Annotated in this window: 58 protein-coding genes, 2 riboswitches and 1 other annotated feature (2 of these 61 only partly in view); of the genes, 43 read left to right on the top strand and 15 right to left on the bottom strand. The window is 37.7% G+C overall.

The features are described from left to right. The 4 genes from cymR to ACYQ73_RS10875 all read left to right on the top strand — a co-directional run. Positions 1–245, top strand: the 3' portion of a protein-coding gene (gene cymR, locus ACYQ73_RS10890) for a cysteine metabolism transcriptional regulator CymR (protein ID WP_132356936.1). It extends 175 nt beyond the left edge of the window; 245 of the gene's 420 nt are visible here — the last part of the coding sequence; the start codon falls outside the window, past its left edge; its stop codon occupies positions 243–245. 79 nt (positions 246–324) lie between these two features. Continuing rightward, positions 325–1,473 carry a cysteine desulfurase family protein gene (locus ACYQ73_RS10885; RefSeq protein ID WP_460012517.1) on the top strand — a complete coding sequence of 383 codons (1,149 nt, stop codon included), beginning with the start codon at positions 325–327 and terminating at the stop codon, positions 1,471–1,473. A 53-nt stretch (positions 1,474–1,526) separates the two neighbouring features. Next, positions 1,527–2,651: a tRNA 2-thiouridine(34) synthase MnmA gene (gene mnmA / locus ACYQ73_RS10880; protein ID WP_460012516.1), complete on the top strand. Its 1,125-nt coding sequence runs from the start codon at positions 1,527–1,529 to the stop codon at positions 2,649–2,651. Between the two features lie 82 nt (positions 2,652–2,733). Then, positions 2,734–3,393: a tetratricopeptide repeat protein gene (locus ACYQ73_RS10875; protein ID WP_460012515.1), complete on the top strand. Its 660-nt coding sequence runs from the start codon at positions 2,734–2,736 to the stop codon at positions 3,391–3,393. Positions 3,394–3,453: 60 nt separating this feature from the next. Here the strand turns inward: ACYQ73_RS10875 and ACYQ73_RS10870 are convergent, their stop codons facing one another. The 3 genes from ACYQ73_RS10870 to hisA form a co-directional block, all read right to left on the bottom strand. Next, a complete protein-coding gene (locus ACYQ73_RS10870; protein WP_460012514.1) occupies positions 3,454–4,194 on the bottom strand; it encodes a GTP pyrophosphokinase in 741 nt (246 codons plus the stop codon). 167 nt (positions 4,195–4,361) lie between these two features. Beyond that, a complete protein-coding gene (locus ACYQ73_RS10865; protein ID WP_460012513.1) occupies positions 4,362–4,514 on the bottom strand; it encodes a hypothetical protein in 153 nt (50 codons plus the stop codon). A gap of 105 nt (positions 4,515–4,619) precedes the next feature. Further along, a complete protein-coding gene (gene hisA / locus ACYQ73_RS10860; protein ID WP_460012654.1) occupies positions 4,620–5,384 on the bottom strand; it encodes a phosphoribosylformimino-5-aminoimidazole carboxamide ribotide isomerase in 765 nt (254 codons plus the stop codon). A gap of 607 nt (positions 5,385–5,991) precedes the next feature. On the opposite strand from hisA, the gene recD2 reads away from it, so the two are divergent. Then, positions 5,992–8,424, top strand: coding sequence for an SF1B family DNA helicase RecD2 (gene recD2 / locus ACYQ73_RS10855; protein WP_460012512.1), 2,433 nt, complete (start codon positions 5,992–5,994; stop codon positions 8,422–8,424). A gap of 171 nt (positions 8,425–8,595) precedes the next feature. Further along, a complete protein-coding gene (locus ACYQ73_RS10850; RefSeq protein ID WP_460012511.1) occupies positions 8,596–10,314 on the top strand; it encodes a polysaccharide deacetylase family protein in 1,719 nt (572 codons plus the stop codon). A 158-nt stretch (positions 10,315–10,472) separates the two neighbouring features. On the opposite strand, the gene ACYQ73_RS10845 is transcribed toward ACYQ73_RS10850, so the two are convergent. Further along, complete coding sequence (locus ACYQ73_RS10845; RefSeq protein WP_370075369.1) at positions 10,473–10,661, bottom strand: hypothetical protein; 189 nt, start codon at positions 10,659–10,661, stop codon at positions 10,473–10,475. Between the two features lie 343 nt (positions 10,662–11,004). Here ACYQ73_RS10845 and hpaB point away from each other — a divergent pair, with 343 nt between their 5' ends. Next, positions 11,005–12,441: a 4-hydroxyphenylacetate 3-monooxygenase, oxygenase component gene (gene hpaB / locus ACYQ73_RS10840; RefSeq protein ID WP_460012510.1), complete on the top strand. Its 1,437-nt coding sequence runs from the start codon at positions 11,005–11,007 to the stop codon at positions 12,439–12,441. 309 nt (positions 12,442–12,750) lie between these two features. On the opposite strand, the gene ACYQ73_RS10835 is transcribed toward hpaB, so the two are convergent. Both ACYQ73_RS10835 and ACYQ73_RS10830 read right to left on the bottom strand, forming a co-directional pair. Further along, complete coding sequence (locus ACYQ73_RS10835; RefSeq protein WP_460012509.1) at positions 12,751–13,524, bottom strand: magnesium transporter; 774 nt, start codon at positions 13,522–13,524, stop codon at positions 12,751–12,753. An 18-nt stretch (positions 13,525–13,542) separates the two neighbouring features. Next, positions 13,543–14,247 (bottom strand): MgtC/SapB family protein, encoded by a 705-nt coding sequence (locus ACYQ73_RS10830; protein WP_460012508.1) that lies wholly within the window; start codon positions 14,245–14,247, stop codon positions 13,543–13,545. Positions 14,248–14,606: 359 nt separating this feature from the next. Then, positions 14,607–14,781: riboswitch (M-box (ykoK) riboswitch) on the bottom strand. 742 nt (positions 14,782–15,523) lie between these two features. Further along, a riboswitch (M-box (ykoK) riboswitch) is annotated at positions 15,524–15,698 on the top strand. A gap of 219 nt (positions 15,699–15,917) precedes the next feature. On the opposite strand from ACYQ73_RS10830, the gene ACYQ73_RS10825 reads away from it, so the two are divergent. The 15 genes from ACYQ73_RS10825 to mltG all read left to right on the top strand — a co-directional run bounded on the left by ACYQ73_RS10825 (position 15,918) and on the right by mltG (position 31,528). Then, positions 15,918–16,847, top strand: a complete 930-nt coding sequence (locus ACYQ73_RS10825; RefSeq protein ID WP_460012507.1) for a magnesium transporter CorA family protein — start codon at positions 15,918–15,920, stop codon at positions 16,845–16,847. Positions 16,848–16,868: 21 nt separating this feature from the next. Next, a complete protein-coding gene (locus ACYQ73_RS10820) occupies positions 16,869–17,819 on the top strand; it encodes a magnesium transporter CorA family protein (protein WP_460012506.1) in 951 nt (316 codons plus the stop codon). 37 nt (positions 17,820–17,856) lie between these two features. Next, complete coding sequence (locus ACYQ73_RS10815; RefSeq protein ID WP_460012505.1) at positions 17,857–18,810, top strand: magnesium transporter CorA family protein; 954 nt, start codon at positions 17,857–17,859, stop codon at positions 18,808–18,810. A gap of 88 nt (positions 18,811–18,898) precedes the next feature. Continuing rightward, positions 18,899–19,113 (top strand) — a binding site (T-box leader). 111 nt (positions 19,114–19,224) lie between these two features. Then, complete coding sequence (gene alaS, locus ACYQ73_RS10810) at positions 19,225–21,885, top strand: alanine--tRNA ligase (protein ID WP_460012504.1); 2,661 nt, start codon at positions 19,225–19,227, stop codon at positions 21,883–21,885. A gap of 86 nt (positions 21,886–21,971) precedes the next feature. Further along, positions 21,972–22,238, top strand: a complete 267-nt coding sequence (locus ACYQ73_RS10805) for an IreB family regulatory phosphoprotein (RefSeq protein WP_004226839.1) — start codon at positions 21,972–21,974, stop codon at positions 22,236–22,238. A gap of 2 nt (positions 22,239–22,240) precedes the next feature. After that, positions 22,241–22,657 (top strand): Holliday junction resolvase RuvX, encoded by a 417-nt coding sequence (gene ruvX / locus ACYQ73_RS10800; protein ID WP_142508949.1) that lies wholly within the window; start codon positions 22,241–22,243, stop codon positions 22,655–22,657. An 18-nt stretch (positions 22,658–22,675) separates the two neighbouring features. Continuing rightward, on the top strand, positions 22,676–22,984 hold the full coding sequence (locus tag ACYQ73_RS10795; RefSeq protein ID WP_460012503.1) for a DUF1292 domain-containing protein: 309 nt from the start codon (positions 22,676–22,678) through the stop codon (positions 22,982–22,984). Positions 22,985–23,150: 166 nt separating this feature from the next. Then, a complete protein-coding gene (locus ACYQ73_RS10790) occupies positions 23,151–23,678 on the top strand; it encodes a DUF1292 domain-containing protein (RefSeq protein WP_460012502.1) in 528 nt (175 codons plus the stop codon). A 299-nt stretch (positions 23,679–23,977) separates the two neighbouring features. Then, complete coding sequence (locus ACYQ73_RS10785; RefSeq protein WP_460012501.1) at positions 23,978–24,751, top strand: MetQ/NlpA family ABC transporter substrate-binding protein; 774 nt, start codon at positions 23,978–23,980, stop codon at positions 24,749–24,751. A gap of 180 nt (positions 24,752–24,931) precedes the next feature. Beyond that, a complete protein-coding gene (locus ACYQ73_RS10780; protein WP_460012500.1) occupies positions 24,932–26,011 on the top strand; it encodes a methionine ABC transporter ATP-binding protein in 1,080 nt (359 codons plus the stop codon). Continuing rightward, positions 25,953–26,606: a methionine ABC transporter permease gene (locus ACYQ73_RS10775; RefSeq protein WP_460012499.1), complete on the top strand. Its 654-nt coding sequence runs from the start codon at positions 25,953–25,955 to the stop codon at positions 26,604–26,606. Before ACYQ73_RS10780 ends, ACYQ73_RS10775 begins: the two co-directional genes overlap by 59 nt. Positions 26,607–26,620: 14 nt before the next feature. Further along, complete coding sequence (locus tag ACYQ73_RS10770) at positions 26,621–27,457, top strand: MetQ/NlpA family ABC transporter substrate-binding protein (RefSeq protein ID WP_460012498.1); 837 nt, start codon at positions 26,621–26,623, stop codon at positions 27,455–27,457. A gap of 103 nt (positions 27,458–27,560) precedes the next feature. After that, a complete protein-coding gene (locus ACYQ73_RS10765) occupies positions 27,561–28,904 on the top strand; it encodes an LLM class flavin-dependent oxidoreductase (RefSeq protein ID WP_460012497.1) in 1,344 nt (447 codons plus the stop codon). Continuing rightward, the gene (locus tag ACYQ73_RS10760) at positions 28,904–30,091 is read left to right on the top strand and encodes an acyl-CoA dehydrogenase family protein (protein WP_460012496.1); all 1,188 of its coding nucleotides are present in this window, start codon (positions 28,904–28,906) and stop codon (positions 30,089–30,091) included. The genes ACYQ73_RS10765 and ACYQ73_RS10760 overlap by 1 nt, the downstream gene beginning before the upstream one ends. A gap of 309 nt (positions 30,092–30,400) precedes the next feature. Continuing rightward, positions 30,401–31,528 (top strand): endolytic transglycosylase MltG, encoded by a 1,128-nt coding sequence (gene mltG, locus ACYQ73_RS10755; RefSeq protein WP_460012495.1) that lies wholly within the window; start codon positions 30,401–30,403, stop codon positions 31,526–31,528. A gap of 348 nt (positions 31,529–31,876) precedes the next feature. On the opposite strand, the gene ACYQ73_RS10750 is transcribed toward mltG, so the two are convergent. Further along, positions 31,877–31,999: a hypothetical protein gene (locus ACYQ73_RS10750; RefSeq protein ID WP_460012494.1), complete on the bottom strand. Its 123-nt coding sequence runs from the start codon at positions 31,997–31,999 to the stop codon at positions 31,877–31,879. A 74-nt stretch (positions 32,000–32,073) separates the two neighbouring features. On the opposite strand from ACYQ73_RS10750, the gene ACYQ73_RS10745 reads away from it, so the two are divergent. From ACYQ73_RS10745 to greA, 5 genes are all read left to right on the top strand, one after another. Continuing rightward, the gene (locus tag ACYQ73_RS10745) at positions 32,074–32,706 is read left to right on the top strand and encodes an O-methyltransferase (protein ID WP_460012493.1); all 633 of its coding nucleotides are present in this window, start codon (positions 32,074–32,076) and stop codon (positions 32,704–32,706) included. A gap of 5 nt (positions 32,707–32,711) precedes the next feature. Further along, positions 32,712–33,644 (top strand): peptidase U32 family protein, encoded by a 933-nt coding sequence (locus ACYQ73_RS10740; protein WP_460012492.1) that lies wholly within the window; start codon positions 32,712–32,714, stop codon positions 33,642–33,644. A 14-nt stretch (positions 33,645–33,658) separates the two neighbouring features. Continuing rightward, positions 33,659–34,939 (top strand): peptidase U32 family protein, encoded by a 1,281-nt coding sequence (locus tag ACYQ73_RS10735; protein WP_460012491.1) that lies wholly within the window; start codon positions 33,659–33,661, stop codon positions 34,937–34,939. Further along, entirely contained in the window at positions 34,939–35,577 is a 639-nt protein-coding gene (gene udk, locus ACYQ73_RS10730; RefSeq protein ID WP_386827614.1) for a uridine kinase, read from the top strand. Before ACYQ73_RS10735 ends, udk begins: the two co-directional genes overlap by 1 nt. Positions 35,578–35,765: 188 nt before the next feature. Then, a complete protein-coding gene (gene greA / locus ACYQ73_RS10725; RefSeq protein WP_049667741.1) occupies positions 35,766–36,254 on the top strand; it encodes a transcription elongation factor GreA in 489 nt (162 codons plus the stop codon). Between the two features lie 19 nt (positions 36,255–36,273). Here greA and ACYQ73_RS10720 read toward each other — a convergent pair whose 3' ends face one another. Beyond that, the gene (locus ACYQ73_RS10720) at positions 36,274–36,600 is read right to left on the bottom strand and encodes a hypothetical protein (protein ID WP_460012490.1); all 327 of its coding nucleotides are present in this window, start codon (positions 36,598–36,600) and stop codon (positions 36,274–36,276) included. A 292-nt stretch (positions 36,601–36,892) separates the two neighbouring features. On the opposite strand from ACYQ73_RS10720, the gene ACYQ73_RS10715 reads away from it, so the two are divergent. Further along, a complete protein-coding gene (locus ACYQ73_RS10715; RefSeq protein ID WP_460012489.1) occupies positions 36,893–37,546 on the top strand; it encodes a YrrS family protein in 654 nt (217 codons plus the stop codon). 61 nt (positions 37,547–37,607) lie between these two features. Beyond that, a complete protein-coding gene (gene mtnN, locus ACYQ73_RS10710) occupies positions 37,608–38,300 on the top strand; it encodes a 5'-methylthioadenosine/S-adenosylhomocysteine nucleosidase (protein WP_460012488.1) in 693 nt (230 codons plus the stop codon). 703 nt (positions 38,301–39,003) lie between these two features. On the opposite strand, the gene sigK is transcribed toward mtnN, so the two are convergent. Next, the gene (gene sigK, locus ACYQ73_RS10705; RefSeq protein ID WP_053484741.1) at positions 39,004–39,711 is read right to left on the bottom strand and encodes an RNA polymerase sporulation sigma factor SigK; all 708 of its coding nucleotides are present in this window, start codon (positions 39,709–39,711) and stop codon (positions 39,004–39,006) included. 87 nt (positions 39,712–39,798) lie between these two features. Beyond that, entirely contained in the window at positions 39,799–40,299 is a 501-nt protein-coding gene (pssA, locus tag ACYQ73_RS10700; RefSeq protein WP_460012487.1) for a CDP-diacylglycerol--serine O-phosphatidyltransferase, read from the bottom strand. A 136-nt stretch (positions 40,300–40,435) separates the two neighbouring features. Here pssA and ACYQ73_RS10695 point away from each other — a divergent pair, with 136 nt between their 5' ends. From ACYQ73_RS10695 to ACYQ73_RS10650, 10 genes are all read left to right on the top strand, one after another. Beyond that, entirely contained in the window at positions 40,436–41,218 is a 783-nt protein-coding gene (locus ACYQ73_RS10695) for a phosphatidylserine decarboxylase (RefSeq protein WP_460012486.1), read from the top strand. A gap of 36 nt (positions 41,219–41,254) precedes the next feature. Then, complete coding sequence (locus ACYQ73_RS10690) at positions 41,255–41,776, top strand: YqeG family HAD IIIA-type phosphatase (protein WP_049667747.1); 522 nt, start codon at positions 41,255–41,257, stop codon at positions 41,774–41,776. Then, a complete protein-coding gene (gene yqeH / locus ACYQ73_RS10685) occupies positions 41,773–42,876 on the top strand; it encodes a ribosome biogenesis GTPase YqeH (RefSeq protein ID WP_460012485.1) in 1,104 nt (367 codons plus the stop codon). The genes ACYQ73_RS10690 and yqeH overlap by 4 nt, the downstream gene beginning before the upstream one ends. Before the next feature lie 30 nt (positions 42,877–42,906). Next, positions 42,907–43,737 carry a shikimate dehydrogenase gene (gene aroE, locus ACYQ73_RS10680; protein ID WP_460012484.1) on the top strand — a complete coding sequence of 277 codons (831 nt, stop codon included), beginning with the start codon at positions 42,907–42,909 and terminating at the stop codon, positions 43,735–43,737. 5 nt (positions 43,738–43,742) lie between these two features. Further along, positions 43,743–44,045 (top strand): ribosome assembly RNA-binding protein YhbY, encoded by a 303-nt coding sequence (yhbY, locus tag ACYQ73_RS10675; RefSeq protein WP_460012483.1) that lies wholly within the window; start codon positions 43,743–43,745, stop codon positions 44,043–44,045. Between the two features lie 9 nt (positions 44,046–44,054). After that, positions 44,055–44,645, top strand: a complete 591-nt coding sequence (locus ACYQ73_RS10670; RefSeq protein ID WP_460012482.1) for a nicotinate-nucleotide adenylyltransferase — start codon at positions 44,055–44,057, stop codon at positions 44,643–44,645. After that, complete coding sequence (gene yqeK, locus ACYQ73_RS10665) at positions 44,614–45,186, top strand: bis(5'-nucleosyl)-tetraphosphatase (symmetrical) YqeK (protein WP_460012481.1); 573 nt, start codon at positions 44,614–44,616, stop codon at positions 45,184–45,186. The genes ACYQ73_RS10670 and yqeK overlap by 32 nt, the downstream gene beginning before the upstream one ends. Next, the gene (gene rsfS / locus ACYQ73_RS10660; RefSeq protein WP_460012480.1) at positions 45,183–45,527 is read left to right on the top strand and encodes a ribosome silencing factor; all 345 of its coding nucleotides are present in this window, start codon (positions 45,183–45,185) and stop codon (positions 45,525–45,527) included. Before yqeK ends, rsfS begins: the two co-directional genes overlap by 4 nt. Before the next feature lie 2 nt (positions 45,528–45,529). Next, positions 45,530–46,270 (top strand): class I SAM-dependent DNA methyltransferase, encoded by a 741-nt coding sequence (locus ACYQ73_RS10655; protein WP_460012479.1) that lies wholly within the window; start codon positions 45,530–45,532, stop codon positions 46,268–46,270. Between the two features lie 132 nt (positions 46,271–46,402). After that, the gene (locus ACYQ73_RS10650) at positions 46,403–47,578 is read left to right on the top strand and encodes a DUF4085 family protein (RefSeq protein ID WP_460012478.1); all 1,176 of its coding nucleotides are present in this window, start codon (positions 46,403–46,405) and stop codon (positions 47,576–47,578) included. Between the two features lie 373 nt (positions 47,579–47,951). Here the strand turns inward: ACYQ73_RS10650 and ACYQ73_RS10645 are convergent, their stop codons facing one another. Together ACYQ73_RS10645 and ACYQ73_RS10640 are read right to left on the bottom strand one after the other, a co-directional pair. Further along, complete coding sequence (locus ACYQ73_RS10645; protein WP_460012477.1) at positions 47,952–50,537, bottom strand: polynucleotide kinase-phosphatase; 2,586 nt, start codon at positions 50,535–50,537, stop codon at positions 47,952–47,954. Further along, positions 50,534–51,829, bottom strand: coding sequence for a methyltransferase domain-containing protein (locus ACYQ73_RS10640; protein WP_460012476.1), 1,296 nt, complete (start codon positions 51,827–51,829; stop codon positions 50,534–50,536). Before ACYQ73_RS10640 ends, ACYQ73_RS10645 begins: the two co-directional genes overlap by 4 nt. Positions 51,830–52,163: 334 nt before the next feature. Here ACYQ73_RS10640 and ACYQ73_RS10635 point away from each other — a divergent pair, with 334 nt between their 5' ends. Next, the gene (locus tag ACYQ73_RS10635; RefSeq protein WP_460012475.1) at positions 52,164–52,811 is read left to right on the top strand and encodes a helix-hairpin-helix domain-containing protein; all 648 of its coding nucleotides are present in this window, start codon (positions 52,164–52,166) and stop codon (positions 52,809–52,811) included. 98 nt (positions 52,812–52,909) lie between these two features. On the opposite strand, the gene ACYQ73_RS10630 is transcribed toward ACYQ73_RS10635, so the two are convergent. Next, positions 52,910–53,089, bottom strand: a complete 180-nt coding sequence (locus ACYQ73_RS10630) for a hypothetical protein (protein ID WP_460012474.1) — start codon at positions 53,087–53,089, stop codon at positions 52,910–52,912. Between the two features lie 102 nt (positions 53,090–53,191). Between ACYQ73_RS10630 and ACYQ73_RS10625 the strand changes: the two genes are divergently transcribed. Both ACYQ73_RS10625 and ACYQ73_RS10620 read left to right on the top strand, forming a co-directional pair. Next, positions 53,192–53,761, top strand: a complete 570-nt coding sequence (locus ACYQ73_RS10625; protein ID WP_460012473.1) for a ComE operon protein 2 — start codon at positions 53,192–53,194, stop codon at positions 53,759–53,761. A gap of 107 nt (positions 53,762–53,868) precedes the next feature. Further along, entirely contained in the window at positions 53,869–56,049 is a 2,181-nt protein-coding gene (locus ACYQ73_RS10620; RefSeq protein WP_460012472.1) for a DNA internalization-related competence protein ComEC/Rec2, read from the top strand. 32 nt (positions 56,050–56,081) lie between these two features. Here the strand turns inward: ACYQ73_RS10620 and ACYQ73_RS10615 are convergent, their stop codons facing one another. Next, positions 56,082–56,219 (bottom strand): YqzM family protein, encoded by a 138-nt coding sequence (locus tag ACYQ73_RS10615; RefSeq protein ID WP_460012471.1) that lies wholly within the window; start codon positions 56,217–56,219, stop codon positions 56,082–56,084. A gap of 165 nt (positions 56,220–56,384) precedes the next feature. On the opposite strand from ACYQ73_RS10615, the gene holA reads away from it, so the two are divergent. Further along, the gene (gene holA, locus ACYQ73_RS10610; protein WP_460012470.1) at positions 56,385–57,395 is read left to right on the top strand and encodes a DNA polymerase III subunit delta; all 1,011 of its coding nucleotides are present in this window, start codon (positions 56,385–56,387) and stop codon (positions 57,393–57,395) included. Between the two features lie 138 nt (positions 57,396–57,533). On the opposite strand, the gene rpsT is transcribed toward holA, so the two are convergent. After that, positions 57,534–57,671 carry the 3' portion of a 30S ribosomal protein S20 gene (gene rpsT, locus ACYQ73_RS10605; protein WP_049667760.1) on the bottom strand. Its footprint extends 111 nt past the window's final position, so only the last 138 of its 249 coding nucleotides appear in the window; the start codon falls outside the window, past its right edge; its stop codon occupies positions 57,534–57,536.

The raw sequence follows: 57,671 nt of genomic DNA, 5'->3' as shown, positions 1-57,671 counted from the left end.
GCGGTGCATATGGTGGATATATGCTAGCAAATCCACCAAGTGAAATTTCAGCGGCTAATGTTATTAGCGTGTTAGAGGGTCCGATTCAACCTGTAGAAGGTATTGAAAATGAAGAAGCACCTCAGCGAGAGTTATGGCTTCGCATTCGTGATGCAGTGAAAAATGTATTAGATACAACGACAATTGAGGATTTAGCTCAATATACTGAGGAAAATGTAGCGGAAGGCTATATGTTCTATATTTAAAATTAGGCTAAAGCACATCTCCCTACCCTGAGGAAGGGAGATGAGTCTTTAGCGCTTTTCGTACAAAGGAGTTTTCAACATGAATTCATATATTTATCTCGATCATGCAGCGTCATCACCAATGAATGACAAAGTAATAGACGCTATGACTACAGCAATGCAACAGGTTTATGGGAATGCATCAAGTATTCATGGGATAGGTCGAGAGGCACGTAAATATTTAGATAATGCACGTGAAGTACTAGCCCAATCAATTGGTGCTCAACCTGGAGAAATTATTATAACAAGTGGCGGAACAGAGGCGGATAATACGGCTATTTTTGGCACTGTTTATGCACGGGCTACTGAAGGGAAGCATATCATTACCACACAAATTGAACATCACGCGGTGTTACATACGTGTGAAAAGCTTGAGCGAGATGGCTTTGATGTGACATATTTGCCGGTTGATGGAAATGGACGTGTTTCTGTAGAGGATGTGCGAAATGCATTAAGAGAGGATACGATTTTAGTCACGATTATGTACGGCAATAATGAAGTTGGTACGATTCAACCAATTGCTGAAATCGGTGACTTGTTACGTGAACATAAGGCTATTTTTCATACAGATGCCGTTCAGGCTTATGGTTTAGAGTCAATTAATGTTGCTGATTTACATGTTGATTTACTAAGTGTTTCTGCACATAAGATTAATGGTCCTAAAGGAATTGGTTTCCTCTACCAAAAAGCAGGGACACCATTCACTAGTTATGCATTAGGGGGAGCACACGAGAAAAAACGTCGTGCAGGTACTGAAAATGTGCCTGCAGTGATTGGTTTTGCGACTGCAGTGCAAATTGCAAATGAGTTGCGAGAAGAAAAGCGCGTGCTATACAATCGCTTTAAGCAAATTATGCTGGATGTTTTCACGAAAGAAAATCTAGCATTTCATATGAATGGAGATTTAGACAATACGCTCCCACACGTTTTAAATGTAAGTTTTTCTAGTATGGAAGTAGAGTCATTCCTAGTAAATCTTGATATGGCTGGTATTTGCGTATCGAGTGGTTCTGCGTGTACTGCTGGCTCCATCGATCCATCACACGTTTTAGTTGCGATGTTTGGACAAGAAGCAGAGGAATTACGTAACTCGATCCGCTTTAGCTTCGGTCAAGGATTAACAGAAGATGATATACACCTTGCCGCTGAAAAAACAGCAGCGATTGTAAAAAGACTAGCAAAAAAATAAGTTGTTAAAATTATACATTTAATAGAATTTGAATAAAAGAAAAGGTGACCAATATGAAAGAAACACGTGACCCCTCACAAATTCGTGTTGTAGTCGGCATGTCGGGTGGGGTAGATTCTTCGGTTGCTGCATATTTGCTAAAACAACAAGGATATGAAGTAATTGGGATATTTATGAAAAACTGGGATGATACAGACGAAAATGGCGTTTGTACAGCTACAGAAGACTATGATGATGTTATTAAAGTATGTAATCAAATCGGGATTCCGTACTATGCAGTGAATTTTGAAAAGCAATATTGGGATAAGGTTTTCACATACTTTTTAGAAGAGTATAAAGCAGGACGTACGCCAAATCCTGATGTTATGTGTAATAAGGAAATTAAATTTAAAGCGTTTTTAGAGCATGCGATGGATCTTGGAGCTGATTATTTAGCGACAGGTCACTATGCTCGAGTTGATCGTAGTGGCGATGGTGAAGTTAAGATGCTTCGAGGCATTGACAATAATAAAGATCAAACGTATTTCTTAAACCAATTATCACAGGAACAATTGTCACATGTAATGTTCCCAATTGGACATATTGAGAAAAAAGAAGTCCGTAAAATTGCGGAGGAAGCTGGGTTAGCTACAGCAAAGAAAAAAGATTCAACAGGAATTTGCTTTATTGGAGAGCGTAATTTCAAAGAATTTTTAAGTCAATATTTACCAGCGCAGCCTGGTAAGATGGAGACGATGGATGGAGTCGTAATGGGCCAGCATGACGGATTAATGTACTATACGCTTGGTCAGCGTCATGGTCTTGGAATTGGTGGCGACGGCGAACCTTGGTTCGTGTTAGGGAAAGATTTAGAGCGCAATGTGTTACTAGTTGGACAAGGCTTCAATAATGATTCGCTATTTTCAACTTCACTGACTGCTGTGAAAATGAGCTATACTTCGACAAAAAAATTGCCCGGGAAATTTTCATGCACAGCAAAATTCCGTTATCGTCAAACAGATACACCAGTAGAAGTGGAAATTTTAGAGGATGGACGCACACATATTACGTTTGCTGAGCCAGTACGTGCGATTACACCTGGACAAGCTGTAGTACTATACGACGGCGAAGAATGTATAGGTGGCGGTACAATCGACGAAGTCTTTAAAAATAATGAAAAACTAACATATGTAGGTTAATTTGCGAAAAGATTGCTTATACTCTTTCCTAAAGCGTATAGAGTTTAGGCAGTCTTTCGCTACATAGAGGTGAGGAAAAACAATGGATTTTAACGAGCAGGGCATTCAAGCGTTTCAAGAAAAGCGCTATGAGGATGCTGCACAACTTTTTACACAAGCAATTGAAGCAGAGCCTGAAAACCCAATTGGTTATGTAAACTTCGGAAATCTTTTAGCGGTCTTAGAGGATACTGAACGTGCAGAGCGTTTTTTTCAAAAAGCAATCACAGTTGATGAAACGGCGGCAACTGCTTATTATGGTTTAGCAAATTTATATTATAATGCGGAACGATATGCGGAAGCAGCAAAGCTTTATGAGCAAGCACTAAAACATAAAATTGAAGGCGCAGATGTGTATTATATGATGGGTAAATGTTTTGAGCGATTGGAAAATCCGAAGCTTGCACTGCCTTATTTACAACGAGCTTCAGAGCTTGCACCAGAAGACACACAAATTCGTTTAGCGTATGCCATCGTGCTATGTGCGCTAGAAATGTTCGAAGAAGGTAAAAAGGAATTAGACTATTTGATCGAACAGGACTGGAATAACGCAGATGCACATTATAATTTAGGTGTACTATATGCGGTTTCTACTGAGCAAACAGAAGATGCTATGTACCACCTAAAACAAGCCTTTACATTACAGCCGGAATACGACCAAGCACGTTATATTTATGATATGATTGCACAGCGATTTAACTAAAATAACTAATAGTAGAGAAAGGATGCCAGAATTACTTCGGCATCCTTTTATATCGTGAGTTTAGTCTTGATCATCCTCAGAAGAATAATCAAGTGGTAGTTTAGATAGATATTGTGCTAAATAAGCAATAGGCATTGCATCTAATGACGTCTCTTCTTCATTCGCTTTTAGAATATTTATTTCTTCATTAAGTCGTTCCATTTTTCGATCCAGTTCAGCTGCTTGAATGGCAGCTTCCTTCAATTCCAAACGTATATGTTCAGGTACTTCCTTGTTGTATTTGTAATAGATTTTATGTTCAAGGCTAGCCCAGAAGTCCATTGCAATTGTACGGATTTGAATTTCTGTATAAACGCTTTCCATACGATCAGACATAAAAATTGGAATTTTTATAATAAGATGCAAGCTTTGATAGCCATTCTCCTTTGGGGATTTAATATAATCCTTTACTTCCACAACTTCAATATCATTTTGCGCCTGTAGCATGGCACTTACTTTATAAATATCCTCAACAAAGGAGCATGTAATTCGCACACCCGCAATATCACGAATGTTTTCACGAATCGCTTCAATAGATGTCTCAAGGTTCTTTTTCTGAATCTTCGATAATATACTTTTTGGTGATTTTACTCGAGTTGATATATGCTCTATCGGGTTATATTCATGAATTAACTTAAACTCTTCTTGTAAAATATTTATTTTCGTTTCAATTTCTTGCAAGGCAAATCTATAGGCTAAAAAGAAACGTGTTATTTCTGATTGTAGGTTTTTTAAAGTGATTGCTTCAAGTTCATTTTTCATTCTTCGTAAAATCCTTTCTTTTAGCAAATAACATTTATGAAATTCTCTTACTACTGATCTGATTAAATAATAACTAAACAAAAATAGCTACTAAACAGAAATATGTGCTCTAAATTATGTAGTATTCTTGTTTCAATAAAAAAAGGGGATGTTTAGTCCCTTAGTCATCAAACGATAATTTTAGCATTTAAGTTGCATCGTTTATTAAATTCATCAACGAATATTTGTATATCGATACAAATGCCGATATATGGCTCTTTTTCTTGATCACGTAAGAAGCCACTTGTTAATTTTAAAGATTTCGATAACTCAAGTAGCACTTAATCTAGTTGTATATGCAACAAAAGAGAATTGTCCTTCGTATTTAAAACGTTCTAAATTTGTTTCTTGAAAAGGAAAAACATGGTTCTTTTATATTAACTTCATTATACCTCGCCTTTTTTGCAATAATTTACTACATCTGAATAAGATAAATCTCCACCGAAAATTGAAAGAGCGCTACCGATTGTAACATGAAGTCTACCATTTGCGATATTTTCAAAATTCTTTAAGTCGTCTAAAGAACGAACCCCACCAGCATATGTTGTTGGAATTGTTGTCCAAGTGGCTAAATCATGCACTAAGCTTTCCTGCATACCGCCTTTTTTTCCTTCCACATCAACAGCGTGAATAAGAAGTTCATCACAGAAATTTTCGATAAATGCAATAGACTCAGCATTTACTTCAAAATCACTAAACTTTGTCCATTTATCAGTAACAACAAACCATTTTCCATCGCGCAGACGACAGCTTAAATCAATGACAAGATGCTGTTTACCTATAATCTGGACTAATTGTTTTAGTCGATCTAAATGGAGCTTACCATCGTAGAATATAAATGATGTGACAATAACATGGGTAGCTCCCGCATCAATATACTTTTTTGCATTTTCCGTGGTGATGCCGCCACCAACCTGCAACCCTTGAGGATATGCCCCTAATGCAGTTAATGCGGCTTCTTCGTTTCCATCACCTAGCATAATGACGTGACCACCTGTTAATTGATCCTTGGAAAACATTTTTGCATAATAACTAGAGTCATGGTTTGAAATAAAGTTCTCGATAACTACTTGATCTTCATGACCTAGTGTGCTACCAACAATTTGTTTTACTTTCCCATCGTGTAAATCAATGCAAGGTCTAAATTCCAATAGTTTCACAATCCTTCCGTGCGACAAATTCACCTATATCATAGCATGGAAAGGTTGATAAAAAACGTGAAATGTTATTTATCAATATAATTTTAACTTCTTTCAGCAGTTGTTTTATGTAGCGAAAGCAAAGCGTCAGCTATCAGCTATTAGAAAGGGGGCTGGGACATAACTAAATGGTTCCTTCATAAAGCCGAATAATCTCTAAATGAACAAAACACGATAAATAGAAAAACCGAACTATTCCGAAACACGTCATGAGAGTTTCATTGGATAGTTCGGTATTTTTGTTGGCTGAAACACATTTGTCCCAGCCTCAATACAGGTTTTAATCTCTTTGCAGCGGGTGTTTAAACATCGTTGAATTAGAGGAACTAGGCTTAGAACTTCACATCTTATGAAAATGCCTGAGTGACCAACATTATGTTGTTGCCGCTGACGCTACGCTAAAGTCTCCGGGGGATGTCACGGAATTATGCCTAGGTTATTGATTAAAATTGATTAAAGTTTATTAAAATTTATTGAATTCTCTTTTTAAACGATTTTACACATTATGGTGTGGTAAAATATAATGGTTGAAATGAACACACGAAAGGACGAACCGAGAATGGCAGAGAACCTTGATTTATTTGAATTGAATAAATTTTTTATACTCGGACGCCCAATCGTCTCTATCTTTCATAATGCACAAAATATGTATTCGATAGTTCGTGTGAAAATTCAAGAGACCAACCTACAGTATGAAGATAAGGAAATAATAGTTGTTGGATATTTTCCGCCGTTACAGATGGATGAACAATATCGTTTTACTGGTTTATTGAAACAACATCCAAAATATGGTGTGCAATTTCAAATTGAGACATTTACAAAGGAAGTGCCAGCAACAGAGCAAGGAATTATTCATTACTTATCGAGTGATTTATTTGTTGGAATTGGAAAAAAAACTGCTGAAACAATCGTAGAGAAATTAGGAGCAAATGCGTTACGTCTTATTTTAGAGGACCCAAATGCTCTTGATGCTGTACCTCGTTTATCTGCTGAAAAAAAAGAGGTTATCCATCGTACCATTGAACAAAATTTAGGCTTAGAACGAGTGATGATTCAACTTAATGAGTGGGGTTTCGGACCACAACTCGGCATGAAAATTTACCAAACATACCGAACAGAGGCCGTTGAATTATTAACTGAAAATCCATACCGCCTGATTGAAGATGTAGAGGGTGTTGGTTTCTTTCGTGCTGACGAGCTAGGTGCAAAATTAGGGATTACTGGCAATCATCCAGACCGTATTAAGGCGGCGATTTTACATACTCTAAATACAGCAGCTTTATCAGATGGGCATGTGTATTTAGATGCAGAAAATGTTTTACCACTAGTAAAAGATATGCTTGAGCAAAGCCAACGAGAGGATATTCCCTTTGAAATCATTTCTAAAGCTTGCATCGAATTGCGTGAGGAAAGTAAGATTTGTGGGGAAGAAACAAGACTATATTTACCATCCCTATATTTCTCAGAAGTGGGAATTGCATCAAAAATATTAGCTTTAATCGAACGTAACAATAAGGCTGAGCATTTTAGTAAGGACGAAATACGCAAAGCGATTGGTGAAACAGAAGAGTTTCTTAATGTCACATATGCTGAAACGCAAGCGAATGCGATTGAACAAGCACTAAACTCCGCCGTTATGATTTTAACTGGTGGACCTGGGACAGGTAAAACAACTGTTGTTCGGGGTGTAGTAGAAGTGTATGCAAAGCTACACGGACTATCATTGAACCCGAAGGAATATGCACAAAAAGAAGAACCCTTTCCGATTATTTTATGTGCTCCAACAGGACGTGCAGCCAAGCGTCTATCGGAATCGACAGAACTTCCAGCAATGACAATTCATCGATTGCTAGGCTTTACAGGTCAGGAAAAAGAGGAAGAAACTGAGCGTGAGGTAACAGGAAAACTCATTATTGTAGACGAAATGTCGATGGTCGATACTTGGCTCGCGCATCAACTATTAAAATCCTTACATGAGGATGTACAAGTCGTTTTTGTAGGAGATCAAGATCAGCTTCCACCAGTAGGACCAGGACAGGTGTTAAAGGATTTGTTGGCTTCTGGGCAAATACCTACTGTGGAATTGACAGATGTTTATCGACAAGCAGAGGGCTCAACGATTATTGAGCTTGCGCATCAAATTAAACGTGGTAATATCACAAATGATCTAACAATAAAAACGTCTGACCGTTCATTTATTAAAGCCTCCTCAGATCAGGTAGCAAGCGTTGTCACACAAGTTGTGAAAAGTGCGGTTGTGAAAGGTCAAGAAATTCGTAATATCCAAGTGTTAGCACCCATGTACAAAGGTCCAGCGGGAATAGACAATTTAAATAAAATGATTCAGGAACTTATTAATCCAAACGATACTGGTACTAGAAAAGAACTCGTTTTTGGTGATGTCACATATCGCATAAAGGACAAAGTTTTACAGCTTGTCAATCAACCTGAAAGCAATGTTTTTAATGGTGATATGGGTGAGGTAATTAGTATTATTAAGGCAAAAGAAACAATTGAGAAACAAGATTTGCTTGTTGTGTCATTCGACGGTATTGAAGTAACTTATCAACGAAGTGATCTCAATCAATTGACACTTGCCTACTGTTGTTCTATTCATAAATCGCAAGGCTCTGAGTTCCAGACAGTTATTATGCCGGTTGTACGAGGATATTCTAAAATGCTGCGTCGTAATTTGTTATATACAGGTATTACGCGTGCTAAAAATTTCTTGATTCTATGTGGCGAGCCTGATGTGCTAGCAGATGGCTTACAGCGTACGGATGATTTACAGCGCTTTACGTCTTTACGTGCAAGACTCAATCCAATGGAAATTGCAGAGGAAATTGTAGATGTAGAAACGATTCCATTAAACGATGATTCACAAAATGAAAAACAATCCATTGATTTCAAACTAACGGTAGAAACAGAACCATATATCCATCCTTTGATTGGAATGGATGGTGTCTCGCCGTATGATTATTTAGATAAGTGAGTTAATTTCATAAATTTAAACCCTTTAGTATCAAGGATTCTGAAACAATAAAAACGGGCACCTCCCCACTATGATTTATGAAATTAATTCAACCAATAAACTTTTATTGGCTGGAAAACCGTCTAATGATTGAAGTAAAAGAGAATAAAAATTTTTTGAGGTGAATAAAGAGTGAAACGCTTATTATTATTGCTTCTATTCATGATGCTAATACCTTTTGCAGAAAAAGCATATGCAAAAAATATTGTCATCCAAGTGAATGAGGAAGCAACTGTCTTTGATAATCGTTCAGGCTCACTAGTACAAGTGGGGACATTATCAGCAGGGCAAACTTTTGAGGTAACAAAAGATTATGGAGCCAATTGGTGGCAAATTCGTTGGGGTGGTTATTATGGTTATGTTGAAAAACGTTATACAACCGTTGTTCCAGCAACGACTTATAAAAACACAGTCCCAACTGCTGCTAAAATAAAGGATTATATTGTCGCAACTAAGGTTGCGCCGATTTACGATAATACTGGCAATAAACTTGTTCAATTTGCTACATTGTCAGAGGGAGTTCGCTTCCCTATATATAGCGGAATGGGTAATTGGTATGGAATTGCTGTGAACGGACGTTTAGGATTTGTACATAGTAATTTTGTAGAGGAAGAAGAAGGTCAAAATTCAACAAATACAAATACAAATACAAATACAAATCCTACAAATCCTATAGATCCTGTTGAAAAACCAACTACAACTCCTCCTAGTAAACAAAATGGCTATATAGAGGCGTTAGAAAACGTAATTCTTTATGATTTCCGCCGTGAAAAAGAGATGGCTATTGCTACGTTAATGAAAGGGCAACAGCTAGAGGTTGTAGATTCAATGGACCCAACATATGTTCAAGTTCGTTGGGGGAAATCATATGTTTATGCAGAAAAATCAAAGGTGAAATTTTTAAATACTCCTTCATATAAAAATGTTGGTAAGGACAATGCCATGAAAAATGAGTATTTCATCCCTGTTTCTGCAAACAGTGAGATTTATGATACCAAAACAAAAACGTTACAGCCATTTGCTAAACTAGATACAAATCGCCGTTATCCGATATTGCGGAAAGATGGGGCATGGTACGTAACAGTACTTGGCGGCCGTGAAGGATATATTCATAGCTCTAAAGTAGCGATTGATCGTGGCGTCCCTGTAATGATGTATCATCATTTATTAAAAGAGCATGAGCTTGGGCGTTTCAAAAATTTAAGTACTACGATAACAGATGTTCAATTTACAAAAGAAATGCAGTATTTAAAAAGTAAAAACTACGAAGCCATTACTGTAGACGAATTATGGCGTTTCATGCGCAATGAAATTACACTGCCAGCTTATTCAATTGTTTTGACTTTTGATGATGGCCTATTGTCGACACGTGAATATGCGTATCCTATACTTAAAAACAATGGCTTTAAAGCTACACAATTTTTAATTACTTCCCGTAATGAAAATGCGAAAGATGGGCAAATTTTCAATTATAATGATTTACAGCCCCTTTCACGTCAGGATATAACAAATATGCAAGATGTTTTTGCGTTTGAATCACACACTTACAATTTACATGTTTTAGAAGGAAATAAAGGCAAAATGCTCCTAATTCCTTACCGTGAGGTTGTTCAGGATTTACAGCGTAGTATAGCAATTATTCCGAATGCTAAAGCTTTTGCTTATCCGTTTGGGCAATATAATGCGAATAACATTAATGCTGTAAAGGAAGCCGGATTCACAATGGCATTTTCAACGAAGCAAGGCTATAACAATCCGTACGATGATGTATATCAAATTAAACGCTTAGCAACTCATCAAAACACAACATTTGGTGATTTCCAAAAAATGGTTCTTCCGTACGCGAAGTAAAATACAAAACCCGATCAAATCAAATTGATCGGGTTTTGTTGTGTGATGGGTCACCTTTCAGCGGGTGTCCAAACATCTGTACCTGTCGCTACGCTTTCGGTACAAAAAACATCCGCTGTAACTGATTCGGGACGCAATTTTGCCGAGGCATAATTGATTTAATGGATGCCAACTAGGTGATGCTTAACGACTTCATATGCTTGGCAAACATTTTTAAATTGATCTTTTTCTTTGGCAATCATATCTGAAGCGATAGAAAATAAAAGATTCTCTTCATTATGATCCTCCATTTTATTCATTAAAGCAGCTTCCATTTCCGCCACATATGAGACGATTTGTTTATTCATATATATTCTCCTTTAATAAAAAGATATTTTTGTTTTAGTTACGAAGCTATCTTACACCTTCATATACGAAAAATCTAACAATTCTGTACTAGTCGAAAAGGACTTTTTTGTGAATGTGTCGCAAAATTGAACTCGTTAAAAAAGTGCTAATTGAAACCGTTTTTCTCTAAAGTGACTGAAAAATCGTGCAATAATTGCAGGTTTTAACTGTATTTAAAAAGTAATACAGTTTAGAGGAATCGAGAGTTTGTTATAATACAGTTGGCGTAAGCGGAACCTAATATTGGGAAATTTCATATACTAATCAAGTATAAAAACACTTGTAACGTTTAGGGGTGACTGCATGCCAGTAATTACAGGAAAACAATATATTGACCGTATTGACGCTTTACAAACTTATATTTCGATTGATGGGAAAGTTGTCACAGGGAAGGTGTCGGAGCATCCAGCATTTAAGGGAGTAATGCAGAGTCAGGCAAGGCTTTTTGATTTACAAAATGAAGAGGCATTGCTTGAAAAGATGACATATGTTTCACCAACAAGTAATAAGCGTGTAGGTATGTCTTTCCTTCAAGCGGTGACAGTCGATGATCTCGTGAAAAGACGTAATGCAATACGAGAGTGGGCATTATCCAATAATGGCTTTATGGGGAGAAGCCCAGATTACATGAATACGACATTAATGGCTCTAGCATCCGTGGCAGAATATTTGAAAGATAAGCCAAATTGTTTCCCTCAGCATTTATTAAAATTTTATGAGTATGCTCGTGAGAACGATTTGACGATGACACATACATTTATCGAACCACAAGTAAACCGTCAAAAGTTTTATTTTGAAGATGAAGATGTTACAATTGCCGCTAAAATTGTAGATAAAACGAGTGAAGGGTTAGTAATTAAAGGTGCGAGATTACTAGCGACACAGGGAGGAATTACAGATGAACTCCTTGTTATATCAACAAATGGTTTTGATGAAGGAAAAGGCTTTGCTTTCTCAATCCCGAGTAATACAAAAGGTTTAAAGTTTTTATGTAGGCAATCATTCGTCGGAGGGGAATCGGTTTTTGATTATCCATTAAGTAGTCGTTACGAGGAAATGGATGCAATCGTTGTGTTTGATAATGTTGAAGTGCCGTGGGAACGCGTCTTTTATTATGAGAATGTGGAAGTTGCCAATAACTTTTTGAACGTAAGTGGTTTTCAAACATATGGTTTACATCAAGTTCTTACACGTCAAATTGCCAAAACAGAATTTGTCTTAGGTGTTGTACAGTCAATTGTAGATACGATAAATATCGGCGGATATCAACATGTGCAGCAAAAGGTCGTAGATATCATCGTGACATTAGAAACGATGAAGGCCTTACTGATAAAGTCTGAAGTAGAAGCAAAAAGAGATGAATTTGGTTTTATAAGACCTGATCTCCCAACAGTACAAGTAGCTATTCAGATGTTCCCTAAAGTATATCCGACCTTTACAGAAATTATCCAGTTACTTGGCGCAAGCGGATTAATGTCCATTCCAAGTGAAAAAGCATTTACTGCGGATGACGGCGACCTTGAACATTATTTACAGTCTTTTCAGGATGGTGGAAAGGATCGCGTTAAAAAATTCCGCCTAGCTTGGGATTTAACGATGAGCAGCTTTGGTACAAGACAAACGCTGTATGAGCGCTTTTTCTTTGGAGACTCAGTTCGTTTAGCCAGCGCACTTTATAACTCTTATAATAGAGAAGAATTAGTTAATCGGGTAGAAAACTTTTTGAAAAATAATAATTAGTTTTGAGGAAGTAATTGTTTAAAATTTATTTAACTTCTTTTAGCGGGTGTCCAAACATCCGCTGAAAGAAGTTAAAGCCTCTGGGGGATGTCACGGAATCGGAAAGGAGTTCTTAGAGGAGAAATCATCGCATCTATGCGATAACGGGTAACTGACCTGCATCATGTTGTCGCTGCCGCTACGCTTTCGCACAAAAAACATCTGTCAGCCTAAGCACTAGTCGATTCCGGACGTAATTATGCCGAGGCATCATTGATACAATTACTTCTCTTTGAGTGTGATATCCTATAAAACATTTCAAAAAAATCCTTATAGATATGACAACACATCATCAAAAGTAACGATTCCAAGCAGTTCATAGTTCTCTGTTACAACAGGGACTGCTAATAGACCATATTTACGAATGATTTGGGTTACCTCGGACTGATTTGTATGGGCAGACACTGAAATGATTCCAGAGTTCATAATTTCACCTATTCGACACTCTGGCGGGGAAACTATTAGCTCTCGTAATGATACGACTCCGAGCAATTGTTTATTGGTATCTGTTACATATAAATAATAAAAAGTTTCTGCATCTACTTCACTATGCTTTAGGCGTTCAAACACATCAATTACTAAATCATCTTTTGCAACTATTATTACGTCTGTTGTCATCAATGCTCCGACTGACCCTTTTTTGTATTGAAGTAATTGCTTAATATCATCTGCTTCATCTTTTTCCATATGTTCTAAATAAAAATCGGCTTCTTTATATGATAGTAGCCCTAAGAAATCTGTGGCGTCATCTGGAGGTAATTCATTTAACATCTCTACTGCAAATGGACGGTCAAGCTCTATAATACATTTTTTCTGCATGGATGGTTCTAGCTCGCTAAAAATTTCTCCAAATTCACAAGGAGTTAAAAAAGAATAAATCGTGAAGCGTCTTTCCTCACTAAGTTCTATAAAAAATGTTGCTTGATCCATAGGGTGTAAATCTAGAAAATCCTTTCGAAAAGACTCTTTTTTTCCAGACTTTAAAGATTGCAACATGTAGTATGTGTACTCTTCTTTATATTTATATTGATGTAATCTAATCATTATTGACGCTCCTTTCTATTACAAATTCTCAATTTCGACACTCAGAACGTGATCTATTTTTTTGACATAATAATAAATCTCCGTCGTATATTGGTCCTCTGGTACCGAAAGAATTAAGTCGATTAATTGGTGATCGTTATCAATATCTTTGAGTTTGAAATGCCGAATTTTATACTCATATTTTTTTGAAGATCCATTTTGCCCTCTATGCTTAATCATTTTAATTAATTCTGTCATACGATAATTCGATTCCACGATAATCTTTAATGAAATTTCCTGGCGGTTAAGTGTTGTTAGACCTAATGTTTTAATGAGATAGGGCACGATGTTGACTGCCACTATCAAGAGGATGACAGCACATGTTGCTTCTACATAAAACCCCGCCCCGATAGAAATTCCGAGGGCAGAAGCTGACCAGATCAGTGCTGCGGAAGTAAGGCCAGAAATAACCTCGTTACTTCTTCGTAAAATAACGCCGGCACCAATGAAACCAACCCCACTTACAATCTGCGCAGCAAGTCGCATTGGATCCATGTTCGGATGATTGGCACCTCCAAATTTCCCGAATGCTTCTATGGAGACAATTGTTAATAAACAACTGGCAATACAGATGACCATACTAGGTCTTATGCCAAGTTGTTTTTGCTTAATCTGTCTGTCAATTCCAATCAATAATCCGAATAGTAAAGCTAGACTTAGCTTGATTATCATTTCTACTGTCATTATCATCGTCGTTCACCTCTTCATTTCTTTTTATAGAATTCACTAAATTTAAAAATAATATAAAAAAGCTCCCGTAAAAAAGGGAGCTTTTTGCTTAGAATGTATCTTGTTCGACGTACACATCAAATAAACCTATCTTGATAAACCTTAATTTGCAGAAAATTCAAAATCGGGTTTTGTAGAAAGGGACATATGCGGACTGAACGCAAAAACTCTGCCTTTTGTCATATTCGAATTATTAAAAAATAAGAAATGCCATATCGAATAACTATCCATCACATGTTCCCCCTTTTTAGTCAAGTAAAATAAAAAACCCCTCTAATGATTAGAAGGGATGAAAAGCGCAACAAAAAAGCACTTACGATTCCCCTGGATCGAGTTTTAGCACTATACACCGTAAAGAAATGACATCATTTCTTAGCCACATTATGAAAAGCCTTAATTCGGCAATTCCTGTTCTACCCATGGGCATCTTTCGATATTTCTGGGCAGTGGCCTATGTTTGCATAGGAGCCTCACCTAACGAGGACTTATTGTTTTCAGGTGAATTGTACTCTGAATAATTTTTGTTGTCAACAACTGTTGAAAAGCAAAAGTCTTAAAATTACATCCAGAAAATATTTTTAGCTCATCATTATACGTGGGGGATTTCCGTTATGTCTGGGGCTAAAATGTATCACGGAACGCGTAATACCTTTAGCCTTCGTTCACCTGCTAGCTCGTTCTAGGACCTTATCTAGCTTCCAGTCCACTCAACTTTTTTAAAACTTATTAATCCAAACTTTTGGTGATGAGCATTATTTTTATGAATACAAAGGTATTGGACTTGACATCGAATTTTTCTAGAAGTTTTTCGCATTAAAAAATTTGTCTAGCTTCTGTAACAGCTGTGAAGTTCAAGATCTTTTCTAATACTTATGTTTTTTTGTATTTAAACCGCTGAACAAAAAATCTATTCTTGATTCAAAAAATACGGTATGAAGGACATAGAGTGAAGTGGCGATTACTTCTGTCGCTCTGCTTTCGTTGCGGAGCAAAGTTTGCTTAATATGGCTTGAAATAAACAGCTTAAAAGAGCAGAAAAGGTTACTAGAGTAAAATTATATTCTTCAGCTGTTTTGTTTGAAAAAAATTCGTAAATAACCGTAAATATTAAGTTGAAAACTACGCATTTGATTTTTATTTCGTACAGAAATTTGTGATAAATAAATAACTAAAAAACATTTTGTGCTATTGACAAATCAAAAAATACAGATTAAGATGACGAGGAAATTAAATAACACCTCGTTAGGTGAGGCTCCTATACAAACATAGGCCACTGCCCAGAAATATCGAAAGATGCCCATGGGTAGAACAGGAATTGCCGAATTAAGGCTTTTCTTAAGGTGGCTAAGAGATGAATTTATTTCTTTACGGTGTATAGTGCTAAAACTCGAGTTAGGGGGAAACAAAAGTGCTTTTTGTACATATTTATTTTTTAATGCGCTTTTTTAAAATCTCCGGGACTCCTGGAGGTTTTTTATTTTCAAAAAAATAATCCTTATTGCTTAATAAGCGTTCATTTTTAGAAAGGAGGGGGTCAAAATGGAGAGTTCGAGTATGACCGATGCAGACAGTAGGAGTAAAAAACGTAGATCTGTTTTAATTCAGCAGATTAGGAGGACGATTCAATGCTTAAAATCTATAAAAGAAGCAAAGAAGGGCTACTGGAAGAACAGCCTAAGATCGTTCAAGGTAGCTGTGTATATCTTATTGAACCATCAGAAGAGGATATACAGTATGTTGCAAATCGCCTTGGAGTACCAACTGACTTTATTAGTGACTCCCTTGATATTGATGAACGATCAAGAATTGAAAAAAGCGGAAATAATTCATTGCTAATTGTCAATGTACCCTTAAAAATAACTAATGGTGAAACTATACCATATAGGACAATTCCAATTGGTATTATTCAAACAAGTGAAGTAATTGTAATAGTTTGTCGCGTTAGTCATCCGATTTTACAGGAATTTAGCAAAATTCTCGATAAGAGTTTTAATAATCATATAAACGTATCTTTTATTTTACAGTTATTGCTTGTTTCGGCGCGTTATTGTTTACGATGCCTTGATGATCTTAATCAAAAAGTTATTGTATCTGAAAAATTAATACAAAAATCAATCAAGAACAGTGAAGTGTATACTTTACTCAATATCAATAAGAGCCTTGTTTATTTTATTAAGGCGCTAAAAGTAAATCTTGTAATGATGAAGAAATTGTCAAGAGTACTAGAAATGAATAAAGAAGATGAAAAACGGCTTCAAGTCACTCTTAATGAGATGCAACAAGCTCTTGATACATCAAAAATTTACAATGAAAATTTAAGCAGCATGATGGACGCATATTCTGCGGTGATTGAAATTAACCTTAGTGTTGTAGTGAAAGTTTTAACTGCATTTACGATTATCTTGACGTTTCCGACGATGGTTGCAACGATGTACGGGATGAATTTCCCGTTGCCATGGCAGGATGAACAATATGCATTATTAGTGCTTATGTCCCTCTCTATAGTCATTAGCTTGGTGACAGGATGGATATTTTACAAAACAAGGCTATTTTAGCAGAGAAAGCGAGGAGAAAAGATGCTTACAATATATCAAAGTAATTCAATAGGTCAATTACAGCAGGTATCTGATATTGTTCACAACACGTTGCTTTATCTTGTGGATCCGACAGATGCAGAAATATCTCAAATTTCAAATAGACTTAATATTCCGGAAGATTTTATTCGTGATTCCTTAGATATTGATGAGCGACCTCGGATTGAAAAGGATGATTCGTCAATGGGCATCATTCTCAATTCCCCCGTGGCGATGAATGAGGAGCGTTTGTACGAAGAGATTCCTTATAGAACAATACCAATCGGCATCATCCATGTAAAAGATCATTTAGTAATTGTCACAAAAAATGATAATCCATTATGCAGAGACATATTTTCAGGAAAGTACGGAACATTTCAAACGTATATGAAGACTCGAATAACATTGATTCTATTTAAAGCGATTGCTCAATCGTATCTCGATATTCTCCAACGCATAAAAGCACAGGTTGGACGATTACAGCAAGAATTAAAAGAATCGCATAACAATCGAGAGTTGTTCGGTCTGATTCATATTAATAAAAGTTTGGTATATTTTTCGACATCTTTACGAGCTATGCGCAATGTTTTTTTACATCTTTCCAAAGGACAAGATATAAAACTATATAGTGAAGATGAGGAGATGCTGCATAATGCGTTAGTAGATCTTGAACAAGCAGCGGAAGTAACGGAAATGCGTAGTCTTAGTTTAAGCAATCTAATGGATGCGTACGCGGCAATTACTCATAATAACTTAAATAGCGTTTTGAAAATATTGACTACTCTTACGCTTGTCCTCATGATTCCGACAATAATTGGAAGTGTTTTCTCGATGAACGTCCCATTGCCCTATGAAGATCAGCCAATTATGTTCTTAGTAATTATTGGACTAATGCTAGGGATCAGTGGAGGTCTTATCTACGTATTTTATAAAACAAAATTTTTACGTTTCTAATATTCTTGTACCGTAGATAGAAAGGATGTGTACCGAAATGCTTTTCGTATACAAAAGTAATTCCGAAGGTAAATTTGAGCAAACATCAAATATTGGATATAACAGTTGGCTTCATCTTGAAGCGCCAACATCAAGTGAAATTGAACGTGTAGTGGCGGCTCTTGCTGTTCCAGGCGATTTTTTAACTGATTCACTTGATATCGAAGAACGCCCGCGAATTGAAGAGCGCAACGGAGCGGTCTTGATGGTTATTCATGTCCCATACGATCAGTTAGATGTCGAGAGTTCTTCTCAAGACGTGAAATATCGAACTATTCCTCTGGGGATTATTCACACAAAAAATCATATGATTACGATCTGTAATGAAGAGCTACCTTTCATGAAAGATTTGTTTAATGGCGGGATGCCTCTTTTTGAGACACATTTGAAAACGCGCAACACTTTAAATATATTAAGTATAACAGCTCGGGCATATATTCATTTTTTAGCTACAATTGAACGGGAAATCACATTAGCAGAAAAAGAACTTGCCAAGTCATATCGTAATAGTGAGCTATACACACTACTATACTTGAATGAAAGTCTTATATACATGGTAACATCACTTAAACAAATGAAATTTACGATGCAAAAAACATTACAGGGTAGCAATATCATATTAGATGAAGAGGATGCAAGTATTTTAGACGATGTGCTTATTGAAATAGAACAAGCATATGAAGTGACGGAAATTAATCAAACCAATTTAAATAACATTATGGATGCATATGGTAACGTAATTCAAAACAACGTAAGTCAAGTACTTAAATTACTCGCTTCATTTACAATCATATTGTCGGTGCCGATGTTAATTGCCAGCATTTATGGGATGAATGTGCCTCTACCTTATCAAAATGGATCTAATGCATTTTGGGTAGTAATCGCCGTAATGGTCTTGTTAACAGGAATGTCTACCTTTGTTTTTTACAAAAAAAATTATTTCTCGCGATAGCAGAAAAAGTGAGCTTAGTTATGATTAGCAATTATAGTGCGAATTGACAGAAGGAAATATTTTTTTTATAATTCTCGATAGAAAATTGTAAAAAACGATGATGGAAAAAGTACGTATTTGTGCGTGTAAAAGAAAGGGATTTCTTGGCTGAAAAAATCCTCACAATAGCAAATACCGAAAGCTACTCCAGAGTGCAGTTAATCCCTGCCGTTCACTTACGTTACAAGTGCTAAAGAGGTAAGTATACTTTTACTTACAACTAGGGTGGTACCGCGAGACAAATCACAAGTCCTCGTCCCTTTTTTGGGATGGGGGCTTTTTTATGTTTATCTGCGTGAAAGCTTACGCCAAGGCAAAATTGATTTGCGGATTCATTTCGTGATTTTACAAAACATATAGGGAGGAACTTTTCAAATGAAAGCAGTAGAAATTCGTCGCATGTATTTAGAATTCTTTAAAGAAAAAAGTCATCATCATGAACCATCAGCACCACTTGTGCCAATCAATGACCCATCATTACTTTGGATTAACTCAGGTGTTGCAACACTTAAACCATATTTCGATGGTCGTATCATTCCTGAAAATCCACGTATTACAAATGCCCAAAAATCAATTCGTACAAATGATATTGAAAATGTAGGTAAAACGGCTCGACATCATACATTTTTCGAAATGCTAGGTAACTTCTCAATTGGGGATTACTTCAAAAAAGAAGCTATTCATTTCGCTTGGGAATTCTTAACGGATAAAAAATGGATGGGCTTTGATCCAGAGCTTTTATCTATTACGATCCATCCTGAAGATCAAGAGGCGTATGACGTTTGGCATAACGAAATTGGTATTCCTGAAGAGCGTTTAATCCGCCTTGAGGGGAACTTCTGGGATATCGGTGAAGGTCCATCTGGTCCTAACTCAGAAATTTTTTATGACCGTGGGGAAGAATATGGTTCAGATGAAAATGATCCAGAAATGTATCCAGGTGGTGAAAATGAACGCTATCTTGAAATTTGGAACTTAGTGTTCTCTCAATTCAACCATAATCCTGATGGCACATATACGCCACTTCCAAAGCAAAATATTGATACTGGTATGGGTCTAGAGCGTATCGTATCAGTTGTTCAAAATGTTCCAACGAACTTTGATACTGATTTATTCATGCCTATTATTGAAAAAATCGAGCAGTTAGCGAATCGCAAATACAAACGACCAGGTGAAGTAGCGCTAAGTGAAATCTTCGGTTCAGAAGAAGATATCAATACACCATTTAAAGTTATCGCTGACCATATCCGTACAGTGGCGTTTGCCATTGGTGATGGTGCTCTTCCTTCAAATGAAGGTCGTGGTTATGTATTACGTCGTTTACTACGTCGTGCAGTGCGCTATGCTAAACAAATCGGCATTGAAAAGCCATTTATGTTTGAATTAGTACCAACTGTTGGTGAAATTATGAATGATTTCTACCCAGAAGTAACAGATAAATGTGAGTTTATCCAACGTGTTATTAAAAATGAAGAAATTCGCTTCCATGAAACATTAGACGGTGGTCTTGCTATCTTTAACGAAGTAGTAGAAGCTCAAAAAGCAGCTGGCCATGACTATATTCCAGGTGCAGATGCATTCCGTTTATATGATACTTACGGTTTCCCAATCGAATTAACAGAAGAGTATGCGGAAGAAGTAGGCATGAAGGTAGATCATGAAGGCTTTGAAGCAGCAATGGAAGAACAACGTGAACGCGCACGTGCAGCTCGTCAAGATGTGGATTCTATGCAAGTACAAAACGAAGTGCTAGCAAACTTGACGGTTGCGAGTGAATTTGTAGGTTATGATACACTAACGACAAATACAGAAATTGCAGCAATCATTGTCAACGGGCAAGTGTCAAAGGTAGCATCTGAAGGGCAAGAAGCATTAGTTATTTTAGCTAAAACACCATTCTATGCTGAAATGGGTGGTCAAATTGCGGATAGCGGTGTTATTTCAAATGATAGCTTTACTGCTATTGTTAAAGATGTACAAAAAGCTCCAAATGGTCAACCGCTTCATACTGTACTTGTAGAATCTGGCGAAATGCAAGTTGAAGATGCAGTGACAGCAGTAGTTAACCGTGAAGAACGTAATTTAATTATTAAAAACCATACAGCAACACATATTATGCAACGTGCGCTAAAAGATGTACTGGGCGACCATGTTAGCCAAGCAGGATCATATGTAGGCCCTGATCGCTTACGCTTTGACTTCTCTCACTTCGGACAAGTGACAAAAGAAGAATTACAACAAATTGAACGTATTGTAAATGAAAAAGTGTGGGATGATATAGAGGTCGTTATTGAAGAAAAAGGCATCGATGAAGCGAAAGCTATGGGAGCAATGGCGCTATTCGGTGAGAAATATGGCGATATCGTTCGCGTTGTTTCAATTGGTGACTACTCTATTGAGCTTTGCGGTGGTATTCATGTAAAACGTTCTTCTGAAATTGGCTTCTTCAAAATTGTTTCAGAAGGTGGTATCGGTGCAGGTACACGTCGTATCGAGGCTGTGACAGGTAAAGTCGCTTATGAAGCAGTAAAAGAGGAAGAAGCTCTATTAAACGAAGCTGCAGCATTATTAAAAGCAAATTCAAAAGATATTGTGACAAAAGTACATGCGTTACAAGCTGACTACAAAGATTTACAACGTGAAAATGAGGCATTATCACAAAAAATCGCGAATGCACAAGCAGGCGCAATTGTGGACGCAGCGCAAACTTTTGGGGATGTAACTGTTTTATCTACTAAAGTTGAGGCGAAGGACAATAATCAACTGCGTCAAATGATGGATGACTTGAAAGCAAAAATGCCTAAGGCTGTTATCGTTCTTGGTGCTGTCGATGGTGAAAAAGTTATGCTATGTGCTGGTGTAACAAAAGATTTAGTTGGTGGTAATTACCACGCAGGAAATATCGTAAAAATGGTAGCAGAAGCATGTGGTGGTAAAGGTGGCGGTCGTCCAGATATGGCGATGGCAGGTGCGAAAGAAGCTTCAAAACTTGATGAAGCACTACTTTCTGTGTATGATTATGTTAAATCCATTTAATTAATCCGCCAAAACATGTTATAATAAAGAGAAATTGGAGATGAGCTTTTGCACATCTCCTTATTTCTGAAAGCGAGGTGCTGGTCATGAGTTCATTTGATCAAACTATGAAATTTAATTTTCCAGAAGAATCAATGGAACAGGAAGTCAAGCAGGTAATGTTGAAAGTACATTCTTCATTAGAGGAAAAGGGATATAACCCTATCAATCAGATTGTCGGTTATTTACTTTCTGGTGATCCGGCGTATATTCCTCGCCATCAGGATGCTCGTAATTTAATTCGCAAGCTTGAGCGTGACGAAATTCTAGAAGAGCTTGTTAAGTTTTATATTAAAAAGAACAACGAGGACTAGAAATGAGAATTATGGGATTAGACGTTGGGTCAAAAACCGTTGGCGTTGCTGTTAGTGATGCTTTAGGGTGGACAGCCCAAGGTATTGAAACCGTAAAAATTGATGAAGCTAACGGCGAGTTCGGCATTGACCGTATAGCCGAGTTAGTAAAGGAGTATGCTATAACAGAATTTGTTGTAGGATACCCGAAAAACATGAATAATACGGTGGGACCGCGTGGTGAGGCTTCTGAAAACTATAAAAAGCTTTTAGAAGAAACATTTTCACTACCGGTCAAGCTTTGGGATGAACGTTTAACAACGATGGCTGCTGAGCGTATGCTAATCGAAGCAGACGTGAGTCGTAAAAAGCGTAAGCAAGTCATTGATAAAATGGCTGCTGTGATGATTTTACAAGGCTACTTGGATAGCAAAAATTAATTGATGAGGTGACACCACATGGCACACGAGCATAACCATGAAGAAGAATTACATGTACAACACATTACAGTGATTGACGAGAACGGAAACGAACAGCTTTGTGAAGTAATTCACGTACATGAATCAGCTGAATTTGGCAAATCATACGTATTTTACTCTATGGTAGGCGCAGAAGAAGATGAGGATGGTTCTGTAGAAATCTTCGTATCTTCATTCGTTCCATCTGAAAATGGTGAAGATGGTGAATTAACACCAATCGAAACTGAAGCAGAGTGGGATATGGTAGAAGACGTATTAAACGCTTTAGAGGATGAAGGCGAAGAGTAATCATCGTTCTTTATAAGTGTGGAACAAGGATGGCACCAAGCACTCCTTGTTCCTTTTTTACTTTAGGAAGAATGGAGCTATGAGGTTGTAAGACGAGTTGGTGAGATTTATATCTTTTTAAGGACTCGCTTCAAAATTTGAACCATAGTTAAAAGGAGGACATTGAATGAACGAGGAAACGCAAGAATTTCTTATAGTAGGGGAAAATGGCAAGGAGCAAAAGTGTCGTGTTGTCTTCACCTTCGATGCAGATGAAAAATCATATGTATTGTTTTCGTTAATCGACGAAGATGGTAATGAAATTCCTGGAGACATTTCTGCTATGACATTTGATTATGATGATAACAATGGAGAAATGACAAATCTACAGCCTGTAGAAACAGATGCAGAATGGGAAATGATTAATGAAGTAGTCCTGACACTTCTAGACGAATTTGAAGAAGAGCCACAACTATTTACAATAACAGATGAGGATGGGGCAGATCAGGTCTGTGAAGTTATCCATACATTTACATCAGAACAATTTGGCAAATCCTATGTACTTTATGTTCTGGCAACGGACGAGCCAATAGAGGAACGAGATATTTTTGCTTCACAATACGTATCTGGAAATGACGGAACGATTGATGAATTATTACCGATTGAAACAGATGAAGAATGGGCATTTGTTGAAGATGTATTAAATGAATTATAATTAGAACTCCGAGTGGTAAAATGCTACTCGGAGTCTTTTTATTACGTAGTTTGTAGAGTATTAATAGAATAGTTCTATCTTATATGTGAAAAAATCTATCTGTAAATTAAATTTATGTATTTTCGAGCTAATTTAGTTATTTTTTCTAGAGAAAACCGGAATTTCCACTTATTGTTTTATCTGAATTTTTAAATAGTTACAAATAAAACGTAATATCGAGCGTTGACCAATCATAAGTAAACAGATAAGATTTGTTTTAAATTAAACCAAGTAAATTAATTTGAAAAGGAGGAAATTGGATGAGGACAATATGGGGACTACTAGTTGGTGTATTAATAATAGGTTTACTGGTAGGTTGCACAAACAAAGGGGAAGCGAGCAAAGGTGAAACAGTAACGTTAAAAGTGGGGGCAGCCAATGTGCCACATGCGGAAGTACTAGAGTATTTAGCGAAGGATCTTGAAAAAGATGGTGTGAAATTAGACATTACTATTTTAAAAGATGCTGTTCAAACAAATCAGCAAACGGCAGATGGTGAACTAGATTTTAACTATTTTCAACACATTCCATTTTTAGAACAAACGAATAAAGAAAGCCATTTAGATTTAGTGAGTGTAAAAGGAATTCATATTGAACCATTTGGTGTGTACTCCAAAAAAATTAAAAATATTAATGATTTACCGCAAAACGCAAAGGTTTCCGTCCCAAATGATGTCGTCAATTTTTCTCGGGCTTTACTACTATTTAAGAATAATGGACTAATCGAATTGGATAAAACAAAGGAAAACGATTATACCGTTGAGGATATTACAAAAAATGAAAAAAATATTCAATTTATCGGTGTTGATTCTCAGTTATTGACTCGTTCATTAGATGATGTAGACGCATCGGCTATTAATACGAACTACGCCTTAGAAGGGGGCTATAACCCGATGAAGGATGCTCTTATTATAGAAGGTTCTGACTCGCCATATGTCAATATTATTGCGACGACAAAAGAAAAACAAAATGATTCAGCGATTCAAACAGTCGTTAAATGGCTGACAAGCGAAAAGGCGCGTACTTTTTTTTGAAGATCAGTATAAGGGGGCTGTCGTTCCAGCATTTTAACTTTTTTCAGCAAATGTCTTATGTAGCGAAAGCAAAGCGGCAGCTACAATTATTTTCTGTAGCGACAGCAACAATTATGCCGAGGCATAATTGATCTAATAAAATCGTGATAAAAAATGAAATGCTAAGGGGGTAAACGTGAAATGATTGAATTTATCGAAATGACAAAGGAATTTCAGGTAGGAACAACCGTTGTAACGGCATTAAATAACATTAATTTAACGATTCAAAAGGGTGATATTTTTGGCGTTATAGGCTTTAGCGGTGCTGGTAAAAGTACATTAATACGGACAGTGAATTTATTGGAGGAACCAACGTCGGGTCGCGTTCTTGTAAATGGTAAAGAGCTGACAACATTAAGCAAAAAGCAGCTTCGCGAGGAAAAGAAAAATATTGGTATGATTTTTCAACACTTCAATCTTCTTCGTTCAAAAACTGTTTTCGAAAATGTTGCGATGCCATTAGTAATAAGTGGTGTTAAAAAATCAAACATTGAAGGTCAAGTAAGGGAGGTTCTGTCGTTTGTCGGTTTACAGGACAAAGCCGAACGCTATATCGATGAGCTGTCAGGTGGACAAAAGCAGAGAGTGGGCATTGCTCGTGCACTTGTCACAAAGCCAACAATTCTATTGTGTGATGAGGCGACATCTGCTCTTGACCCGCAAACGACTAAATCTATATTGGAGCTACTAAAGCGAGTAAATATTGAGTATGGCATTACCATTTTAATGATTACGCATGAAATGGAAGTCATAAGGGATATTTGCAATCGTGTAGCTGTGATGGAGAACGGAAGAGTTATTGAAACAGGCAATGTACTTGAAATATTTTCTGCACCGCAAGAGGAGACGACTAAAAACTTTGTACAATCGGTAGTTCGAGATGACATTCCACAATCTGTCTACGAGCAATTAAAAACGATAGATCAGTCTAAAAAAATTTATAACCTGAAATTTATAGGTGTAGATGTTGGGCAACCAGTTGCCTCTCAAATAGCGAAAAAATTTGATGTCGATGTCAATGTACTATTTGGCAATATTACAGAGCTACAAGGAATTCCCTTTGGTAATTTAATCGTTGAGCTAGTTGGCACAAACAAAGAAATAGAAAAGGCACATCAATTTATTCAAACGAAAGATATTCAAATAGAGGAGGTTGTTGCACATGAAGGTGAGCTCGCAAATCATTATCGACGCAGTGCTAGATACGCTATACATGGTTAGTATTTCGTTATTTTTTGGTGCTATTTTGGGCTTTATTTTAGGGATAACTTTAGTTGTGACGAGAAAAGGGCATATTCTTGAAAATAAAATAATCTTCTCAATCATCAATCCAATCGTCAACACCCTGCGCTCCATTCCGTTCATTATTTTGCTAGTTGCTATCATTCCATTTACACGCTTGCTCGTTGGAACAGCGATAGGAACAACAGCTGCAATTGTACCGCTTGTCTTGCATATAGGGCCATATATATCAAGATTAATAGAAAATTCATTATTGGAAGTGGATGAAGGCATTATTGAAGCAGCGAGAGCAATGGGTGCCTCACCACTTCAAATTATTCAAAAGTTTTTGCTACCTGAAGCCTTCCCCTCTTTAATATTAAGTGTCACGACTGCAACAATTGGGCTTATTGGAGCGACTGCAATGGCAGGGGCAGTTGGAGGTGGTGGCCTTGGTGATGTAGCCATTACATACGGCTATCAACGCTTTGACAATGTAACGATTTTAGTAACAGTGGTGATTTTAGTAGTACTAGTACAAATCATTCAAAGTATTGGAAATAGTCTTGAGCGAAAATTACGCAGAGTGTCATAAAGGAGAATTTTAATATGAGGAAACTAAATTATATTTTAGGATTAATTGCATTACTGTTCCTACTAGTTGCTTGTGCAAAAGCAGATGAAAAAGATACTGTGAAGGTTGGTATCCGTAGCTCAGAATTGAAAACATGGGAGTATATAAAAGAGCAGGCTGCTAAGGAAGATATTAACCTCGACTTAGTGACATTCTCAGCACAATATGACCCGAACCAAGCATTGGCGGAGGGAGAGATTGATATTAATGCGTTTCAGCATGTCGCTTACTTAAATTTATTTAATACGAATAATAAAACAGATTTACAGGCAATCGGCACAACGATTATGGCTCCGATAGGCTTGTATTCAAACAAATATAAATCTTTGGATGATGTGAAAGAGGGAGCGAAAATAGCTGTTCCAAACGATCCTTCTAACTGGGGTAGGGCTTTACTGCTGCTACAAGAATATGGCTTGTTGACGGTTACGGATAATTTTGATGGTAATGGTGGAGAGGATCGGATTAAGAATAATCCGAAAAAATTAAACATTTTACCAGTAGATGGTGCGACGACACCGAGGGTTATGGAGGATGCCGATTTTGCGGTTATTAATAATGGGGTTGCTGTCGAAGCAGGCCTACTATTAAAAGATGCCATTATTCATGAGAATGAAACGGCGAAGCCATTTATAAATGTCATCGTGGCGAGACCTGAAGATAAAGACGATGAGATATTGAAAAAAATTGTTGACATCTATCAGCGTGAAGAAACGGTTAATTTCATTAAAGATGTTTCTAATGGCAATTATATTCCTGTGAAAATGCCTTTAGATGAATTAGCTGCATGGAAAAAGTTTTATCTTCATTGACCAACAACAGTATATTGGTCTAATGCCTTCTGACGTACTGTTAACCTGTGTGAAAGCAAAGCGATAGCGAAATTGATTCAGATGAAAAGGAGATGACAAGAAAATGACTAAGAAAAAGGAGTTAAAGCTTGCGTTATATTTAATTGGGGCTGGAATGCATGTAGCAGCTTGGAAACATCCGTCTGCAAAAGTTAATGCAAGCATCGATATTAATGCCTTGCAAAAGGCGGCGCAAATTGCTGAAAAGGGCAAGTTTGATATTGCTTTTGTTGCGGATAGCTTAGCGATTAATCATGAATCACATCCACATATTTTAAATCGCTTTGATCCTCTTATACAGATTACAGCTTTGGCAGCTGCGACAACAAAAATTGGGCTTGGGGCAACGGCATCAACCACATATAGTGAGCCATATGTGTTAGCAAGGCAGCTAATGTCCGTAGACCATATTAGTAATGGTAGAGTCGGATGGAATCTAGTGACAACAGCAGATGCCACAGGAGAGACGGCTTTAAACTTTAGCCGTGACAAGCATTGGGAGCACGATCATCGTTACGAACGTGCGGAGGAATTTATCGATGTAGTTAAGTCATTATGGGATTCATGGGAGGACGATGCCTTTGTTTACGACCGTGATAATAATATTTATTATGATCGTAATAAAGTACATGAGACCGCTTTTAAAGGTAACTATTTATCAGTGAAAGGTCCGTTGAATATTGCACGTTCTGTCCAGGGCCAACCTGTTATTGTGCAAGCTGGTGCTTCAAAACCAGGGCAAACATTAGCAGCACGAACAGCGGAGGTCGTTTTTGTTCATTGGGATGATCTAGAGAAGTCCAAGGAGCATTATCGCCACTTAAAGGCACAGCTTGCTCCATTTGGGCGCACCGATGAGGAGCTACTTGTGTTTCAGGGGATATCGCCAATTGTGGGTGATACGGAGGAAGAGGCCATCCGTAAGTATAATGAATTACAGGCGTTGATTGATCCCTATGAGAGCTTGAAATTTGTTTCTGGTTATATGGGAAATGTTGATTTCTCAAAGTACTCGTTAGATACACCTGCAATCGAAGTGGATTTTCCTGAAGTCAATAGTATTCAAAGTCATTTTTATGAGCATTTAGAGATTATCAAAAAAGAAAATTTAAAAGTCGGTGAATTATATGCACGCCTTTTTGGTCCTGCGAAGTGCGATGCCTTTGTTGGGACAGCAACACAAATTGCCGATGAGATGGAACGTTGGATTACAGAAGAAGCGGCAGATGGCTTTATGTTACAGTTTCCGTTATTACCAAGAGACTTAGAAGATTTTGTGAACAAGGTTGTGCCAATTTTACAAGAGCGCGGTATTTATCGTAAAGAGTATACAGGCTCAACCCTAAGAGAACATTTAGGGCTGAAAAAGCCACAAAATAGATTTACTAAAAGCAAGGTGAATCATTGATGAGTGATGTTTTTATTCGAAACGAACGTGAGCAGCAGCTAGTTGAGTATGCTTATGAATTGGCACAACAAATTGGCAAGACAGCTGGTAAATATGATGAGAGTGGAGAATTTCCATTTGAGCATTTTAAAATCTTAGAGGAAGCTGGCTATTTTAAATTAACGGTGCCGAAAAAATACGGAGGCGAGGAAATTTCTCTATATGAAATGTTACTAGTACAGGAACAATTAGCTAAAGGAGATGCTTCTACTGCATTGTCTGTTGGGTGGCACTTATTAACTTTTTTGAACGTTCGTGAGGCGGGGACATGGCCAGAGCCTATATTTGCGGAATTGTGCCATAAAGCAGTTAAAGAAGGTTCTCTCTTAAATATTATAAATAGCGAGCGAGGGAAGGGGAATATTTCTCGTGGAAGTTTACCGGGAACAATTGCGAAAAAAGTGCCTGGAGGCTATATCATTACAGGTGAAAAGGCTTTTGCTTCCTTAGCCCCAATATTAAAACAATTTACGATTATCGCTTTTATAGAAGAAGAAAATTTAACAGCTGAATTTTTAATAACCAAAAATGATCAGGTAGAGGTTATTCATACATGGGATGCGATGGGGATGCGTGCAACAGGGAGTCATGATATTATTTTCCATGATACGTTTGTTCCAGAGAATGCATTGTTATACAAACATCGTCCAAAGGAAGTAAATCGTTTTTTAGTGGATGGTCGCGTCTATTCGTTAGAAATTCCAGCTGTTTACTTAGGAGTAGCAGGTGCAGCAAGGGATTATGCAATAGATTTTGCTAAAAATACTTATTCATACAGCTTAGAAAATACAATAGCACACGCTAGTCATGTCCAACAAAAAATTGGTGAAATAGAAGTACTTTATCAAACGGCACGTCGAACAATGTATAGTATTGCAGCGCAAGTTGAACAAAATCCAGCGATAAAGGACCAACTTTCTGAAGATGTTAGTATTGCAAAGTATGTTATTTGTAACAATGTGATTGACATCGTAACAAAAGCAATGCAAGTTGTTGGGGGACGAAGTCTGTCTAAAGCTAGTAAATTACAGCGACTTTTTCGAGACGTTCAATGTAGTCGTTTTAATCCTCCAGCTGATGATATAGTTATTTCACAGCTTGCAAAGGGTTTATTAGTCGATGTCAAACAAGAAGCTTTTCAATTATAGGTATCATTTTATTTTGAGATATTTAGCTTTCCAACCGTTGAAGTGGGGAGAATATTATTAAATCTGCTAACGATATAGTTGGCAGATTTTTGCTTTTCTCCTGAAGGGCTTTCAATTCCTAATATGCCAACCTATCCATCTAGATTTCTCTAGTGTTTTAGTTTGTTGACTGTAAATCAACTTTGAGTTCTTACATTTATCTTTTTGTCGCAATCTATTTTTAAGTGATCTATTTTTACTGATTTTCTATTTCTGTTTGTCGTGAAAGTTGATTTCTAGTATGATAATGGAGTGATAGGGGGGAAACCCGTGAATAACGGTTCGAAAAAACAAGAAATGTTTTCAAAAATGCAAGAAAGAAAATCTGAGGTAAAAATTGTGAGAAAAATCGTTGCTATTGTAGCAATTGCTTTTGTTCTAATATCAGGGATTGTCGGTTTACTTGGTTATAGTTATGTGAAGAGTGCCTTAAAACCAGTGGATCCAGATGCAACTAAAACAATAGCAGTTGAAGTACCAATAGGCTCAACTTTAAGCTCTATTTCAACTCTATTAGAGGAAAAAGGGGTTATTAAAGATGCTCGTGTTTTTAAATATTATGCTAAATTTAAAAATGAATCCCAGTTCCAAGCTGGAAAATATGATTTAACACAAGCAATGACATTGGATGAGCTAATCGAAAGTTTAAAAACCGGGAAGGTTTATCGTACGCCAGTCTTTACAATGACAATTCCTGAAGGTTTAACACTTGAACAAATTGGTAATATTGTGGAAAAGAAAACGCCTTACACTCAAAAAGAATTTATGGACTTAGTAACAAGCGATGCGTTTGTACAACAAATGAAGGCTAAATACCCTGAGCTTGTGACGGATACGGTTTTAGCTGATAATATTCGACATGATTTAGAGGGCTATTTATTCCCTGCAACTTATTCTTATTTTGAAGAAAAACCATCATTAGAATCGATTGTAGACGAAATGGTAGGAGCAATGGACAAGGTTGTAAAAAATTACAACGATGCTCTAACTGAAAAGAAAATGTCAGTACATCAATTATTAACATTTGCTTCATTACTGGAAAGAGAAGCTACTGCTCAAACTGATCGAGAAACGATTGCGAGTGTGTTCTATAACCGTATCGATCAAGGGATGCCATTACAAACAGATCCAACTGTTTTATATGCACTTGGTTCCCATAAAGATCGTGTTCTATATAAAGATTTAGAAGTAGATAATGCCTATAATACTTACAAAAATAAAGGCTTACCACCAGGTCCTATTGCGGGTGCAGGAAAAACTTCGATTGAAGCAGTGCTTAATCCAAGTAAAACGGACTATCTATACTTCTTAGCGGATAAAAATGGTGTCAACCACTTCTCGAAAACGTATGATGAACATTTACTGAAAGTAGATAAATATATAAAAAAAGCAGAGTAAGTACTTTAAATAGAAAAAATAAATAGCAATAATGTGGATAGAAGGAAAGAAAAATAGCTTTCCTTCTATTTTCGTGCTATTATAAATTGTGATTTTTAATCAATCCGCATGGAAAAAATTCAATCAGTCCGTTAATGCGGAATAATATACGTGGTGGCAATTGTTTTGAGCTTATAAAAACAATTGCTCATTTTTGTATGACGAAGTACCAAGACATCACGTTTGGTCTTTTTCTTTTTGTTGCTAAATGATGAAGTACAGACAACGAGTATTGCTCGTTGCGCCTCCGGCGGATGTCACGGAATCGGAAAAGAATTCTTAAAGGATGTTAGCCCGAAATCATCGCATTTATGCGATAACGGCTAACTGACCTGCATCGGTAAAAGCGCCACGTCCTGTGGTATTACCGAAATGACCGACATCTTGTCGGACCTCATGCAGGCCTAAGTACAAAGCTGGTTCCGGTAGCATTGTTTATCTGCGCGAAAGCGTAGTTACAGCGGCAATTATGCCGAGGCATAATTGATATGAGGGTGAACTAAAAAATGGAATTATCAGATGCATATATACAATCATTTATTCAACCACGTAATGAATTGCTTTTAGAAATGGAAGCATTTGCGGAGGAGAATCATGTACCGATTATGCAACTTTCAGGCATTGATGCACTAAATCAACTGCTACGTATTCAAAATCCGTCGAAAATTTTAGAGATTGGTACAGCAATTGGTTATTCTGCAATAAGGATGGCAGAGGCTTTACCAAATGTGCAGATTGTTACAATTGAGCGTGATGCAGAGCGTGTTACGAGAGCAAAGGCTTATATTGAACGTTCGACAGTATCAGATCGTATTACGGTCATTGAAGGGGACGCCTTAGAAGTGAACGATGAAGCAATTCAAACGACCTTCGATGCAGTTTTTATCGATGCTGCAAAGGGACAATATCAACGCTTTTTTGAAAAGTATGCGCCTCTTGTAAAATCTGGCGGAGTTCTGTATATCGATAATATGTATATGCATGGCTTATCAGATTTGGATTTAAAAGATGTACCGCGTCGTAAGCGTACAATGATTCGCAATTTAAAAAACTTTACCGAATGGATTATGCAGCACCCTGATTATACAAGTGCATTTTTACCAGTTGGTGATGGTTTATTATTATGTTTGAAGAGGTGACTATTATGAAAAAACCTGAATTGCTTGTTACACCGCAATCAGTGGACCATGTAAAAGTACTTTTACAGGCTGGAGCAGATGCTTTTGTCATTGGTGAACAACAATTTGGTCTGCGCCTAGCAGGAGAATTTTCTGTGAGTGAAGTGGAAGAGGCTACAAAGCTAATTCATGCAGCGGGTAAAAAGGTTTATGTTGCGGTAAATGCGCTATTCCATAATGAAAAATTGGATGCGCTTGCCGAATATTTAAAAGAAATGCAACGTATTGGTGTCGACCGTTTAATTTACGGTGATCCAGCAGTATTAATCATCCGTCGTGAGCAAGGTGTAACAATACCGCTACACTGGAATCCGGAAACGACTGCAACGAACTGGTTTACTGCAAATTATTGGGGAAAACGCGGAGCAACTCGCGCAGTGCTTTCACGTGAACTTTCTTTAGATGAAGTGCTAGAAATTAAAGAAAATACAGAAGTAGAGATTGAGGTTCAAGTACATGGAATGACATGTATGTTCCAATCAAAACGTCCATTATTAGGTCATTATTTCTTATATCAGGATAAAGTAATGGAAATTGAAAATCGTAAGGAAAATCGCAATATGTTCCTTCATGATGATGAACGAAATAATAAATATCCAATTTATGAAGATGCTAACGGTACGCATATTTTCAGTCCAAACGATATGTGCATTATTGATGAGCTTGGCGAATTATTCGAAGGTGGCATCGATGCATTGAAAGTTGAGGGTGTTCTTCAAACGCCAGAATATGTGATCACAGTAACAGAAGCTTATCGTCAAGCAATTGACACATATTTTGACGAATCAGAAGATGCGTATGAAGATATTAAAGATGATTTATTAGCTAAAATTGAAGATATTCAGCCTGCCATCAGACCACTTGATACTGGCTTTATCTTCAAGGAAACAGTTTACTAGGAGGTGGCAAGAACATGGCATTAGTATTAGAACAAAATGACAAAATCCGTGAGATTGTAGACGGTAAACGTGTCATTACAAAAAAACCAGAGCTACTTGCCCCTGCAGGTAGTTTAGAAAAATTAAAAGTAGCAGTTCATTATGGAGCGGATGCTGTATTTATCGGTGGACGAGAGTTCGGTCTACGTTCAAACGCAGATAACTTCTCAATTGAAGAAATGCGCGAAGGTGTTGAATTCGCCAATAAATACGGTGCAAAAATATATGTAACGACAAATATTTTCGCCCACAATGAAAATATGGACGGCTTAGAGCAATATTTACAAGATATTGAATCTGCTGGAGTTACAGGCATTATTGTAGCGGATCCATTAATTATTGAAACATGCCGTACAGCTGCACCAAAGCTTGAAATCCACCTTTCTACACAGCAATCTTTATCGAACTGGAAGGCAGTACAGTATTGGAAAGAAGAAGGCTTACATCGTGTCGTATTAGCACGTGAAGTTGGCGGCGAAGAAATGAAGCTGATGAAAGAAAAAGTTGATATTGAAATTGAGGCTTTCGTTCATGGAGCAATGTGTATCGCCTATTCTGGTCGCTGTGTACTTTCAAATCATATGACTGCTCGTGACTCTAACCGAGGTGGTTGCTGTCAATCTTGTCGTTGGGACTATGATTTATATGAGCTAGAAGATGGCGAAGAAAAGGCACTTTTCGATGATAATCACGCACCTTTTGCAATGAGTCCGAAAGACTTAAAGCTGATTGAAGCAATTCCACATATGATTGAGCTTGGTATTGATTCATTAAAAGTAGAAGGTCGTATGAAATCAATTCACTATGTGGCTACAGTTGTTTCAGTGTACCGCAAAGTGATTGACGCTTATTGTGCTAACCCTGAAAATTTCAAAATTAAACGTGAATGGCTAGAGGAACTAGACAAATGTGCTAACCGTGATACTGCTGAAGCATTCTTCCATGATGCCCCTGGCCACGAGGAGCAAATGTTTGGTGTACATGGCCGTAAAACGACTTATGAGTTTGCTGGTTTAATTTTAGAGCATGACCCAGAAACGAAAATGGTTACAATGCAACAACGTAACTATTTTAAACCTGGTGATGAGGTAGAGTTCTTTGGACCAGAAATCGAAAATTTCCGTTTTACAATGGGTGAAATTTGGGATGAGGATGGAAATAGCTTAGATGCTGCACGTCATCCACTACAAATTGTTAAGTTTAAATGCGACACACCATTAAAGCCACATAATATGATGCGAAAGGAGAATAATTAATGGCAGCAAAGCGTCCAGTCGTCATCGGAATCGCTGGTGGCTCATGCTCGGGTAAAACGAGTGTGACCCGTGCTATTTATGATGTTTTCCGCGATCATTCAGTAGTTGTAATTGAACAAGATTTTTATTATAAAGATCAAAGTCATTTAACGTTTGAGGAGCGTTTAGGTACAAACTATGACCATCCGTTAGCGTTTGATAATGATTTGTTAATTGAACACATAAAAAAATTATTGGTCCGTCAACCAATCGAAAAGCCAGTATATGATTATGTGCAGCATACGAGAGCTCAAGAAGTTATTCATGTAGAGCCTGTAGATGTTATTATACTAGAAGGTATTTTAGTGTTAGAAGATGCAGATTTACGTGATTTAATGGACATTAAATTATTTGTAGATACGGACTCGGATTTACGTATTATTCGTCGTATAATGCGTGATATAAAAGAGCGTGGTCGTACAACTGATTCTGTAATCGACCAATATTTATCGGCAGTGCGTCCAATGCATAATTTATTTATTGAACCGACGAAACGTTATGCTGATATTATTATTCCTGAAGGCGGGGATAATGAGGTTGCGATTGATTTAATGGTAACTAAGATTAAAACTATCCTTGAAACCGACAACGTATTGTAATAAGATAGAGTGGTATTGACAATATTTACATGCATATCTGTACATATTTCAGAAAGGCATGCATACTATTAGGTCAAAGAGTAATTTGAAACCGTTTAAAAATAATAAAATTCGATTAAGTGCATCCTACTAGGCCACTTAATCGAGTTTTATGTTTTTATATTGACGAAAACAAGGAGTGAAGAACTTTGGCAAATGAAAAACAGTACCCAATGACAGCTGAAGGTAAAAGAAAATTAGAAGAAGAATTAGTGAAATTAGAAACGGAAACACGTAAGGAAATCGTAGAACGTATTAAAATCGCTCGTGATTTCGGGGATCTTTCTGAAAATGCTGAGTATGATTCTGCAAAAGAAGAACAAGCCTTTTTAGAAGGTCGAATTTCTACATTAAAATCTATGATTCGTAACGCAGTTATTATTTCTGAGGACGAAACAGACAACAGTGTAGTATCACTAGGGAAAACGGTTACATTTGTAGAAGTTATTAATGGGAAACCATCAACAGATGAGGAATCGTATACAATTGTTGGTTCGGCTGAGGCAGATCCAATGGAATTCCGCATTTCAAATGAATCACCAATTGCTAAAGGCTTGCTAGGACGTGCTGAAGGCGAAGAGGTTGTCGTACAAACACCTGGTGGTGAAATGAAAGTTAAAATTATTTCAATAAAATAATTTAGTACAAGCAGTTAGCTTATCTTTGTAAAGGAGAGCTAGCTGCTTTTCTCTTCATCCAGCAAATGTTTTTTGTAACAGCAATAGCAATTACGCCAAGGAGAAGTTGATTCTTGAATCTATATTCTGTGTAAGTTTTTACATCAATGGTAAAAATCTTGTTCATCACCAAAAGTAGTTGATGACTTTTGTTAAAACGTCTACTATGTAAATAAGTTGATTGGAGTGGAGACTGGGCGACTCCTTGGGGATTAGCAACAGAGGAACGAAGGCTAAAACCTTCACATCCTGTGATAACGCCTTCGTGACCAGGCCCGAGACCCTGCAGCGAAGCGAAGCGGCTCATCGGATGCCCCCAGGAAGCTTTGCTCTGTGCGAAAGCGAAACGTCAGCAAATGTTTTCTGTAGCGAAAGCAAAGCGGCAGCTACAAATGTTTTATCTGTGCGAAAGCGAAGCGTCAGCGGCAAAGCGCCCAGTTGGAACGGAAATCAACCACACGCTTTGGCGATGATTCAAAAATCTATTAGAAAATACGTCGATATGTCTATATTTTTCCCTATGAAAAAATATATGAGCACAATTATTTTGCAAGTACTGTTGAACTTGATAGAATATTGGCTAGAGAGGGGGAGACTTCATGAGTGAACGAAAAACTCGAAGCAGTCGTCATTTGCAGCCATCTCGTAATAAAAAGCTAGATAAACTATTGAATGTTTTAATTGGTATTGTCGTGATATTAATTATTATAACAGCAACATTTGTGTTTAAATGGCAGGATGATGCAGGAAAAGCTGAGAAAGACGAGCCAAAACAGGAGCAAAAGAACGATAAAAAAGATGTGAAGGAAGAGCCTTCTAAAGAGCAAAAGAATGATGAATCAGCTCAAGAGGAAAAACCTGCAAAGGAAGAGCCTACAGAAGAATCTCAAACATCTAAACAGGACACTACTACTGAAACTACTTCAGACAACCCAATTGTTGACAAGGTCATAACAAATAAAAATTGGGAACCTACACCTACAACACAAACAGGTCAGCATGTGTCTTCTTACGATGATAAATCAGTAGACTGGGCTGAAAAGATAGCAACAGTTGTGGCAGCTACAGGCATCGAAAAGGACAATATGATTATCTGGCGTATGGGAAATAACGGTAGCGCTAATTCGGCTATTGCAACAGTTTCAACGAATGATAAGACAAAAATGTATCGTGTTAGCATGGAATGGGTCGACAACGAAGGCTGGACACCAGTAAAACTTGAGCAACTAAATACATTAAACGGCGCCTATTGACGAAAATAACTCGTTTTATTATTTTTAATAGAGTTGAATAAAGAAGGGAAGTAACAGAGAGATGAAAATTGCAGTAATCGGCGCAATGGAAGAGGAAGTAGTGCTTTTAAGAGCATCATTAGAGCATGCAAAAAGCACAACAATCGCAGGCAGTGAATATACAACAGGAACTTATAAAGGGAAAGAGGTAGTTTTATTAAAAAGTGGTATTGGTAAAGTAAATGCCGCAATGTCAACTACTATTCTATTACATGAATTCAAGCCTGACGTAGTCATTAATACGGGCTCTGCCGGAGGCTATGATGAAACTCTTGAAGTTGGCGCAGTCGTTATTTCAGATGAAGTTCGTCATCATGATGTAGATGTAACAATTTTCGGTTATGAAATGGGTCAGATGGCAGGTATGCCAGCAGCTTATAAATCAGATGAAAAACTTATGAAAGTCGCTGAAGAGGCAGTAAAGGCTGTTGGAGAGCACCAATATGGTATTGGTTTAATCTGTTCAGGTGATGCCTTTATGAATGATCCTGTTCGTGTAGAAGCTGTCCGTCGTCATTTCCCACAAATGAAGGCAGTGGAGATGGAAGCAGCAGCTGTTGCACAAGTATGTTATCAATTTGGTACTCCGTTTGTTGTTATTCGTGCTTTATCAGATATTGCTGGAAAAGAATCGAATATTAGCTTTGATGAGTTTTTACCAGTAGCTGCAAAGCATTCAACACAAATCGTACTAAAAGCTATCGAATCATTATAAAGTCTAATAATCAGGGAAATAAACTACACAAAATAGTCAAAATGAGTGGCTTTTAGTGTGAGAAAAATCACAGTTTAAAGGTCTCGCTAATGCTAAACTGTTGTTAAATAAATCTCTTCATATTTGGATGGGAGGCATTCATAATGCTATTTTTAACAGCAAGTGTAGTCATTATAACAATGTTACTCGGTACACTTATTTCAGTAGAACTATCAGAATCAGCAGAGTTTCATTAAGAGAAAAAGCTCTCTTGCGACATAAAATCGCAAGAGAGTTTTTTTATTACTTCATTAGTTACGCTAACTTGCTAAGGATTGGCTTATTACTAAAAGTTAGGGTTGATGTTTGGTAAAACGTCTGCTTTGTATAAAGTGATTGTAGTGGGAGCTGGACGACTCTTTGGAAATCAACGTCACAGATAAGACCCTAGAGAGAGCCGGTAGGGGAATAAAGGCTAAAACAACACGTCCTGTGACAACGCCTTTGTAACCTACCTTTTGTTGTTGACGCTTTCGCACCGACACATCCTATTACCCCAGGTGGCTCATCAGAGGCCCCCGGGAGAGCGTCAAGTCGGAACGGAAATCAACTCTACGTTATGATGATAAGCCTAAGGGGTACTTTTGTAACAAAAAATACAAGATTAATTGCAGAATAAAGTAATGGGATTGTTGAAATTTTATAAGTATCAATTTACAATATATTACTCAATAATCTTTTGATCTCGTTTATATAATTGATAGAGTTTAATAAGCGCTCGCTTTTCAATGCGAGATACATAACTACGAGAAATATTTAAACGTGCAGCGATTTCCTTTTGTGTAAGAGCATCTTGTTGGTTTAGACCATAGCGGAGTGTAACGATTTCAAGTTCGCGTTCGTCAAGCATATGCAAATAATGATATAGTTGTGCAACATGCTCTTTATGTTCAAGTTTTTCTGTTGCACTTTCTTCATCGCATTGTAAGAGATCTCGGATTTGTAATGCATTACCATCTTTATCTGTACCGATTGGCTCAAATAAGCTAACATCTTTTTGCACTTTTTTCTGTGTACGCAGATGCATTAAAATTTCATTTTCGATACAACGGGCGGCATAAGTGGCAAGACGGGTTTTTTTGTCAGGAGTATAACTTTCTACGGCTTTCATCAGACCAATAGTACCGATGGAAATATAATCATCAAGTTGTTCATGTTTTGGGTGGAATTTTTTCACAACGTGTGCAACGAGTCTCATATTGCGTTCAATTAGATCAAGACGCGCTTGCTCATCACCGCCTAAAAATCGTTCAATACAAGCAGCTTCCTCTTCTTTTGAAAAGGGTTTATGGAATGTTTGCCCCTTTAAATAGCCAAGTAACGCTGGGATCTCAAGCCATAACTGCAACATAGATGTAAAAATTCCGCTCATTGAATGATTTCATCCTTTCCCCATTTTTCGACAGTATATGTTATAAAACTGTGTTAAATGAAAAAAAGTGCAACAGCAAATGCGCTGTTACACTTTTTTTAACGAGATTGTACTAATCATTAGTAATGCTAGTATTGGGAATAGGAAAAGAAAAAATGCCGGGTGGAACGTATTAGATGCAAAATACGTTAAAGTTAAGATCGTACCTGCCGCTGTAATTGGTAACCCTGTAAAATAGCCGTTTGCTTCAGTAATATTGAAGCGAGCTAATCTCATCGCACCGCAGATGATGTATAGTACTGTCATCGTCATGCCGACGAAACCAAAGTCGACTAAGACAACTTTATACATTAATAATGCAGGCGCTACACCAAATGATATAATATCACTCATAGAATCTAATTGTTTACCTAGATCAGACACTTGTCCGAGTGCTCTAGCTACCTTCCCATCATAACGATCAAGAAGGGCTGCAATAAAGATAAACAAGACACTATAGCTATAGTATTCGTGTAGTGTAGCCATTATGGCCGCGCCGCCGAAGGACATATTACTGATTGTGATAAAGTTTGCTGCTTGCGATTTCATTTTCTTAACCGTGGTATCCACCAACTTGTGATAAAAAAACAAGGGGGATCACTCCTTTGCACTTAAGATATTGTACCATTATACTTCGAATGCGAAAAAATTGACAGTCTAAATTAATCGATAGGGGTTTTGTTTTATGAAAGAAAAATTATATCAACGCTTGATTGAATTAACAAATGGCAAGCAATCCTCCCATCTTTTGCAATCTATAGCAAAAGCAAAGTGGAGTAAACGAATTATTCCTAGTTACATGAAGGTATACGACATTAATCTTGAAGAAGTTTCAAAACAACAACAACAATTTTCAAGTTTACATGACTTTTTTACAAGAGAGCTTTTAAAAGATGCACGTCCAATTGAACAAAATCCCAATACTTATGTAAGTCCAGTGGATGCCAAAGTGGAATCCTTTGGACGTATCGAATGGGATATGACATTCCATGTAAAGGGTAAGCCTTATTCTTTAGTTGATTTACTTGGCAATGCAGAACGTGCTTCACAATATGCAGATGGACATTTTATCGTGTTTTACTTGAGTCCTGCAGATTATCACCGTATTCATAGCCCGATTGATGGGAAAGTGCTACGACAATATACACTTGGTCAAAAATCGTATCCTGTTAATCAGCTCGGTCTTTCATACGGTAAAAAACCCATTTCACACAATTATCGTTCAGTAACGGAGCTGAAAGTGGCGAATGAACAGCAGATAGCGTTTATTAAAGTTGGTGCTACCTTTGTAAATTCTATCATGCTTACTAATACAACAACACAGTGGCATAAGGGTGAAGAAGTCGGATATTTTTCATTCGGCTCAACAGTAGTTATGCTGTTTGAAAAGGATGCAATAGAATTTACGGAAAATGTTGTACAAGGAAGCCCAATTCGAATGGGTGAAGCCTTCGCAAATATGCTATAATGGTCGAATAATACGTTTAGATTAGGGGTCGCTATTTTGTATAATTTTTTATTACCAGATGAATTTGTCACGAGTATTTATGAAATTACACCGGAAAAGCTTCAAGACTTAGGTATTAAAGGGATTATTACGGATTTAGATAATACGCTTGTGGAATGGGACCGTGCAGATGCAACGGAAGAGCTTATTATTTGGCTGCGCATTATGAAAGAATCAGGCATTCGTGTTATTATTGCGTCGAATAACAAAGAAGCACGTGTTAAGCAATTTGCTGAGCCATTAGGTATTCCTTATATTCATAAGGCGAGAAAGCCACTTCGTAATGCCTTTTATAGTGCAATTGTTCAATTAGGGCTACGACCACAGGAAGTAGTAATGGTAGGAGACCAACTATTAACAGATGTAATGGGCGCAAATCGCTTAGGTTTGCATACGGTACTAGTAAAACCAGTTGCACAATCAGATGGGCTCGTAACAAAATTCAACCGATTTATTGAACGTCGTGTGTTCAATAATTTAAAACGAAAAGGAATCAGTACTTGGGAGGAAAAAGAATGAACGAAATGCCAAATTGTATTGGCTGTGGTACAACAATTCAAACAGAAGATAAAACAGCAGTTGGGTATGCACCCCCATCATCATTAGAAAAAGACGTGGTCATTTGCCAACGTTGCTTCCGTTTGAAAAATTATAATGAAATTCAACCAGTGTCATTAACAGATGACGACTTTTTACGCATATTAAACGGTCTTGGAACACAGCAAGGCTTAATCGTAAAAATTGTTGATATATTTGACTTCAATGGGAGCTGGCTACCAGGACTTCACCGCTTCGTAGGTAAAAATCCTGTGTTATTAATCGCGAATAAAGCCGATTTATTACCGAAATCTGTGAAACCGAAAAAAGTGATTAATTGGCTAAAACGTGAAGCAAAGGCTCTAGGTCTACAACCTGTCGATGTACTTTTAGTGAGTGCCCATAAAGGTAAAGGGATGGCCGAAGCAATGGAAGCCATTGATGAGTACCGTAATGGACAAAATGTGTATGTTGTAGGTTGTACAAATGTTGGGAAATCCACGTTCATTAATCGCATTATCAAGCAGGCTACTGGTGAAGGTGAGATTATTACAACTTCTCATTTCCCAGGTACAACTTTAGATATGATTGAAATTCCATTAGATGATGGTAGTGCATTATATGACACACCGGGAATAATTAATCACCATCAGATGGCACACCATATTGACTCTAGTGAATTAAAATATATTATGCCTAAAAAAGGAATAAAGCCAAAAGTGTATCAACAAAATGCTGGACAAACATTATTTATTGGCGCACTTGCTCGTTTTGACTTTATTCAAGGAGAACGTTCGGCATTTACGGTACACGTGGCAAATGACTTACCAATACACCGAACAAAGCTTGAGAAGGCAGATACATTGTATGCAGAGCATAAGGGTGAATTGCTGGCACCTCCAACTGCTGAATTTATAGAACAGCTACCGCCATTAGTGCGTCATGAGTTCTCTATCAAAGAAGCGAAAACAGATGTTGTATTCTCAGGGCTTGGATGGATTACTGTGCAGCATGCCAATGTAGTTGTAGCAGCTTATGCCCCAAAGGGTGTACAAGTTTCAATTCGCCCATCACTAATTTAGGATGTAACAGTAGAGAAGAGGGATTAGGAAATGAAGAAATGGTTTGCGGTTATGGGTGATCCGATTGAGCATTCAAAATCCCCAGCGATGCATAATGCTTGGTTCGAGGAACTGTCGATAGATGCGACGTATATTCCAGTGCATGTTTCTTCTGAAAATTTGGAGTCAGCGGTTGCTGGCCTGAAAACATTAGGTGCTAGTGGCTGGAATATTACAATCCCACATAAAACAGCGATCATTCCTTATTTAGATGAGCTAGATGAGTTGGCAATAAAAATGGGAGCTGTTAATACGGTTGTCCGAACAAAAGAAGGAAGATTAAAGGGATACAATACAGACGGTGTTGGATTTGTACGCTCGTTAGAAGAAGCGGTTGGTAAGTCACATAAAGACAAGCCAGTTCTTCTTATTGGTGCGGGCGGTGCTGCTCGTGGTATTGCTTTTGCAATGCAACAGCAAGGTTATACGAATTTAACCATTGCAAACCGAACAGTGGCAAATGCCCAAGCAATTGTCGATGAAATGGGTGTAGGTCATGCTATTTCTTTAGCAGAGGCTGAGGAAACATTAGCTGATTTCGGCATTTTAGTGCAAATGACATCGGCTGGACTTGCTACGGGCAATTTTTCAATGCCATTTTCATTAGAACGACTTGCAAAAGGCGCAATTGTAGCCGATATTGTGTATAATCCATTAATGACGCCTTTTTTAAAAGCGGCTGAGGAAAAAGGAGCAACCGTCGTTACGGGTCTTGGAATGTTCGTTCACCAAGGGGCTATTGCTTTTGAGCATTGGCTTGGTGAATACCCAAATACAAATTCAATGATTGCGCAATTAAAGGCGCAATTAGGAGGAAATTAATTTTTATGTTAACAGGTAAACAAAAACGTTTTTTACGTGCAGAAGCACATCATTTAACACCGATTTTCCAAGTAGGAAAAGGCGGCGTTAATGACGAAATGACAAAGCAAATCCGTGAAGCATTAGAAGTACGAGAGTTGATTAAGGTACGTATTTTAGATAACTGTGAAGAGGACAAGCATGAAGTTGCAGAAGCACTTGCTAAAGGTACTCATGCAGAGCTTGTGCAATTAATTGGACTGACAGTTGTTTTATATAAAGAGTCACGCAATCATAAAAAGATTGTATTACCAAAAGCAACGAAATAAGGTGAGACGATGAAAAAGGTCGGTTTACTGGGAGGTACATTTAATCCACCACATAATGGACATTTAATGATGGCTAATGAAGTACTGCATGCATTAGATCTAGATGAAGTTCGCTTTATGCCCAATGCGTTGCCACCACATAAGTTCGCACGTCATGATGCTAGCGATGAGGAACGCCTTGAAATGGCAAAGCGTGCAATAAGTCCATATCCGTATTTTTCTGTGGAGTCGTATGAGGTGGAGAAGGGTGGCGTATCCTATTCATATAAGACACTTTCTGCGATGTGTATAAGAGAGCCTAATGTGAAGTTTTACTTTATCATTGGAGGCGACATGATTGATTCGCTTCATACATGGTACTGTATTGATGAATTAGTGAAGCTTGTGCAATTTGTAGGAATAAAGCGTCCAGGAACAGAGGCCACTACAGAGTATCCTATTATTATGGTGGAAGCTCCCCAAATCGATTTATCGTCCACACTGATTCGTGAACGCCTTGCCACTGGAGGAACGGTTACTTTTTTACTGCCTGAAGCGGTAGAGACGTTCATACGAGAGGAAGGTCTATATGGAACGCGAACAGTACTTGGTGGCGATTAAGCCACGCATGCCTGAGAAGCGCTATATTCATACCATTGGTGTAATGGAAACAGCCATTGAGCTAGCAACATTATATGGTGAGGATGAAAAAAAGGCTGAGATAGCTGCCATCCTTCACGATATTGCGAAATATGCAGATATCGAATGGATGGAGAAAATTGTCCGTGATGAAAAATTAGATGCTCGCCTTATTGGCTGGGGTAGTGAATTACTGCATGGTCCAGTAGGTGCATATATTGCAGAAAGCGAATTTGGCATTACAGATGAGGACATATTAAATGCTATTCGTTTTCATACAACAGGACGCGTGGGTATGAGCCGTCTAGAAAAAATTATTTTTGTTGCAGATATGATTGAACCTAATCGTAAATTTGATGGTGTTGATCGTCTACGAAAAAAAGCAAAGAAAAATTTGGATAAAGCGATGAGTGCTTGTGTGCGCCATACATTGGCATTTTTAATTGACACAAAACAACCGGTTTATCCATTATCGATAGAATGTTACAACGATATGATAAAAAGAGAGGACAGTGAAGGATGACTTCAACTTTATTACAAGCAGCTTACAAAGCAATTGACGACAAACATGGTGAGGATATTGTCGTTTTAAATATGCAAGGCATTTCACTTTTAGCAGATTACTTTATTATTGCTCATGGTAATTCTGATCGCCAAGTGCAAGCAATCGCACGTGAATTACAAGACATAGCAGAAAAAGAGGGCTATGAAATTCGCCGTATAGAAGGCTTTGATGGAGCACGCTGGGTTCTTGTTGATCTTGGAGATGTTGTAGCGCATGTATTCCATAAAGATGAACGCGCTTATTATAACTTAGAGCGTCTATGGGGCGATGCACCGCAACTAGACATGCCAGAGGCTTAAGTGTGAATAGTTACGAACGATTTGCACACGTGTATGATGAGCTGCAAACCGATATCCCTTACAATCTTTATGTGGATTGGGTTTCGCAGCATGCACCGAGCAGTCAATTCCCAAATCTTTTAGATATCGGCTGTGGTACAGGTGTGCTTGGCCTGCTGTTTGCGCAGGCAGGTTACAAGGTAAGTGGAATTGACTTATCTGAAAATATGCTTTTAATTGCCGCAGAGCGCTTTGCTGATGCAGGTTTACATGTGCCCCTCTATTGTCTGTCGATGGATGAATTAGAGGGCTTTGAGGCGCTTGACGTTGTAACGATTGCTATTGATTCGCTGAATTATGTAGTGGAAGAAAAAGCAGTTTATTCAACATTAGAACGTATTTATGGTGCTTTACGAGATGGAGGCCAACTGTTTTTTGATGTACATTCATTATTTAAAATGAATGATATATTTTTAGACGGACCGTTTACGTATGACGATGGTGATATTAGCTATGTATGGCATACGGAACCTGGTGATTTTGAACATTCCGTTGTCCACCAAATGACGTTTTATGTGCGTGATGCTGAGAGTGATCTGTATGAACGCTTTGACGAGGAGCATAATCAACGCACATTCTCGATTGAGCAATATATGACGTGGCTTCAGGAAATTGGCTTTAAACATGTAGAAGTAACAGCAGATTTTACAGATGAAGGCCCTGAATATGAAAGTGAACGCATTTTTATCCGTGCGGTAAAATAGGACAACAGCTTGCTGGTAAACTAACCAGTGAGCTGTTTTTACTTTCCGGTGTTTATTTTGTTTCGCAAATAACACTAATTTTCGAAAAAATATTTCTGTTATCTTACAACTCAATTAAAAGGAGCTGAAATTATGTGGCATTTATCATTGCGTGAAAAAAGAATGTATGAAAATGCGATGAAACTATTTATTTACGAATCTGATGAAGAGTGGACAGATTACCTTACCTATGCAAAAGAAAATGATATTGATCCATATAAGGAAAAGAAGCAGGAGTTAGATGTAATACGCGATAGTTTAATGAACTATTTACCACTGCGATTTCAACCATATGTTTTAGATAGTACGTTGAATACACCAAATGTTCCTAAACATGTACGAGAAGATTTTTTAGGATGGAGAAATGAACAGGAGCAGCTATTTGAAAATATTCTCGATGCGGCATATGAGGAAAAGCAGAAAACGTTAGCTTATATGGAACCGAAGGAAAGAGAGGTCTTTGAGCAAAGCCTCCATGATGCAACAATAGTTAGTATTCGCCGTAATGCTACTCAAGTAGAATTAACATTTGATATGGCAGGGGGCTTTACTGCAAAATCAATCATTTCTCTAACGTTTAACAATATTTTAAGTGAAGTAGGTCAAGTAGAACTAGAGCAGTTTTATATTTATGATGAGCTCAGAAAAACAGCGAATGGAATGGCACTACGTGTTATTTTTGATTGCCCAGAGGTAGAATGGACGATTGAAGCAGAGGAGTTAGAAGCTGCATTTTATTATCGTCCAAAAACATATAGTGATTTTGCTGATAACGGTAATTTTTCTACGTACGTTCAAACATTGCAGCTAGAGCATGGCTTAATCTTTATTACGCCGCAATTAAAAAAACGAGTAGTCGAGATTCAGCAACAAGCACCGTTTTTAATTTTTGAAAATAGTCAACTATATGCAAATGAACATGGCGTTTTTGTAGATACAATACGTGTGGCAGACAAATTAGATGATTGTATTCATTTTTTACATACAGATACATATGAAGACCCGTATGCACATTTTAGTGAGCCAGTACCAATACAGGACTTGGAGGAAGCGGCCCTCGGTAAAGATTTAGAGTTAAAGGTTCGTGCATGGAATACGATGTATGCCAATCCAGTACAGCTCGCGGAGAAGATTAATCATATTTTAATGAAGATGAATCCCGCTCAAGAGGATGATATGATGCAAAATGTGTTTATTCGCCATTTTTACAATGAGGGAATCTTAACGACTGAGCTCCAAGCGAAATTTAAAGATATCTTAGCAGAATAACGCTTGTAGAAAGTAATGCTGAAAAGACGCTGGGACAAAACTGGTCGAATCCTTAAAAAGTGCGAGAAATCAATTTGGAAACGTTGATTTCTCGCGCTTTTTTGATGTAAAAATTTTCATACGCAAATTTTTAATGCGGTCAGATAGTGTTGCATGAAGGTAGATGTCGATATTTTTCGAAAGTTGGTAGATAAATTAAAAAAGTTGGTAGATAAATCGATTAAGTTGGTCGATAAACAATCAAAAGTTCTCGATAAATCTCAAAACTGCAGCTTAAATTTTCTACATTAATGACCATAAAAACAAAAGTGACGGATAGAACGTCAGCAACACATTGTGCTCATCTCCACATTTTGATGCATGGCGATCTTTACTAAAGTCTAGGGTCGACAGGATCACTTTCGAGTGCTAATGTCCCGAGTACACATTCATGAATACGGGCAGTCGATTCACCTTTAACAAAACGTTCTATTCCTTCTAGTCCGAGTGCGAATTCACGCAATGCATGCTTCATTTTTTTGCTTGGATTACGTTCCTTCAGTTTCGTTAAATGTGAAGGCTCTAAATAGTCCATACCATAAATAATTCGTAAATACTCACGACCACGTACTTTAATTGCGGGCTGAATGAGCTTGCCATTATATTTTGTGACAAATATTTCAGGTTTAATAACAATACCTTCATGACCAGCAGCAGTCATTTCCTCCCACCAAGTGATGATCTCCTGTTCAGAAGCTTCATCCGTAATGACTTTAAACTCTGTTTCAATAAATAGTGTTGAATTTTTTGCAAAAAGTCGATTCATTTCCATATGCCATATATGCGGTTTATGGAAAAATGTTTCCGAACTATGTGCTAATACATGGAAGGGTGCAATTTGAATAGATGAAGCATCCTGGACATCCCAACAATAATTTTGGTAAACAGTTGAAAATCGTTGTGCATTTTCAAGTAAGCCCTTATACTCCTGAAGCCATTGTGAAACATCGATTTGTGCTGTGTCACGTAGTTTCTCCATTAGCTTTGTGCGGTCCATTAGTGCTTGCTCAGCTACATGTGCATACTGCTGATCGATTAGTTGTTGTGCTTTTAAGTTCCAAGGTAAAATTTCCGCATCAAGTAGTACGAAATTTGTATTAAACTGTTCGAAATAATTTTTCTCTATTAATTCTGTATGAAGTTGTTGCAAAATTTTTTGTTCCGTCTCTTTATCGAAAAACCGTCTTCCTGCTCTAGTTGTAATAATACCAAGTGTTTCTGTATCAACATATTCCTTTGCAATAAGCGCATCTTTAAACAGTAAAAGAACAGCGCGACTGCCCATATGTTTTTTCTCGGCAATCATTGTCTGAACACCGTGCTTTTTATAATAGGCAAATGCCTCAGAAGGGTGTTCCAACGTATCTGCTAACGCAGATGTTTGTGGTGTTGGGCTCATCGTAGGTGGAATATAAACTAGTTGTTCTAACGGCAATGCATAATGAGAAACACTGTCGATCGCTGCCTTTGCATGAGCACCGCCTATTTGTACATTGTTAAAGTATGCAGTTTCCACTGTGAATCCTTCTAAAAATGCCCCGATGTTTGGTGGGGCAAAACGTTGAGCTTTTGCCTCAAGTAGAGGATTTCGTTCGATACCGGCATAGTTTTTATAGGCCTTCACAAACTCAATTGTCTTTTCAGGGTAACGAAAAGCAGTTAGCTGACCGCCAAAAACAACTCCTTGATCAATATTCAACGTATTATTTTGCTTTAACGGATGAATTTTAGGATCATGCCCCCAAATAATAAGCTGTGATGTTTGATGATCTATAAACCAATCATTACGAATAGGTTTTCCAGATTTATCTTGCCCCTGAACATCACCGTAACGACAGAAATCAGAAATTCTTGTCGATTGTTTGCCTATATAACGGTCACGGATACCTGCGTGTGTAACAACAGCTGAAGAAATGCCATTATTCACTAACAAATAGTGAGAGGGAGCAGCAAGTAAACATTTCGCGAGACGAGCTTTTAAGGCTTTTGTTTTCTCCGCTCCGTAATCTTCTTCATAAGCATTCAATTCAGCTTCGACTAGCTCATCCCCATGATGTAATGTTACTTTGCGTCCATCTAACCAACGAGCGATTTTCCAGCCATGATTACTGTCAGTCATATAGGCAAGCCCACGCTCTATATGGCGATCAAAAAAGTCCATCGTTGCGATTGATTTTGGTCCTCGGCTCATAATATCACCAACTGAAACAAAGCGTCGACCTTGTGGATGCATATAGTAACCTTCCTCATTTTCTTCGTAGCCTAGCTTACCAAGTAGTTCGATAAATTCATCAAAGCAGGCATGAATATCACCAATAATATCAAGCCCAGCCTCTACATTTAACAGTAGCGTTGACTTTTGTCTTGATAATGTTAGTTCATCCGTCTCTGTCACAATATAGGTTTTAGTAAACGACTCTTTTTTAATAAATCGTTTTTCTGCTTTTAATAAGCGTGCCTGCTGTTTAATACGCTTACTACCTCTTGGGTCTTTGCGAAAAGTATCTCGATGTAACAATTCATCAAGAGAAATGTCCAATACAATTGCACTAACAGGAACATGTAGTTTTTTTCCAAGCGAAATATATTTTTGACGTTCCTCTGATTGTAAATGTGTAGCATCAACAAAGGTGCATTTATTTAATGAGCTCCTAGCCTCTAAAACGCGTTCCATAACAGCAAAGGCTTGTGCTGAAATAGCGAAATATTCATCATATAATAAATCTGCTTCTTCCTTCGAATGATGTTGAAAATCGATATAATCCGTATCTGAAACAAGTGTCCTATAAGCATCAGAGCTAATAATTTCTGAAGGAGAAAGCATACCTGCATTAACCCATTGTTGTAAAAGAGTAGATTTTCCACTATTGGATGGACCAATTAGCAGAACAATCCCTGCATGTGGAATCTTGATGTTCATACATTCTCCTCCTTTTTAGTATAGATGCACATTTGGGTAGGTTGTCCGTAAATATCATGTTGATCGCCGATGCCAGTAAATGAAAGCTCATATTGTTCGTTGCGATTCATCGCATGACACCACTCTTGAAATTGTTTGCGTGTCCATTCAAATCGGTGATCATTATGACGCATTTCATCTAATTCGTAAACAGCATTGTATTCAGCATTTGGTGTTGTCACAATTAATGTTTGAGGACTATATTGAGTTAAAAGCAACTCCATTATTTTAGGTAATCTTTCCTCATTAATATGTTCAATGACTTCACATAAAACAATGACGTCTTTATGTTGTAATCGTGCATCGTAATAAAATAGCGAGCCCCATGTAGGTTTTGGGGTTACAAATGCATCCTCTAAGCCTTCAAAACGCTTGATCGCTTTTTTCATTGCAGCTTCACTTGGTTCAACCGCAAGCAACTCGTCAATTCCTTTAACGTAGGCAAGTAAACTTGAAAGCTTTCCTTCACCAGAACCAAAATCAACAATTGATGATTTTCGAGGTAGATTTTTAATGGTTTCAACAATTTTTTCGTAGCGTAATGTATTGAGTGACCGCGTTACATTTTGTGGTGCTGTGTTACCATCATATAAATGGGAGAAACGTAGGGCTTTTTTATAAATAAATTCTTTCATTGGATGTGTATCTAACCAGTCTTCTCCGTATCGTTTAAGCTTATCGACTTCCAACTCATCGATAAAGTAGTGCTTATAATCATCTAATACTGGGATCAGTACAAAGAGATGCTGTAGTGCTTGTTGTAGCGTAATGTCCGCGGATAATGTGAGAAAACGCGCACGATGGTCGCTATTCAAAGCCTCGATGTTGACAGTATAGCCAAGAGGCTGAAACAATTCATTTATCGTGTCATTTGTCATAGCTGAAGCGATTGGACCGAATTCAAATGTGAATGAAAATGCTTGAGCTACCCATTCAATATATTGTTCTTTCGGTTTGCCATTCAACGCAGTACCTAAAGCAGAACGGATAAGGGATAAAAAAATACTACTAGCGGCGAATTCCCGGTCATTAATATAATGTGTAATATCAAGTGCGTTGGTATTTTGAACAAGTGCGAGTGCATTTGGCGTAACAAATATTGTCACAGCAAGGTTTGTTTCAGAAAGCTCGTGATAAACAAGTCGAACTAAATGATCTTTCACACGCCGTTCGTATAGATTATTCGGATTTTTTGATAGTAAGTAGGAGATAGCTTTCACATTTTCTCCCTTTGCCTGTATTGTTAGCTGCATATTCTTCCTCCATTCAGTACGCAAAGGCATAATGTGTCTACTTTATTGTGGCTCATCACCATAACTTGTAGTTGATTCCCGTTCGGAATGAGCGCTTTCCAGAGGGGACGATGAGCCTAAGAATTCGCCCAATCTCCATCCCAAACTTTCGGTGATGGGCCATTATTCAAAGCATAGCATAGTTTTATATCATTATGTCAGCGTATCATAAGCAAAAGGCGGATGCCTTCGTTTTTGTCTTAATAGATAAATTATCTTTTCAACACTTGAATGATATTGTAAGATGAAATAGACTCCATATGATTACCTTTTGCAAAGGAAAGGATGTTATTTGATGATCCAATCTTTTTGGCAAAAGTACAAAAAAAGTATGTTGCTCCCCGGCATACTAGTAATCAGTGGACTTTGTTACTTCTTTTTTTCGAGATCTGACTCTTCACCTCCCCAAGAAGAGCTCATCGAAACAATCCAACCTATTGAACAACCTGATATGAAAGAATCTGTTGATGAAGCGGTCATACAGCAGGTATTTGTTGATATAAAGGGTGCTGTTATGTATCCAGGTGTCTATGAGCTACAGAATGACCAGCGAATTATAGATGCAGTGCAGCTTGCAGGAGGCTATACGCAGAATGCTGATACGCAACTCATTAATCATGCACAAAAAGTTGAGGATGAGATGGTTATTTACGTTCCTATAAAGGGTGAAAAGCCTAACGATATTACCTCTAATATCTTGACGATACCGACTAACGGAGCATCACAAGGTAACAACGGTGTAAAAGATCAAAAGGTTAATTTAAATAAAGCAGATGCAGCTGCACTTACGACATTATCAGGTATTGGTCCATCTAAGGCTCAAAGCATTATTTCGTATCGTGAGGAGAATGGTGGTTTTAAAACAATTGAAGACTTAAAAAAAGTGAGTGGTATTGGCGAAAAAACGTTTGAGAAGCTGAAGGATTTCATTACCGTTAAGTAATGGCAGGAATTTTGAGATATTGACGTTTCTTTTCAAAAAGGGCTACACTATAAAGCATAGTGACTGTTGCAATAAAGGCACAGTTTGTTAATGGCTCATCACCAAAAGTTGTGGATGAAATTTGATAAGACATATGCCAATAAGTGATTGGAGTGGAGACTGGGCGACTCCTTGGGGATCAGCGATAGAGGAACGAAGGCTAAAATCATCACATCCTGTGATAACGCCTTCGTGACCAACATCGTGTTGGCCCGAGACCCTGCAGCGAAGCGGCTCATCGGACGCCCCCAGGGAAGCGCCTAGTCGGAACGGAAATCAACCACACGTTATGGTGATGAGCCTTGTTAATTCAATGTATGTAAAATTTTGGAGGTAGTCATATGGAGCGAATTACTTGGGATCAATTTTTCATGGCACAAAGCCATTTACTCGCATTACGTAGTACATGTACAAGGCTTGCAGTAGGAGCAACTGTCGTTAGAGATAAGCGAATTATAGCAGGTGGTTATAACGGTTCAATTACAGGTGATGAACATTGTATTGAAAATGGCTGCTATGTTGTTGAGAACCATTGTGTGCGTACAGTGCATGCCGAAATGAATGCACTGCTACAATGTGCTAAATATGGTACGCCTACAAAAGGTGCAGACTTATATGTTACGCATTTCCCGTGTCTACCATGTACGAAATCTATTATTCAAGCAGGTATTGATCGAGTGTATTACGCTACTGATTATAAAAATAACCCTTATGCACAAGAACTATTTGAAAAAGCAGGTGTAGAGGTTGTACACGTTCCTTTTGATGAACGTAAAATCGACTTTTTAAGCGACGAAAAATTAGCCTTGTACATAGACATGCTAAACGAGCTTCGTGAAAGTGGTATGCCTGCAGAAAAATTGCTCCCATATGAACAGAAGGTGAGTGCATTATTTGGCAAAAAGCTTTAAAGCATAAATGGATTTACGTAGCACTAGCTGTACTTGTTGCTTCAATAGCGGCACACAAGTCAGCTTGGCTACTCGCTATTCTTCTGCTTTTCGCATTATGGCTTAAATTGAAAGGTGAAACTCATTTAATTTCAGCGCTTGTAATCGTCAGTGGATTTCTTTCCTATTTCTTCATTGTTACATTTCAAATGACGGAATCTCCCCCGCTACCGTCAACAATCCAAATAACTTGGTCGAGTGAATATAAAATAAATGGTCAAAAACTTAGAGGCTTTGTCAAAACTGAAACAGGTGAGAAGCTGTATATCGTCTATACGTTTTCATCAGAAGAAGAGAAAAGCTTGTATGAAACTACTTCATTGACAGGTAGGATCTATCGAGTTCAAGGAGAACTTATAGCACCTCTTCCACCTGCACATGCGTATGCGTTTTCTATGGAAAAATATTTAATCAGTAAAGGTGCTAGGGGAATATTTGAAGTTTCAAGCTGGACCTTTATTGAAGAGAAAAAATCCGTACGTTCGTTTCTTGCTAAACAGAGACACTCTATGAAAAAACATATTGAAACAACATTCCCGGATTCACTAGTTGCAGAGGCACAAGCACTTCTAATAGGATTACAGGATCAAGTCGACCATGAACTTCAAAGAGCCTACCAAAAGCTTGGTATCACCCATATATTTGCTATCTCTGGTTTGCATGTGGCACTTGTCTCATGGTTGTTTTTTGAAGGCCTTCTACGTATAGGCGTACGGAAGGAAATGGCGACCTTAGTTTTACTCATCATCTTACCTATCTATGGGGTGATTGCAGGTGGTGCTCCTTCCGTATGGCGCGCAGTATCTGTTGTAGAATTAATCATGCTGATGCGTTACGCTAGGTGGCAAATATCGATTGACGACGCCCTAGCAATTAGCTTTCTTTGCTTTGTCCTACTTGAACCAGGTGTTATTTATCAGATTGGCTTTCAATTGTCATATTTAGCAACGGTTAGTCTCGTCTATTCGGGTGTCATTTTAAGACGATCCACGAACTGGTTGATTCGTTCATTTTTTATTACATTTGTGTGCCAGCTACTTGTTTATCCATTATTACTCCATCATTTTTATGAAATTTCTATTTCATCATTTTTAGCGAATATTATTTTCGTACCACTGTTTTCCTGTGTTATTTTGCCCTTAAATATTGCCATGTTTGTAATAACGATTATATCGATGCCAGTAGCAAAAGCTTTGTTTGTTGGATACGAGCCGCTCCGTGTTTGGCTTACAAACTTTATTTTATACCTTCAAGAATTGCCGTTTCAGCTGTGGTCGCCTGGGAAGCCTGCAATATGGCTTATTTGCGTTGCATTGATAAGTGTATTAGCGGGATTCTATTTTATAGAGATAAAACATTATGGTAAATTCGCAGTTGTGATTTTTATTCCTGTATTGTGTATTCATTTATCACCGATGTTATTTAACGATACTAAGCTGACATTTTTGAACGTTGGTCAGGGTGATTGTACAGTTATAGAATTGCCGTTTAGAAGGGCTGTGTATGTTATTGATTCAGGCGGTTTACTACGCTTTGAGCAGGAAGTATGGAAAACTTCAGAAAGCCCATATGAGGTTGGGAGACAAGTTGTTGTACCGTTTTTGAAAGGAAAAGGGATACGAGACATTGATATTTTTATCGCCACTCATGCGGATGCTGATCACGTAGAGGGAGCTGAAGAGATTTTGCAAGAGATTAATATGCATGAAATTCATCTCACCCCTGGTTCGATGGATAAGCCTGTAATGCGGGATTTACTGATGGAAGCCCAAAAGCAAAAAGTTCCTGTGAAAGAAAAAATGCAGGGAACTGCGTGGCGTATAGGAAAAACTAGTTTTTATTATTTATGGCCCCGTGACACCCTTTATGAGGGGAATGATGATTCAATTGTTTTATATATGCAACAGGGGTCATTTCGAGCGTTGTTAACGGGTGACTTAGAGGAACATGGTGAACAGGAGCTTATTCATCTTTACAACAAGCAATTAGCGAATATGACAGTGTTGAAGGCTGGCCACCATGGCAGTAAAACATCGAGTATTGAGCCTTTTGTAGAGCTGTTACGGCCTGAATTAACCATTTTCAGCGCGGGGTTCAATAACCGCTATCGTCATCCACATGCTGAGATAGTGGAGCGTTTTACAAGTCGAAATTTAGCTACTTTAACAACTGGAATAGATGGGACGATTGAAGTAAGAATTCGTGGCAATAGATGGTCTGTGCAAAAGGAAAAAGACCTTGTCCAATGAGCAAGGTCTTTTCCCACGTACATGACATTCAATTATTTAGAGGCTACTTCTACTACTACCGCGATGAGAAACATAAGTGCAAACATTCCGAATGATACACCGAAGCCAACTCCTGAATCAGTTGCATCGTTACGGCTACATTGTATGTTTTTTCCTTCAAATGGATTCATTGTTATCCCTCCAATTCTGTTATTTATTATAAGACATCGTTTTCATAAAAGCTATATCGAAACGGAGAATTTACCATGTGGCAAAGAATCGACACAATTCGGTCAAAGTCACAAAGGAATTTCAAATCATGTATACTAGTAGTATTGCTAGATGGAGGGAAAATTATGATTTCAACGGTTTGGAATAATATCAAAAAAGGAGAGCTCTCACCAGTGTATTTACTCGTGGGTGAGGAAGGCTATTTTATAGATGAAACAGTAAAACGATTAAAAGAAGCGATAGGACCCGAAGAAGAGATAGAGATGTCAACATTTGATTTGGAAGAAATACCAGTGGATGCCGTTATGGATGAAGCAGATACTATTCCTTTTTTCTCTGAGCGAAAGCTTATCATTGCTAAAAACGCATCCTTCTTAAAGGCAACCGAAAAAGGCAAAGAAAAAATTGACCATGATATTAAACGCTTAGAAACATGGCTTGCTAATCCTTCTGATTTTTCAGTAACAGTTTTTATCGCACCTTATGAAAAATTGGATGAACGTAAAAAAGTGACAAAGATGATGAAGGAGCATGCGTTATTAGTCCAAGCTGAAACACCAAAGGAGCAGGACTTAGCTGTGTGGATACAGAGTAGAGTAAAAGCAGAGGGCAACAGCATTACACAAAATGCGATTGAGCAGCTTGTCACGATGGTTGGATCAAATATGCTACAGTTGCAAATGGAAATTGAGAAGCTAACTCTTTATATAGGAGATGGCGGTGAAATAACTACTACGCTAGTCGAGGATTTAGTGGCAAAAACGTTAGAGCAGGATGCCTTTAAAATGTTAAATGCTTATTTTGCGAACGATTCTGTAGGGGCACTGTCTATTTATCACGATTTATTACGTCAAAAGCAAGAGCCTATCATGCTTGTTGGTTTGCTAGCTTCAAATGTACGTACGATGTCCAATGTGTTTTATTTATTAAAAAAGGGCTATCATCCACAGCAAATCGCAAAAAATTTAAAAATACATCCTTATCGTGTCAAGTTGATGGTTGAGCAGCGTAATCGTCCATCAGAGGAAAGCTTATTGAAGGCGTTATATCAGTTAGCAGAGGTAGATTTACAACTGAAATCAACAGGAGGCAATCGTGAGCGTTATTTAGAACTCTTTTTACTGCGTCAGCTTTAAGGATTGTGTCGTAAGAAAACATCTATTAATGAGCTGTCCGGGGCAATAGGGGCAGCTCTTTATAAAGGTGTAATTAATTTTCTTGTAAATTAAAAAGATCAGCTACTCTTAATAGAGTAAACTGATCTTTTATAACAATTACGCTTTTTTAGCAAGGCGAGACTTTTTACGAGCCGCCGCGTTTTTGTGGATAAGTCCTTTTGAAGCTGCTTTATCTAAAGATTTGTAAGCTGCTTGTAAAAGTTCTTGTGTGTTTTCAGCTTTAGCAGCAACAGC

It is taken from the genome of Lysinibacillus sp. CTST325 (genome assembly GCF_054665055.1).
This window is presented reverse-complemented; position numbering and strand designations above follow the sequence as displayed.

Bases quoted from the DNA above. Each gene is read 5' to 3' on its own strand.
- ACYQ73_RS10885 (WP_460012517.1), top strand. From the start codon at position 325: ATGAATTCATATATTTATCTCGATCATGCAGCGTCATCACCAATGAAT.
- mnmA (WP_460012516.1), top strand. From the start codon at position 1,527: ATGAAAGAAACACGTGACCCCTCACAAATTCGTGTTGTAGTCGGCATG.
- ACYQ73_RS10875 (WP_460012515.1), top strand. From the start codon at position 2,734: ATGGATTTTAACGAGCAGGGCATTCAAGCGTTTCAAGAAAAGCGCTAT.
- ACYQ73_RS10870 (WP_460012514.1), bottom strand. From the start codon at position 4,194: ATGAAAAATGAACTTGAAGCAATCACTTTAAAAAACCTACAATCAGAA.
- recD2 (WP_460012512.1), top strand. From the start codon at position 5,992: ATGGCAGAGAACCTTGATTTATTTGAATTGAATAAATTTTTTATACTC.
- ACYQ73_RS10845 (WP_370075369.1), bottom strand. From the start codon at position 10,661: ATGAATAAACAAATCGTCTCATATGTGGCGGAAATGGAAGCTGCTTTA.
- hpaB (WP_460012510.1), top strand. From the start codon at position 11,005: ATGCCAGTAATTACAGGAAAACAATATATTGACCGTATTGACGCTTTA.
- ACYQ73_RS10835 (WP_460012509.1), bottom strand. From the start codon at position 13,524: ATGATTAGATTACATCAATATAAATATAAAGAAGAGTACACATACTAC.
- ACYQ73_RS10830 (WP_460012508.1), bottom strand. From the start codon at position 14,247: ATGACAGTAGAAATGATAATCAAGCTAAGTCTAGCTTTACTATTCGGA.
- ACYQ73_RS10825 (WP_460012507.1), top strand. From the start codon at position 15,918: ATGCTTAAAATCTATAAAAGAAGCAAAGAAGGGCTACTGGAAGAACAG.
- ACYQ73_RS10820 (WP_460012506.1), top strand. From the start codon at position 16,869: ATGCTTACAATATATCAAAGTAATTCAATAGGTCAATTACAGCAGGTA.
- ACYQ73_RS10815 (WP_460012505.1), top strand. From the start codon at position 17,857: ATGCTTTTCGTATACAAAAGTAATTCCGAAGGTAAATTTGAGCAAACA.
- alaS (WP_460012504.1), top strand. From the start codon at position 19,225: ATGAAAGCAGTAGAAATTCGTCGCATGTATTTAGAATTCTTTAAAGAA.
- ACYQ73_RS10805 (WP_004226839.1), top strand. From the start codon at position 21,972: ATGAGTTCATTTGATCAAACTATGAAATTTAATTTTCCAGAAGAATCA.
- ruvX (WP_142508949.1), top strand. From the start codon at position 22,241: ATGAGAATTATGGGATTAGACGTTGGGTCAAAAACCGTTGGCGTTGCT.
- ACYQ73_RS10795 (WP_460012503.1), top strand. From the start codon at position 22,676: ATGGCACACGAGCATAACCATGAAGAAGAATTACATGTACAACACATT.
- ACYQ73_RS10790 (WP_460012502.1), top strand. From the start codon at position 23,151: ATGAACGAGGAAACGCAAGAATTTCTTATAGTAGGGGAAAATGGCAAG.
- ACYQ73_RS10785 (WP_460012501.1), top strand. From the start codon at position 23,978: ATGAGGACAATATGGGGACTACTAGTTGGTGTATTAATAATAGGTTTA.
- ACYQ73_RS10780 (WP_460012500.1), top strand. From the start codon at position 24,932: ATGATTGAATTTATCGAAATGACAAAGGAATTTCAGGTAGGAACAACC.
- ACYQ73_RS10775 (WP_460012499.1), top strand. From the start codon at position 25,953: ATGAAGGTGAGCTCGCAAATCATTATCGACGCAGTGCTAGATACGCTA.
- ACYQ73_RS10770 (WP_460012498.1), top strand. From the start codon at position 26,621: ATGAGGAAACTAAATTATATTTTAGGATTAATTGCATTACTGTTCCTA.
- ACYQ73_RS10765 (WP_460012497.1), top strand. From the start codon at position 27,561: ATGACTAAGAAAAAGGAGTTAAAGCTTGCGTTATATTTAATTGGGGCT.
- ACYQ73_RS10760 (WP_460012496.1), top strand. From the start codon at position 28,904: ATGAGTGATGTTTTTATTCGAAACGAACGTGAGCAGCAGCTAGTTGAG.
- ACYQ73_RS10750 (WP_460012494.1), bottom strand. From the start codon at position 31,999: ATGCTACCGGAACCAGCTTTGTACTTAGGCCTGCATGAGGTCCGACAA.
- ACYQ73_RS10745 (WP_460012493.1), top strand. From the start codon at position 32,074: ATGGAATTATCAGATGCATATATACAATCATTTATTCAACCACGTAAT.
- ACYQ73_RS10740 (WP_460012492.1), top strand. From the start codon at position 32,712: ATGAAAAAACCTGAATTGCTTGTTACACCGCAATCAGTGGACCATGTA.
- ACYQ73_RS10735 (WP_460012491.1), top strand. From the start codon at position 33,659: ATGGCATTAGTATTAGAACAAAATGACAAAATCCGTGAGATTGTAGAC.
- udk (WP_386827614.1), top strand. From the start codon at position 34,939: ATGGCAGCAAAGCGTCCAGTCGTCATCGGAATCGCTGGTGGCTCATGC.
- ACYQ73_RS10720 (WP_460012490.1), bottom strand. From the start codon at position 36,600: ATGAGCCGCTTCGCTTCGCTGCAGGGTCTCGGGCCTGGTCACGAAGGC.
- ACYQ73_RS10715 (WP_460012489.1), top strand. From the start codon at position 36,893: ATGAGTGAACGAAAAACTCGAAGCAGTCGTCATTTGCAGCCATCTCGT.
- mtnN (WP_460012488.1), top strand. From the start codon at position 37,608: ATGAAAATTGCAGTAATCGGCGCAATGGAAGAGGAAGTAGTGCTTTTA.
- sigK (WP_053484741.1), bottom strand. From the start codon at position 39,711: ATGAGCGGAATTTTTACATCTATGTTGCAGTTATGGCTTGAGATCCCA.
- pssA (WP_460012487.1), bottom strand. From the start codon at position 40,299: ATGAAATCGCAAGCAGCAAACTTTATCACAATCAGTAATATGTCCTTC.
- ACYQ73_RS10695 (WP_460012486.1), top strand. From the start codon at position 40,436: ATGAAAGAAAAATTATATCAACGCTTGATTGAATTAACAAATGGCAAG.
- yqeH (WP_460012485.1), top strand. From the start codon at position 41,773: ATGAACGAAATGCCAAATTGTATTGGCTGTGGTACAACAATTCAAACA.
- aroE (WP_460012484.1), top strand. From the start codon at position 42,907: ATGAAGAAATGGTTTGCGGTTATGGGTGATCCGATTGAGCATTCAAAA.
- yhbY (WP_460012483.1), top strand. From the start codon at position 43,743: ATGTTAACAGGTAAACAAAAACGTTTTTTACGTGCAGAAGCACATCAT.
- ACYQ73_RS10670 (WP_460012482.1), top strand. From the start codon at position 44,055: ATGAAAAAGGTCGGTTTACTGGGAGGTACATTTAATCCACCACATAAT.
- yqeK (WP_460012481.1), top strand. From the start codon at position 44,614: ATGGAACGCGAACAGTACTTGGTGGCGATTAAGCCACGCATGCCTGAG.
- rsfS (WP_460012480.1), top strand. From the start codon at position 45,183: ATGACTTCAACTTTATTACAAGCAGCTTACAAAGCAATTGACGACAAA.
- ACYQ73_RS10650 (WP_460012478.1), top strand. From the start codon at position 46,403: ATGTGGCATTTATCATTGCGTGAAAAAAGAATGTATGAAAATGCGATG.
- ACYQ73_RS10645 (WP_460012477.1), bottom strand. From the start codon at position 50,537: ATGAACATCAAGATTCCACATGCAGGGATTGTTCTGCTAATTGGTCCA.
- ACYQ73_RS10640 (WP_460012476.1), bottom strand. From the start codon at position 51,829: ATGCAGCTAACAATACAGGCAAAGGGAGAAAATGTGAAAGCTATCTCC.
- ACYQ73_RS10635 (WP_460012475.1), top strand. From the start codon at position 52,164: ATGATCCAATCTTTTTGGCAAAAGTACAAAAAAAGTATGTTGCTCCCC.
- ACYQ73_RS10630 (WP_460012474.1), bottom strand. From the start codon at position 53,089: ATGAGCCGCTTCGCTGCAGGGTCTCGGGCCAACACGATGTTGGTCACG.
- ACYQ73_RS10625 (WP_460012473.1), top strand. From the start codon at position 53,192: ATGGAGCGAATTACTTGGGATCAATTTTTCATGGCACAAAGCCATTTA.
- ACYQ73_RS10615 (WP_460012471.1), bottom strand. From the start codon at position 56,219: ATGAATCCATTTGAAGGAAAAAACATACAATGTAGCCGTAACGATGCA.
- holA (WP_460012470.1), top strand. From the start codon at position 56,385: ATGATTTCAACGGTTTGGAATAATATCAAAAAAGGAGAGCTCTCACCA.